This is a genomic window from Paenibacillus ferrarius (genome assembly GCF_002027705.1).
GTDB classification, from domain to species: Bacteria; Bacillota; Bacilli; order Paenibacillales; family NBRC-103111; genus Paenibacillus_E; species Paenibacillus_E ferrarius.
In genome coordinates this window covers 115,344-173,014 of sequence record NZ_MBTG01000045.1, presented here as the reverse complement: position 1 = coordinate 173,014, position 57,671 = coordinate 115,344, and the positions used below count along the sequence as shown (strand labels likewise).

General features: G+C 47.3%; 58 protein-coding genes and 1 other annotated feature (2 of these 59 cut by a window edge). Of the genes, 48 read left to right on the top strand and 10 right to left on the bottom strand.

Annotated features, from left to right (window positions below; all coding sequences use genetic code 11):
- From BC351_RS33065 to BC351_RS32990, 16 genes are all read left to right on the top strand, one after another.
- Window positions 1-978 carry the 3' portion of a rod shape-determining protein gene (locus BC351_RS33065; protein ID WP_079419076.1) on the top strand. The gene continues 60 nt to the left of window position 1, outside the view, so the window shows 978 of its 1,038 coding nt (coding positions 61-1,038); its start codon lies off the left edge, out of view; it ends in the stop codon at window positions 976-978.
- A 19-nt stretch (window positions 979-997) separates the two neighbouring features.
- Window positions 998-1,864 (top strand): rod shape-determining protein MreC, encoded by an 867-nt coding sequence (gene mreC / locus BC351_RS33060; RefSeq protein ID WP_079419075.1) that lies wholly within the window; start codon window positions 998-1,000, stop codon window positions 1,862-1,864.
- A 13-nt stretch (window positions 1,865-1,877) separates the two neighbouring features.
- A complete protein-coding gene (gene mreD / locus BC351_RS33055) occupies window positions 1,878-2,405 on the top strand; it encodes a rod shape-determining protein MreD (protein ID WP_079419338.1) in 528 nt (175 codons plus the stop codon).
- Between the two features lie 72 nt (window positions 2,406-2,477).
- A complete protein-coding gene (minC, locus tag BC351_RS33050; RefSeq protein WP_079419074.1) occupies window positions 2,478-3,140 on the top strand; it encodes a septum site-determining protein MinC in 663 nt (220 codons plus the stop codon).
- 40 nt (window positions 3,141-3,180) lie between these two features.
- Entirely contained in the window at window positions 3,181-3,975 is a 795-nt protein-coding gene (gene minD, locus BC351_RS33045; protein ID WP_079419073.1) for a septum site-determining protein MinD, read from the top strand.
- 7 nt (window positions 3,976-3,982) lie between these two features.
- Complete coding sequence (locus BC351_RS33040) at window positions 3,983-5,131, top strand: FtsW/RodA/SpoVE family cell cycle protein (RefSeq protein ID WP_079419072.1); 1,149 nt, start codon at window positions 3,983-3,985, stop codon at window positions 5,129-5,131.
- Window positions 5,132-5,276: 145 nt separating this feature from the next.
- On the top strand, window positions 5,277-6,167 hold the full coding sequence (locus tag BC351_RS33035; RefSeq protein WP_079419070.1) for a M23 family metallopeptidase: 891 nt from the start codon (window positions 5,277-5,279) through the stop codon (window positions 6,165-6,167).
- A complete protein-coding gene (locus tag BC351_RS33030) occupies window positions 6,160-7,035 on the top strand; it encodes a M50 family metallopeptidase (RefSeq protein WP_079419068.1) in 876 nt (291 codons plus the stop codon). The genes BC351_RS33035 and BC351_RS33030 overlap by 8 nt, the downstream gene beginning before the upstream one ends.
- Before the next feature lie 23 nt (window positions 7,036-7,058).
- Complete coding sequence (locus BC351_RS33025) at window positions 7,059-8,222, top strand: Rne/Rng family ribonuclease (RefSeq protein WP_079419066.1); 1,164 nt, start codon at window positions 7,059-7,061, stop codon at window positions 8,220-8,222.
- Between the two features lie 54 nt (window positions 8,223-8,276).
- Window positions 8,277-8,367: a sequence feature (ribosomal protein L21 leader region), on the top strand.
- Between the two features lie 12 nt (window positions 8,368-8,379).
- On the top strand, window positions 8,380-8,691 hold the full coding sequence (rplU, locus tag BC351_RS33020; protein ID WP_029194673.1) for a 50S ribosomal protein L21: 312 nt from the start codon (window positions 8,380-8,382) through the stop codon (window positions 8,689-8,691).
- Between the two features lie 11 nt (window positions 8,692-8,702).
- Window positions 8,703-9,056 (top strand): ribosomal-processing cysteine protease Prp, encoded by a 354-nt coding sequence (locus BC351_RS33015; RefSeq protein WP_079419064.1) that lies wholly within the window; start codon window positions 8,703-8,705, stop codon window positions 9,054-9,056.
- Window positions 9,057-9,061: 5 nt separating this feature from the next.
- Window positions 9,062-9,373, top strand: a complete 312-nt coding sequence (gene rpmA / locus BC351_RS33010) for a 50S ribosomal protein L27 (RefSeq protein ID WP_079419062.1) — start codon at window positions 9,062-9,064, stop codon at window positions 9,371-9,373.
- Window positions 9,374-9,561: 188 nt separating this feature from the next.
- Entirely contained in the window at window positions 9,562-10,317 is a 756-nt protein-coding gene (locus BC351_RS33005; protein WP_079419060.1) for a Spo0B domain-containing protein, read from the top strand.
- A gap of 53 nt (window positions 10,318-10,370) precedes the next feature.
- Window positions 10,371-11,672 carry a GTPase ObgE gene (gene obgE / locus BC351_RS33000; protein WP_079419058.1) on the top strand — a complete coding sequence of 434 codons (1,302 nt, stop codon included), beginning with the start codon at window positions 10,371-10,373 and terminating at the stop codon, window positions 11,670-11,672.
- A gap of 179 nt (window positions 11,673-11,851) precedes the next feature.
- The gene (locus BC351_RS32995; RefSeq protein ID WP_079419056.1) at window positions 11,852-12,925 is read left to right on the top strand and encodes an anthranilate phosphoribosyltransferase; all 1,074 of its coding nucleotides are present in this window, start codon (window positions 11,852-11,854) and stop codon (window positions 12,923-12,925) included.
- Window positions 12,926-13,070: 145 nt separating this feature from the next.
- Window positions 13,071-13,856: a C40 family peptidase gene (locus BC351_RS32990; RefSeq protein WP_079419054.1), complete on the top strand. Its 786-nt coding sequence runs from the start codon at window positions 13,071-13,073 to the stop codon at window positions 13,854-13,856.
- A gap of 67 nt (window positions 13,857-13,923) precedes the next feature.
- On the opposite strand, the gene BC351_RS32985 is transcribed toward BC351_RS32990, so the two are convergent.
- Window positions 13,924-14,433 carry an NUDIX domain-containing protein gene (locus BC351_RS32985; RefSeq protein ID WP_079419052.1) on the bottom strand — a complete coding sequence of 170 codons (510 nt, stop codon included), beginning with the start codon at window positions 14,431-14,433 and terminating at the stop codon, window positions 13,924-13,926.
- A gap of 165 nt (window positions 14,434-14,598) precedes the next feature.
- Here BC351_RS32985 and BC351_RS32980 point away from each other — a divergent pair, with 165 nt between their 5' ends.
- From BC351_RS32980 to BC351_RS32960, 5 genes are all read left to right on the top strand, one after another.
- Complete coding sequence (locus BC351_RS32980) at window positions 14,599-15,081, top strand: ACT domain-containing protein (protein WP_244209255.1); 483 nt, start codon at window positions 14,599-14,601, stop codon at window positions 15,079-15,081.
- 30 nt (window positions 15,082-15,111) lie between these two features.
- On the top strand, window positions 15,112-16,398 hold the full coding sequence (locus tag BC351_RS32975) for a homoserine dehydrogenase (RefSeq protein ID WP_079419050.1): 1,287 nt from the start codon (window positions 15,112-15,114) through the stop codon (window positions 16,396-16,398).
- 47 nt (window positions 16,399-16,445) lie between these two features.
- Window positions 16,446-17,423 carry a homoserine kinase gene (thrB, locus tag BC351_RS32970; RefSeq protein WP_079419048.1) on the top strand — a complete coding sequence of 326 codons (978 nt, stop codon included), beginning with the start codon at window positions 16,446-16,448 and terminating at the stop codon, window positions 17,421-17,423.
- Complete coding sequence (pheA, locus tag BC351_RS32965; protein WP_079419046.1) at window positions 17,420-18,283, top strand: prephenate dehydratase; 864 nt, start codon at window positions 17,420-17,422, stop codon at window positions 18,281-18,283. Before thrB ends, pheA begins: the two co-directional genes overlap by 4 nt.
- Before the next feature lie 152 nt (window positions 18,284-18,435).
- Window positions 18,436-19,911 carry a LysM peptidoglycan-binding domain-containing protein gene (locus BC351_RS32960; protein ID WP_144028599.1) on the top strand — a complete coding sequence of 492 codons (1,476 nt, stop codon included), beginning with the start codon at window positions 18,436-18,438 and terminating at the stop codon, window positions 19,909-19,911.
- A 71-nt stretch (window positions 19,912-19,982) separates the two neighbouring features.
- Here BC351_RS32960 and sigW read toward each other — a convergent pair whose 3' ends face one another.
- Complete coding sequence (gene sigW / locus BC351_RS32955) at window positions 19,983-20,594, bottom strand: RNA polymerase sigma factor SigW (RefSeq protein ID WP_079419042.1); 612 nt, start codon at window positions 20,592-20,594, stop codon at window positions 19,983-19,985.
- A gap of 538 nt (window positions 20,595-21,132) precedes the next feature.
- On the opposite strand from sigW, the gene BC351_RS32950 reads away from it, so the two are divergent.
- The 8 genes from BC351_RS32950 (at window position 21,133) to yajC (ending at window position 29,293) form a co-directional block, all read left to right on the top strand.
- Window positions 21,133-21,807, top strand: a complete 675-nt coding sequence (locus BC351_RS32950) for a BofC C-terminal domain-containing protein (protein ID WP_244209254.1) — start codon at window positions 21,133-21,135, stop codon at window positions 21,805-21,807.
- A 120-nt stretch (window positions 21,808-21,927) separates the two neighbouring features.
- Complete coding sequence (ruvC, locus tag BC351_RS32945; RefSeq protein WP_079419040.1) at window positions 21,928-22,431, top strand: crossover junction endodeoxyribonuclease RuvC; 504 nt, start codon at window positions 21,928-21,930, stop codon at window positions 22,429-22,431.
- Window positions 22,428-23,057 carry a Holliday junction branch migration protein RuvA gene (gene ruvA, locus BC351_RS32940; RefSeq protein ID WP_079419038.1) on the top strand — a complete coding sequence of 210 codons (630 nt, stop codon included), beginning with the start codon at window positions 22,428-22,430 and terminating at the stop codon, window positions 23,055-23,057. The genes ruvC and ruvA overlap by 4 nt, the downstream gene beginning before the upstream one ends.
- Window positions 23,058-23,153: 96 nt before the next feature.
- Window positions 23,154-24,161 carry a Holliday junction branch migration DNA helicase RuvB gene (gene ruvB / locus BC351_RS32935; protein ID WP_079419036.1) on the top strand — a complete coding sequence of 336 codons (1,008 nt, stop codon included), beginning with the start codon at window positions 23,154-23,156 and terminating at the stop codon, window positions 24,159-24,161.
- 324 nt (window positions 24,162-24,485) lie between these two features.
- Window positions 24,486-26,684: a SpoIID/LytB domain-containing protein gene (locus BC351_RS32930; RefSeq protein WP_144028598.1), complete on the top strand. Its 2,199-nt coding sequence runs from the start codon at window positions 24,486-24,488 to the stop codon at window positions 26,682-26,684.
- A 9-nt stretch (window positions 26,685-26,693) separates the two neighbouring features.
- Complete coding sequence (gene queA, locus BC351_RS32925) at window positions 26,694-27,779, top strand: tRNA preQ1(34) S-adenosylmethionine ribosyltransferase-isomerase QueA (RefSeq protein ID WP_079419034.1); 1,086 nt, start codon at window positions 26,694-26,696, stop codon at window positions 27,777-27,779.
- Between the two features lie 47 nt (window positions 27,780-27,826).
- A complete protein-coding gene (gene tgt / locus BC351_RS32920; protein ID WP_079419032.1) occupies window positions 27,827-28,966 on the top strand; it encodes a tRNA guanosine(34) transglycosylase Tgt in 1,140 nt (379 codons plus the stop codon).
- Window positions 28,967-28,981: 15 nt separating this feature from the next.
- Window positions 28,982-29,293 (top strand): preprotein translocase subunit YajC, encoded by a 312-nt coding sequence (gene yajC, locus BC351_RS32915; protein ID WP_079419030.1) that lies wholly within the window; start codon window positions 28,982-28,984, stop codon window positions 29,291-29,293.
- Window positions 29,294-29,354: 61 nt separating this feature from the next.
- Here yajC and BC351_RS32910 read toward each other — a convergent pair whose 3' ends face one another.
- Together BC351_RS32910 and BC351_RS32905 are read right to left on the bottom strand one after the other, a co-directional pair.
- Window positions 29,355-30,191, bottom strand: a complete 837-nt coding sequence (locus BC351_RS32910; protein WP_079419028.1) for a phosphatase PAP2 family protein — start codon at window positions 30,189-30,191, stop codon at window positions 29,355-29,357.
- 95 nt (window positions 30,192-30,286) lie between these two features.
- The gene (locus BC351_RS32905; RefSeq protein WP_208629884.1) at window positions 30,287-30,667 is read right to left on the bottom strand and encodes a TIGR04086 family membrane protein; all 381 of its coding nucleotides are present in this window, start codon (window positions 30,665-30,667) and stop codon (window positions 30,287-30,289) included.
- Window positions 30,668-30,776: 109 nt separating this feature from the next.
- Here BC351_RS32905 and BC351_RS32900 point away from each other — a divergent pair, with 109 nt between their 5' ends.
- Entirely contained in the window at window positions 30,777-32,120 is a 1,344-nt protein-coding gene (locus tag BC351_RS32900; RefSeq protein WP_079419024.1) for an SLC13 family permease, read from the top strand.
- Window positions 32,121-32,226: 106 nt separating this feature from the next.
- Complete coding sequence (locus BC351_RS32895) at window positions 32,227-32,907, top strand: DUF421 domain-containing protein (RefSeq protein WP_079419022.1); 681 nt, start codon at window positions 32,227-32,229, stop codon at window positions 32,905-32,907.
- A 39-nt stretch (window positions 32,908-32,946) separates the two neighbouring features.
- Here BC351_RS32895 and spoVB read toward each other — a convergent pair whose 3' ends face one another.
- Complete coding sequence (gene spoVB, locus BC351_RS32890; protein ID WP_079419020.1) at window positions 32,947-34,512, bottom strand: stage V sporulation protein B; 1,566 nt, start codon at window positions 34,510-34,512, stop codon at window positions 32,947-32,949.
- A 164-nt stretch (window positions 34,513-34,676) separates the two neighbouring features.
- On the opposite strand from spoVB, the gene BC351_RS32885 reads away from it, so the two are divergent.
- The 10 genes from BC351_RS32885 to BC351_RS32845 all read left to right on the top strand — a co-directional run bounded on the left by BC351_RS32885 (window position 34,677) and on the right by BC351_RS32845 (window position 46,554).
- Window positions 34,677-35,030 (top strand): post-transcriptional regulator, encoded by a 354-nt coding sequence (locus BC351_RS32885; RefSeq protein ID WP_341866038.1) that lies wholly within the window; start codon window positions 34,677-34,679, stop codon window positions 35,028-35,030.
- A gap of 119 nt (window positions 35,031-35,149) precedes the next feature.
- A complete protein-coding gene (gene secD / locus BC351_RS32880) occupies window positions 35,150-36,385 on the top strand; it encodes a protein translocase subunit SecD (RefSeq protein WP_341866037.1) in 1,236 nt (411 codons plus the stop codon).
- On the top strand, window positions 36,375-37,301 hold the full coding sequence (gene secF / locus BC351_RS32875; protein WP_079419018.1) for a protein translocase subunit SecF: 927 nt from the start codon (window positions 36,375-36,377) through the stop codon (window positions 37,299-37,301). Before secD ends, secF begins: the two co-directional genes overlap by 11 nt.
- 65 nt (window positions 37,302-37,366) lie before the next feature.
- Window positions 37,367-38,320 (top strand): cation diffusion facilitator family transporter, encoded by a 954-nt coding sequence (locus BC351_RS32870; protein WP_079419016.1) that lies wholly within the window; start codon window positions 37,367-37,369, stop codon window positions 38,318-38,320.
- Between the two features lie 23 nt (window positions 38,321-38,343).
- On the top strand, window positions 38,344-40,791 hold the full coding sequence (gene recJ, locus BC351_RS32865) for a single-stranded-DNA-specific exonuclease RecJ (RefSeq protein WP_079419014.1): 2,448 nt from the start codon (window positions 38,344-38,346) through the stop codon (window positions 40,789-40,791).
- Window positions 40,788-41,300: an adenine phosphoribosyltransferase gene (locus BC351_RS32860; RefSeq protein WP_079419012.1), complete on the top strand. Its 513-nt coding sequence runs from the start codon at window positions 40,788-40,790 to the stop codon at window positions 41,298-41,300. Before recJ ends, BC351_RS32860 begins: the two co-directional genes overlap by 4 nt.
- A gap of 186 nt (window positions 41,301-41,486) precedes the next feature.
- Window positions 41,487-43,670: a RelA/SpoT family protein gene (locus tag BC351_RS32855; RefSeq protein ID WP_079419010.1), complete on the top strand. Its 2,184-nt coding sequence runs from the start codon at window positions 41,487-41,489 to the stop codon at window positions 43,668-43,670.
- Between the two features lie 34 nt (window positions 43,671-43,704).
- Window positions 43,705-44,145, top strand: a complete 441-nt coding sequence (gene dtd, locus BC351_RS32850; RefSeq protein WP_079419008.1) for a D-aminoacyl-tRNA deacylase — start codon at window positions 43,705-43,707, stop codon at window positions 44,143-44,145.
- Window positions 44,146-44,231: 86 nt separating this feature from the next.
- Window positions 44,232-44,405, top strand: coding sequence for a hypothetical protein (locus tag BC351_RS42525; protein ID WP_158082313.1), 174 nt, complete (start codon window positions 44,232-44,234; stop codon window positions 44,403-44,405).
- A gap of 202 nt (window positions 44,406-44,607) precedes the next feature.
- Window positions 44,608-46,554, top strand: coding sequence for an FAD-dependent oxidoreductase (locus BC351_RS32845; protein ID WP_079419006.1), 1,947 nt, complete (start codon window positions 44,608-44,610; stop codon window positions 46,552-46,554).
- A gap of 89 nt (window positions 46,555-46,643) precedes the next feature.
- On the opposite strand, the gene BC351_RS32840 is transcribed toward BC351_RS32845, so the two are convergent.
- Together BC351_RS32840 and BC351_RS32835 are read right to left on the bottom strand one after the other, a co-directional pair.
- Window positions 46,644-46,937, bottom strand: a complete 294-nt coding sequence (locus BC351_RS32840; RefSeq protein ID WP_079419005.1) for a hypothetical protein — start codon at window positions 46,935-46,937, stop codon at window positions 46,644-46,646.
- Between the two features lie 317 nt (window positions 46,938-47,254).
- Window positions 47,255-47,647, bottom strand: coding sequence for a DoxX family protein (locus tag BC351_RS32835; protein WP_079419003.1), 393 nt, complete (start codon window positions 47,645-47,647; stop codon window positions 47,255-47,257).
- Window positions 47,648-47,806: 159 nt separating this feature from the next.
- Between BC351_RS32835 and BC351_RS32830 the strand changes: the two genes are divergently transcribed.
- The 5 genes from BC351_RS32830 to BC351_RS32810 all read left to right on the top strand — a co-directional run bounded on the left by BC351_RS32830 (window position 47,807) and on the right by BC351_RS32810 (window position 54,451).
- Window positions 47,807-48,112: a winged helix-turn-helix transcriptional regulator gene (locus BC351_RS32830; protein ID WP_079419001.1), complete on the top strand. Its 306-nt coding sequence runs from the start codon at window positions 47,807-47,809 to the stop codon at window positions 48,110-48,112.
- A gap of 440 nt (window positions 48,113-48,552) precedes the next feature.
- Entirely contained in the window at window positions 48,553-49,818 is a 1,266-nt protein-coding gene (hisS, locus tag BC351_RS32825) for a histidine--tRNA ligase (protein WP_079418999.1), read from the top strand.
- Window positions 49,819-49,896: 78 nt separating this feature from the next.
- On the top strand, window positions 49,897-51,678 hold the full coding sequence (gene aspS / locus BC351_RS32820) for an aspartate--tRNA ligase (protein ID WP_079418997.1): 1,782 nt from the start codon (window positions 49,897-49,899) through the stop codon (window positions 51,676-51,678).
- A gap of 23 nt (window positions 51,679-51,701) precedes the next feature.
- Entirely contained in the window at window positions 51,702-52,469 is a 768-nt protein-coding gene (locus BC351_RS32815) for a tRNA threonylcarbamoyladenosine dehydratase (protein WP_079418995.1), read from the top strand.
- Between the two features lie 662 nt (window positions 52,470-53,131).
- On the top strand, window positions 53,132-54,451 hold the full coding sequence (locus tag BC351_RS32810; RefSeq protein WP_079418993.1) for a replication-associated recombination protein A: 1,320 nt from the start codon (window positions 53,132-53,134) through the stop codon (window positions 54,449-54,451).
- Here the strand turns inward: BC351_RS32810 and BC351_RS32805 are convergent.
- The 3 genes from BC351_RS32805 to mnmA all read right to left on the bottom strand — a co-directional run bounded on the left by BC351_RS32805 (window position 54,446) and on the right by mnmA (window position 56,789).
- A complete protein-coding gene (locus BC351_RS32805; protein WP_158082312.1) occupies window positions 54,446-54,820 on the bottom strand; it encodes a DUF3889 domain-containing protein in 375 nt (124 codons plus the stop codon). The two genes, BC351_RS32810 and BC351_RS32805, sit on opposite strands and share 6 nt — an antisense overlap.
- A gap of 146 nt (window positions 54,821-54,966) precedes the next feature.
- Entirely contained in the window at window positions 54,967-55,659 is a 693-nt protein-coding gene (locus BC351_RS32800; RefSeq protein WP_079418989.1) for an AlkZ-related protein, read from the bottom strand.
- A 41-nt stretch (window positions 55,660-55,700) separates the two neighbouring features.
- Complete coding sequence (gene mnmA, locus BC351_RS32795; protein ID WP_079418987.1) at window positions 55,701-56,789, bottom strand: tRNA 2-thiouridine(34) synthase MnmA; 1,089 nt, start codon at window positions 56,787-56,789, stop codon at window positions 55,701-55,703.
- Between the two features lie 294 nt (window positions 56,790-57,083).
- Between mnmA and cymR the strand changes: the two genes are divergently transcribed.
- Together cymR and BC351_RS32785 are read left to right on the top strand one after the other, a co-directional pair.
- Window positions 57,084-57,503 (top strand): cysteine metabolism transcriptional regulator CymR, encoded by a 420-nt coding sequence (cymR, locus tag BC351_RS32790; RefSeq protein ID WP_079418985.1) that lies wholly within the window; start codon window positions 57,084-57,086, stop codon window positions 57,501-57,503.
- 9 nt (window positions 57,504-57,512) lie between these two features.
- Window positions 57,513-57,671: the 5' end (the start) of a cysteine desulfurase family protein gene (locus BC351_RS32785; protein ID WP_079418983.1), read on the top strand. Its footprint extends 990 nt past the window's final position; 159 of the gene's 1,149 nt are visible here — the first part of the coding sequence; its start codon is at window positions 57,513-57,515; its stop codon lies beyond the right edge, outside the window.

Below are 57,671 nucleotides of genomic sequence, written 5' to 3'. Positions count from 1 at the left end.
TATGTAAAAGGCAGAGGAATTATCGTTAGAGAACCGTCTGTGGTTGCTCTACGTACGGATACGAAAACAATCGAGGCTGTCGGAGACGCAGCCAAAAAAATGATCGGGCGCACCCCTGGCAACATCCGTGCGATTCGCCCGATGAAAGATGGCGTTATCGCCGATTTTGAGACAACAGCGACGATGATTCGCTACTTTTTGAGACAAGCTCAGAAGCAGCGCTGGCTCTTTCAGCGTCACCCGAATGTGATGGTTTGCGTGCCATCCGGAATTACAGCTGTAGAGAAACGTGCGGTTGAAGATGCGACCAAACAAGCGGGAGCGCGCGAGGCGTACACGATTGAAGAACCGTTTGCTGCGGCAATCGGGGCTGATCTTCCTGTTTGGGAACCAACAGGCAGTATGGTCGTCGATATCGGCGGCGGAACGACAGAAGTCGCGGTGATTTCTCTCGGGGGCATCGTTACCAGCCGCTCGATCCGCATCGCCGGGGATGAAATGGACGATGCTATTATTCAATACATTAAGCGTACATACAATCTGATGATTGGGGAACGCACATCCGAAACGCTTAAAATGGAAATCGGCTCTGCGCTTCCGATGGAGAAGCCGGAGACACTTGAAATTCGTGGACGTGATCTGGTTTCCGGTTTGCCCAAAACGATGAGCGTGACATCCGATGAAATTACGGAATCCCTTCTGGACACGGTCAATGCCATCGTCGAAGCGGTCAAAGTTACGCTGGAGAAATGTCCGCCCGAATTGTCTGCGGATATTATGGATCGCGGCATCGTTCTAACGGGCGGCGGCGGCTTGCTTCGCAATCTTGATCGACTGCTGGCAAGAGAAACAGGGATGCCTGTCCTCGTGGCAGAGAACCCGCTCGATTGCGTGGCAATCGGCACAGGACGCGCACTAGAAAACATTCATTTGTTCAAGAATAAGTCAGGATCAGGCTCGCGATATAAGCAGCGTTAATATTCGTTAGAAGGTGCTCATGTTGTTTAAATTTATGGGAAACAAGAGGCTGTTTTTCCTGATGTTCGGACTTGTCTGCTTCTTTATATTGATGGGATTGACATTAGGGAACCGGGCACCGATGACGTGGCCGGAGAAATTCGTCAAAGACTCCGTTTCTTGGACGCAAGGACTCTTCTACAAGCCCGCTGCGCAGGTAGCGGGTTTCTTTGAAGATGTTCGTCAGTTAAGGGTTATTTATGAAGAGAACAAGACGCTGAAGCTGACGCTTACACAGTATGCGCGAGATACGCAGCGTTTGAATGATCTGGAAGCTCAGAACAAGCGGTTGATGGAAGAGCTTGGCTTTACGGAGCGTCAGCGTCAAGCCAATGTGTACAAGTACCGCATTGCAGAGGTCGTTACTATTGATCCAGATCCGTATAATAGCACGGTCACGATTAATTTAGGCGACAAAGACGGCATCAAGGAGAATATGGCCGTTATGACCGTTGACGGACTGGTGGGCAGAGTGAGCAAAGTATTCGGCTTTCACTCGAACGTTCAACTGCTGAAGGAAACGAATGACACGGACAACAATTCGAAAGCGATCGCTGTCACTGTGAAAGGCAACGACAATCAACCCTTCGGGATGATTGAATCCTATGATTCCAAAACTGGCGAGCTTGTGATGAACAAGGTCGAGCATGCGGATGATATGAAGGTTGGGGACACCATTATTACTTCAGGCTTGGGGCAAGTATTTCCGAAGGGCATTGAGGTAGGTACGATCACTTCCATAGGTCCTGGGGAATTTGGAATCACATACAAGGTTATGGTGAAGCCGAAGGCTTCTTTCAGCCATATTCGTGAAGTATTTGTGGTCGAAGTCCCGGAAGTGAAATGAGGTGAGCCGTGACGTGACTCGACATTTGCTATGGCTCATTTTGCTTGGCTTGTTTATCCTGCAAGGCAGCATCGTCGTCTGGCTGATTCCATCAGCTTGGCAATCGACTGTAACCGTAACGCCCCATTTCACGCTCGTCTTCATCTTGTTTATCGGACTTTTTCATCATCGTCATACCGCTCTCATTTACGGGCTTCTGTTTGGGCTCTTGCATGATTTCAACTACTACGGTTCTATGCTGGGGGTGTATTCCTTCAGTATGGGACTAACCGGCTACTTGGCTGGATTAGCACAGCGAAGACAACCTAATTTAATATTTTATAATTTGCTGATTACCGGAATGGGATTGCTCTTGTTTGAGTTTTTTAACTATGGGATCAACCGGCTGTTCAAGCTTATTGACATTGATTTGGAATTTGCCCTCACCCATTACATGCTTCCGAGTGTTCTGTTTAATCTGCTATTTGCCCTGATTTGCTACGTTCCCATTCGCAAGCTGCTTGAAGGAAAGCGGAATGCGCCTGCTGGAAACGAAGATTAATTTTCTAGGCGGTTTGCAGGAGAATTCAGGACAGGAACCGAAATGTATAGGTTGGGAGGTTGTCATACACTTATGTCCGTAACTAAGCACCATGTGATGATAAAAGGGGTCAAGGATGGCCTTGTTTTTTTACTAAACGATGCATGCGAATGGCAAGATTTGCTGCAAGAACTGCAGCATAAGCTTGAGAAAACGCATCAACAAATATTGACCGGACCGATTATTCATGTGCATGTGAAATTAGGCAGCCGTGACGTGACGGAAGAGCAGAAGGAAGAGATTAGATCTGTCATTAAGCAAAAAGGCAATCTTCTCATCCAATCGATCGAAGGTGAGCCCCGTAAAGAGGCTGCCGCTGAAGAACCTGTGGCTTCAATGACAACAGTTAAGGGCATGATTCGTTCGGGACAAACCCTCCACCAAGAGGGTGATTTACTATATTTGGGCGATGTGAATCCGGGCGGAACGATAACATCTACCGGAAACATTTATATTATGGGTTCGCTTCGGGGGATGGCGCATGCGGGGATTGATGGCGATGATAAAGCTATTATCGCAGCTTCCCATATGCGGCCTACCCAATTGCGGATTGCCGGCATCATCAGCCGTTCTCCCGATGAGTGGGGAATTGAAGAGGCCTTCATGGAATTTGCTTACGTGAAAGAAGGCAAAATGGAAATCGATAAGGTGCATCAGCTTCATCGACTTTGGCCGGATTCAAACTTGAAATCTTAGTTTGTAACATATAGAAAAATTGCGTGTGGGGTGAGAAAGTATGGGAGAGGCAATCGTTGTCACTTCAGGAAAAGGCGGTGTTGGTAAAACAACGACTTCCGCTAATCTTGGAACAGCATTGGCACTATTGGGGAAAAAGGTTTGCATGGTGGATACCGATATCGGACTGCGCAATTTGGATGTCGTCATGGGACTTGAGAATCGAATCATTTACGATCTGGTCGACGTGGCGGAAGGCCGCTGCCGTTTGCCGCAAGCTTTAATTAAAGATAAACGCTTCGATGAGTTGTATCTTCTGCCTGCGGCACAGACGAAGGATAAGCATGCTGTATCGCCGGATCAAGTGAAGGATATTATTCTCGAGCTCAAAAAAGACTTCGAATTCGTCATCATTGACTGTCCTGCTGGCATCGAGCAAGGGTTCAAAAATGCTGTAGCCGGCGCTGACAAAGCGATAGTCGTGACCACGCCTGAGAATGCCGCTGTGCGTGACGCTGATCGGATTATCGGACTTCTGGAGAATGAGAAAATTTCCTCTCCCAAGCTGGTTATTAACCGTATACGTCCCTTGATGATGAAGAAGGGCGAGATGCTGGATATAGACGAGATCTGCTCTGTGCTGGCGATTGATTTGTTAGGGATTGTTCCCGATGATGAACACGTTATCAAGGCAGCTAATCTGGGAGAGCCAACTGTTATGAACCCATCCTCACGCGCAGCTATCGCCTATCGCAACATCGCTCGCCGCATATTGGGGGACACTGTTCCGCTTATGCAATTGGAAGACAAAACGGGCTGGGTGAAGCGTATGAAAAAGTTTATTGGAATAGGATGATTGGACAGTGCTTGCGAAACTGAAAAACATAGATATTCCGATTGTAGTCATCTTGCTTGCCTTCATGGTGATCAGCACGATGATGGTGTACAGCGCTTCTGTGGATCATCCTTCGATTGTTATCAGCGTCACCAAAATTCTCGTTTTATACGCGGTATGTTTTATTGCATTTCTGGCATGCAGTGTATTTGATTTTCGCGTCCTTATTCGAATTGCTCCTTACTTGTACGGAATTGGTATCCTTTCATTGATTGCTGTGTATTTTTTCGGCAAAAAAATTCATGGAGCACGCGGTTGGTTTGAGCTTCCCGGGGGACTTACCTTTCAACCGGCGGAATTGATGAAGTTAATTCTGATTATTTGCGTTACAGCGCTGTTGGCAAGACGCGGCGGGGATCTATTGCAAATCAAGAATGATATCATTCCGGTCGGAGCGGCTGTTTTATTGCCTTTTATTCTGGTTCTTATCCAGCCGGATTTAGGGAATGCGATCATCTTTGTCATTATTCTGCTCGGGATGCTCTGGATTGGAAATATTAAATATTCGCATGTTTTGCTCAGTGTTGTGATCTTGGCGGGGGCTGGCTTCCTGATCTTGACTCTATACAAACAATTTCATCAACCTTTGTTTGACTTGCTTAAGGGATTAGGCTTCAGTCATTGGATGGACCGGATTGACACGTTTCTTTATCCGCATGAAGTGTCCGCTGATGATAATTATCAAGTAAATAATGCGATTAGAGCCATTGGTTCGGGCGGTCTAGAAGGGGAAGGATTCCTGCAGGGAACGTCCGTTCATAGCAACTTTATTCCTTTTGCATACTCAGACTCCATCTTTGTTGTGGTAGGAGAAGAGTTCGGTTTTCGTGGATCGGCAGTCCTTTTGCTTATCTATTTCTTGTTGATTTATCGGATGATCCTCATCTCCATTCAAAGCTCGCATCTGGGCGGCGCTTATATCGTCGTTGGCGTTGTGTCTATGTTTGTGTTTCAAATTTTTGAAAATGTGGGCATGATGATAGGGATTATGCCATTAACGGGAATAACACTGCCTTTCGTCAGTTATGGCGGTACTTCGCTTATGATCAACATGCTTTCACTTGGGTTAGTCATGAGTGTGAAGCTCCATCAGGATCGTGAGCCTGAATTATTTTAAACATCCAGCCCTAGTCTTGTAGAGTCCTTGGCCTCTGTAAGACTAGGGCTTTTTTTGGTTAGACGTGATTGATCACATAATCTTGTCCCTCTTCTCATAGGCTGTACTAAACATGATTCGCTAGTACTGTTTAGGAGGGGCTTCCATGGAAGTCAAAGATAAAGTCAAGCAAAGACGATTGGAACGGCTTCGCAATCTGCGGGAAACATCGGATATCGCTAAGGGGGACGCTGGTCCATACAAACCTGCGCGACTCAATGAGCAGCTGCCTAATCTTCATATCCCTCAGACCCCGCCTTATGTAGATATGGACTTGAAACGGCGCATGGAAGATCCGGAATATGCATGGCAGCAAAAAATGCGCATGGACAAAGCCTTGCATGGACGAGATTATGGGGGAGATGAAGGCGGTGGCCTGTTATCGCCGCCTTCCTCCCGTAAGATTGCGCTTAAGCTTTTGATTAGCGGAGCATTATTTGCGGCAATGTATGGCATGTTTCAGCTGAACCAGCCATGGGCATTAAAGGGAAAGCAGATCGTGACGGCTTCTCTAACCAAATCCTATGATTTCACTGCGGTTTCAGCTTGGTATACGACCCGTTTTGGCGGTTCGCCGTCATTTATTCCCAGCTTTAACCGTGATGGGAATGAGGCGGTCAAAGTGAGTACAACGAAACGGACGATCTACTCTCCGGTCAAAGGAAGCATCATCCTGCCCTTTGATGGGACGAACCATCCGGGCGTTAATTTGAATACCGCTGAATATGCCCCTGTATACGCTTTGGACACAGGTCAGGTTATTTTCTCCGGTGTTGCTGTGGAGACAGGGCTAACCATCATCATTCGCCACCCTGGAGGCTTGCAATCCTTGTACGGGGGGTTGGGCGAGGCCGCTGTTGAGGTAGGGGACTGGATGAAAGTAGGCGAGTCGATAGGCAAAGCCTCTAAAAAGGATCCGGCCAAAGGGACGCTGTATGTCGCTTTGACAAGAGACGGTCGTCCTATTAATCCACTGGATGTGACGAACTTTGATTAAATGGGCCGGAACAACGTATCGCTTTCATCCTTTGTTTACCCTCATCATGATCGGTTCCGCTTTGACGGGATATTTTCTGGAAGCTGCTACGTTATTTGGTATCGTGCTTGTCCATGAGCTGGGTCATCTCGTTGCTGCGAACGGCTTCGGATGGCGGGTTAAGGAAGTTCAGCTTCTGCCCTTTGGCGGTGTTCTCGTTGTAGATGAATTGGGGACAGTTCCGACCTGGGAAGAGCTTGTCGTCTCTTTGGCCGGCCCGCTGCAGCATGTCTGGATGATCCTCTTGGCTCTGTTCATGAAGGGGCTTGGGGTAGGTGTCGGCAGCTGGTGGGACTATTTCATTGGAGCCAATCTGATGATTGGTTTATTTAATCTCATTCCGGTTATGCCGCTGGATGGCGGCAAAGTGCTGCAGTCCTTGCTGGGTTATTTTTTATCCTACCACAACACCATTTTATATACGGCTTGGATTAGTATGATGCTAAGCACGGCGATTATTGCCATGGCCATCATGCAATTCATCAGCGGACAACTCCCGCTCAATATATTGGTGATCGGCATTTTTTTGCTTGTGTCCAATTGGTATGCTTACCGCCAACTGCCCTATCACTTTTTTCGTTTCCTGATTGGCCGGGGGGCGCGCATGAGCCAGGTGATCAGCCGCGGAACATTAGCACAGCCGATTGTCATTACCAAGCAGCGGACTATGGCGGAAACGCTGAAGCTTTTTATGCGGGAGAAATACCATTTGATCTATATCGTGAACGACGTTGGGCGCATACAAGCCGTGCTGCCGGAACAGCAAATTGTGAGCGGTTATTTGGATGGAAAAAAACCGGGGAGTGCAGTTTCCGATCTTTTCATGTAAAATAACTGTTGAGGTGAACGTGTATGAAGCAACTTATAATTCACTGCGCACCTGAACTTACACAAGCGGCATTGCTTGAAGACGGTCGTCTTGTTGAGTATGATACGCAGTATCCGCTTGATTCCCAAAGAGCAGGCAGCATCTACATGGGTCGCATCGTCAACGTTCTTCCCGGCATGCAGGCGGCGTTCGTCGATATCGGACTTTCGAAGAATGCCTTTCTTTATATAGACGACCTCCTCCCTGTCCATTTGGACAAGCAACCTAAGATTAAACCCTCCATAACGGAGCTCGCTGAAGTTGGACAGACGCTGATGGTGCAGGTGACCAAGGATCCGCAAGGGACCAAAGGTGCCAGAGTAACGACACATATTTCCATTCCCGGCCGCTGGATTGTCTACATGCCGGATGCCGATTATATTGCCATATCCCGCAAAATTGATTTGGAAGTTGAACGACAGCGTCTCAAACAGCTTGCAGAGGGCAATTTGCTTCCCGGAGAAGGTGTTATTCTGCGGACGGGCGCAATTGGACAGAGTGAAGAATCCATTCGCGATGACTTGCAAAATTTACGAGATTTATGGCAAGCGATTGTAGCCAAAGTTGAAGGCGTGCAAGCGCCGGCGCAGCTGTATCAGGATTTGGATTTGCTGCCAAGATTAACGAGGGATGTCATCTCGGATGACGTAAACGAAGTTTGGCTGAACGACGCCAAGGTGTATGAAGAGATGCGGCAGCTTCTGCGCAGGCAGCACCCGAGCTGGCGTGGTCGTGTTGCTTATTATGACCGCAAGATTCCCTTGTTCGACCAATTCGGAGTAACCGATGAATTGAATGTTAGTTTCCGACGGAAAATTTGGCTGCCTAGCGGAGGTTATTTGATTATTGATCAAACCGAAGCATTAACAGTCATTGACGTTAATACGGGCAGATACACCGGATCCATTAATTTAGAACAGACGGTCACGGATATTAATCGGGAAGCCGCGAGTGAGATTCCAAGGCTTCTGCGGCTGCGAAATATCAGGGGCATTATTATTGTAGATTTCATAGATATGATTTCGGAAATGAATCGCGCGGCAGTCATGGAGAATATCTCGCAAGCAGTACGCAAGGATCGCTCCAAAACGATTATTGTCGGTTGGACAAGACTTGGGCTTCTCGAAATGACGCGCAAGCGCAAATAAAAGAATTGCATATCAAAATGTTTCTGTGATATAATACTCGGAGTGTGTTGTTTAGGCATGCTGTAACCGCACGAATCGGGTTTAAGCACGGCATTGGATGTTTCATCCTATCCGTCACCTGGACAAGGCGAGTCTGAGACATGAGGAGGTAATGAAAATGTACGCAATTATTGAAACAGGTGGTAAACAGTACAAAGTTCAAGAGGGCGATGTTCTATACATCGAGAAATTGAACGCTGCTGAAGGTGAAGTTGTTTCTTTTGATCGTGTGTTCCTGGTTTCCAAAGAGAGTGGCTTAGTAGTAGGTGCTCCATTGGTAGCTGGTGCTTCAGTTTCCGCGAAAGTGGAGAAACACGGCAAAGGCGCTAAAGTCATCGTTTATAAGTACAAACCGAAAAAGAACTATCACAAAAAGCAAGGTCATCGTCAACCGTACACAAGAGTAGTTGTTGAGAAAATCCAAGCGTAATAGGCTGACTTATGATCTACGTGACCATAAAGCGTCTTGAACCGGATTCGCCTCAGATCTTATCTTATGTAGTGGCAGGCCATGCTGAGTATGACGTGCCCGGCAAAGACTTAGTCTGTGCTGCGGTATCGGCGGTTTCCGTTGGTACCTTTAATTCTATAGAATCTTTAACCGGCGTGATTCCTATTCACGAAATGGAACGAGGCCTTCTGGATGTTACAATCCCGGAGAGCACGCGGGACATCGTGGAAACGTGGAACCAAGTACAGTTGATTCTGGAATCGATGGTCGTTATGCTTCAAACGATTGAACAAAACTACGGTGACTATATAACGATTGAAACAATCTATCACAAAGGAGGATAAACACCATGTTGAAATTGGATCTCCAGTTATTCGCTTCCAAAAAGGGAGTAGGTTCCACAAAGAACGGACGTGACTCGCATTCCAAGCGCCTTGGCGCTAAACGTGCTGACGGTCAAACGGTTACTGCGGGCAGCATTCTCTATCGCCAACGCGGTACGAAAATTCACCCAGGAACAAACGTAGGCATTGGTTCGGATGATACACTTTTCGCTTTGGTACAAGGCGTAGTGAAATTCGAGCGTTGGGGCCGCGATCGCAAAAAAGTGAGCGTATACCCAGTTGATGTAGCTCCTGTGGCTGCAGCAGTAGAAGCGTAATATGAATCCCTGGCGAGCCTGAGTTCGCTCAGGGATTTTTTTCCTAGAACGAAACAAACCTCTAAACGCGGTCACGCTTTCTGATGGCCGAGGGCAGAGGTTTTCTCATTTGTTTGGTGAAGTTTGCTGGTACATCATGATATACTGGATGAACGTTTACAAAGCAGGGAGAACGGAGCGAACGGGGAATGAAGCGAGCAGGCAGCGCCCAAGTTTATTTATTAGCGTTTGTGCTTCTCGGACTAACAGGGATGATGTTTGTGGAATCCTGGCTTGTCAGAGGCGCATTGGTAATCATCGTTGTGGTATGTGGCTATACAGCGTTTAAACTGGAAAGAAGCAGAGCAGAAGAAAAGTGGAGTCAAATTCTTCACGAACAGGAACACACGAGTCAGAAGAGGCTAATTCAGGTGATGAATCGCCTTAGGCATGACTGGATGAACGACACTCAGATTTTATTTGGCTACATTCAGCTGAAGAAGTTTGATAATTTACAGCCTTATATGGAAAAAATAAAAATGAATATGCAGCAGGAAAGTAATCTCTCCAAGTTAGGTCTCCCCTCGTTTATTGCTTTCTTGTTGCTGTTCCGAGTCGAATCGAAGTCACTCGAGTTCGTGGTTGAACTAGATCAGGAAATGAATCTGGCTGAGCTCCCTTTGCCAAGCGGGCTGATCGAAAGATTGGTGCGCCAAACGGTGGAATGCGTCCAGCAGCATGCAGCTACAGGTGAAGGCGAAAGTGGGACACTTAGCTTAGAACTCGATGTTCAAGAAGATAGCTTACTGCTTGATTTTGTATATCAAGGCCCCTATCATCGGGAGCAACTTGAGAAAGCTTTGAATGAGCGCTTGCGCTCGAATGTCCATTCTTTTACGCTAGAGCACAATGATTGGCAAGAGGAAGAAGCGGCTGTGACGTTGCGGTTGCCTTTTCATACATAAATAAAGGGATCTTTGGCTCAAGGTCAAAGTCTCTCCTTAGTTGAGGTGTAGAAATGTTTGTAGATAAAGCGAAGATTTTTGTAAAAGGCGGCGACGGCGGCGATGGCTTGGTTGCTTTCCGACGCGAGAAGTATGTACCGGAGGGTGGTCCTGCCGGCGGTGATGGCGGGAATGGCGGAGATGTGGTTTTCCGTGTAGATGAAGGTCTTCGTACCTTGATGGATTTCCGTTATCAGAAGCATTTTAAAGCGGATCGCGGCGAGAAGGGCCGCAATAAGTCCATGCATGGCGCCAACGCAGAAGATATGGTTGTACGTATCCCGCCGGGGACTACGATCATTGATGATGACACGCAGGAAGTCATCGCTGATTTGACGCGTCACGGACAAGAAGTTGTTGTTGCGAAGGGTGGCCGAGGCGGTCGAGGCAACACACGGTTCGCAACCGCGCGCGTTACGGCGCCTGAGATCGCCGAGAATGGCGAAGAAGGCGTGGAGCGCTGGGTTGTCCTGGAGATGAAGGTGATGGCTGACGTCGGCTTAGTGGGCTTCCCTAGCGTTGGGAAATCCACGCTGTTGTCGGTTGTCTCTGCCGCGAAGCCGAAGATTGCCGCGTACCATTTTACAACACTGACTCCGAACCTCGGGGTTGTGGATGTGGGCGACGGACGCAGCTTCGTGATGGCGGACCTTCCGGGTCTGATCGAAGGAGCCCATGAAGGCGTGGGGCTCGGCCATGAATTCCTGCGTCACGTTGAGCGGACGCGAGTGATTGTCCATGTCGTGGACATGTCCGCTGCGGACGGCCGCGACCCTTACGAGGATTTCATCAAAATCAACGAGGAAATCAAGCTCTATAATGCGAAGCTGGAGCAGCGTCCGCAAATCGTTGTTGCGAACAAAATGGACATGCCGGATTCCGCGGACAATTTGACCTTGTTCAAGGAGCAGTTGGCTGCGGATGGCAAAGAAGTAGAAGTTTATGCGATTTCGGCTTTGACGCGAGGCGGTATTCAGGAGCTGCTCTACAAGATTTCGGATATTGTAGAAAGCATTCCGAATGCGCCTGAAGTTGAGGGTGTAGCTCAAAAAGAAGAACGTAAAGTCTATCGCTTCGAGAAGCGCGAGGAGAATGACTACACGATTCGTCGCGACAATGATGTGTTCGTGATCGAGAGTCCTTCGATTGAGAAGCTGATCAAGCGAACGAATTTCAGCACACAGGATGGCGTCGCCCGGTTTGCCCGGATTTTGCGGAATATGGGAATTGATCAGGAATTGCGTACTCGTGGAGCCGTTCATGGTCAAACGATCCAAATTGGCGACTTTGATTTTGAATTTGATGAGAAACAGTAAACTCATAAACACTTATCCTTACACAGGGTGAGTGTTTTTTTGCGTTAAACGCGCATTTTATGTTATAAAACTTGACATGTTTTTGGAAAAGGTTTACGATTTTCTTAATAAATACTTTATATGCGTTAGTTAATATAACATTATACTTAAACACCTTCAAGCAGAGAGGAGGAGTGAAGATGAAAAGATGGATTCAAGCAATAGGGTCAGGTCAGCAAGGCTCACGAGATCTATCCTATGAAGAGGCGGTTGAAGCAGCTCATGAGATGGCCGGTGGACATTCAACGGATGCGCAATGTGCCGCTTTTTTAATGGCGCTGTGTATGAAGGGAGAAGCTGATGAAGAACTGAGGGCGTTCGTGGATGTTTTCCGCAGCTATTCCTTGAATTACCATGCTTTAGCCGATTCACTCAACTGCGCTGGACCTGCGGAGGGACGGCATTTATTCCCGATCACACTCCCTGTCAGTTTATTGCTGGCCTCTGTTGGCTTCTCTCAGATTCTGCATGGCGGAGACTCGCTGCCTGCGAAGCAAGGAACGGCTATGAAAGAGCTGCTGGAATGCTTGGGCGTAGAGATGGACGTAACCGTTAAAGCTTGGGAGACGATGTTAGTCCATCTGCACATTGGCTTCCTGCATACGGAGCAGCTCTGCCCGCCTTTAGGAAAACTGAAGCAGGTACGTGAGCAAATTGGCTTGCGCACCGTTATGAACATCGTAGAGAAAGTAATGAACCCGGTACATTCGATGAATATGATCATTGGGGTCAATCAGCGGACAACGATGGAGTCGTTAATACCTATTTCGATGAGCTCAGGCTTGCAAAATGTCTATATTGTCAATGGGATTGAAGGTTCCGAGGATTTGCCTATATACCAAAACAGCACAATTCGGATCGTTACCCCATGGGGCGACGAATCACGCGTGGTAGAACCGCAGAAATTCGGTTTTCTGAGCGATCCGTTGCTGCCAATAAGCAAAGAAGATCAGGTTTCCATCGTGCAGCGGATCATTGCAGGGGAAAATTCTGAGGAATTGCGGCGCGAGCGGGATCATGTCATTTTTAATACAGGATTGCGATTGACTTGGTTCGATAAGGTTGGCAGCTATGAGGAGGGCTTTCAATTGGCGGAGTCTCTGCTGCAGAGGAGAGAAGCCCATAAAGTCATGCAAAAATGGATCGACCAGAGCCGTCGTTTCACCCGAAAAGACGTTTCTAATGGTAATGATTCATCCACGAAAATCGGATAAAGATCCTACTTTTTGTCTGGCAATCAGGCGAAGGCAGGGTCTTTTTTTAAATTTATTTTGCGGCTATCCCCTTAAATCGGCATGTGCTTACGAATGGTATATGGAGGTAAATAAGCTAAAGCGAAAAGCTGGGGAGGCTAACAACATGAAAAAACAACTATTGACTCTTGCGCTCTTACCCACCCTTATTTTTGGGGCGATTATGATACCGATGCCGCAGCAAGCTTCAGCAGCAACTGCTCAGATTATAAGCAGTGTCAGCTTGAGACAAAGTGCAGATGAGAATTCGGCTCGGATTCGATACCTGAAGCAGGGAGAGAAAGTTACCATTTTGACCAAAGTAAACAGTTGGTGGTATAAAGTAAAAGCTTCTGACGGACGCGTAGGCTACATAAGCACGAGTTCCAAGTACATACAAACTTCAGGAGATACCTCATCCGGCGGATCCAACACTGGCGGAAACCAAAGTGGAAGCGGGAGCGACTCAACAACTGCCAAGGTCCAAAAAATTATTGCAGCCGGAAAGAAATATTTAGGCACACCCTATGAATATGGGTCAAGCCGTAACAATACAGCGACTTTTGATTGCTCCGACTTTGTTCGTCAAGCCTTTCTGGATGGCATTGGCTTGAAACTGCCAAGCGACTCTAGAGGACAAGGGAGTTATGTGAAATCTCTGGGGCATGCCAAAACAGATTGGCACGATCTCAAGCCAGGGGATCTTATGTTCTTCATGTCTTACAAAGGGACAAGCGCGTCCAACTACAAGGGAATCAATAAATCAACGCAAACGATAACCCATGTAGCTATTTACTTGGGTGATGGTCAAATCTTGTCCACTTATTCCAAGGAAAGCGGCGGAGTGCGCATTGACTCCATTGCTAATCGGCATTGGGAGTATCGCTTCTTGTTTGGCGGAAGCGCCCTCTAAGCGACCAACCCAAAAAACCTTAAGTTCCACTTCCGTGGGCCTTAAGGTTTTTTTTGTATGATAAGCGTTAGAGCTGCTTCGGGTCTATGAGAGGATTCCAATGTACAGTAGGCTCCTCTGTGCCTGCGATGACGCCGGCTGAACCGATCCAAGGGTGCGGTGTAAGACCAACCTGGAAATAATGTTCAAGCAAACAGCGGAAAATATAAGGAATAGGGCGATCGAGTACTTGTTCTTTGGGAATCCAATGCAGATCCCCTTCATTGGTGACAATGCGCGGATTCACATCCATTTTGCCGATATAGAAAAATTGCTGGCGAACTTCTTGTCCATTTAAACGAAGTAAGACATACTGTAATTGCAGTCCTTCTATTTCATCATGTTCGATGCCGGTTTCCTCGTATATTTCTCGTAAACAGGCCGCGCGCGGGTTATTGAGCTCATCGGGTTCCAAATGGCCGCCGACTGCTGCCCAAACGCCGGGCGAGAGCGTGCGTGTTAAGGAACGTTTCATCATCAAGAGTTCGTTCTGGCTGTTCCAGAGCAGTGCTGTAGATAGCATTCGAAATGTAATCATGGAAAGGGTCCCTTCTTATCTAGTAATCTCAGCTTATCATAGGTAAGATCAAGGCTGCAAAGAATGCAAGAATAGATGAGAGATGCCTATTGCATCTGTCAGCTTGATTCGATATAATGTCCTCTATAGAGAAACAATAGTCTTTCTAGAGAGGACGGTAGACCCGTGCCGGAAAGCAAAGAGTTTTTGCAGACGATTAAGCATACCGGTCCTGAGAGGTACTACTTAGTCCGGGAAGATATATTGCCGGAAGGTGTACTCAAGACGGCGCAGGCGAAAGAATTGCTGGCAAGAGGCGAAGTAAAGACGATTCACGAGGCTGTTGAACAAGTAGGGCTCAGCCGCAGCGCCTTCTATAAGTATAAGGATGGCATTCATCCTCTCAGCAAGCTGGAAAGAGAACGAATTATTACAATATCCATGGATTTAGAGCATCGCTCAGGAATTTTGTCACGCGTATTGGCGCTCATTGCTGAACTGGATGGGAATGTTCTTACGATCCATCAGACGATTCCATTGCAGGGAATGGCCAATGTGGTCATTTCGGTAGAAACCTCCTCTCTGGGGGAGGAGATTCGTCAGATTCTAGATCGACTTCAGGCACAGGATGGAGTCAAGCGCGCGATGGTTATCGGTCAAGGAAGTTGATAAAGCTACATGAAACGGGAGGTAAATGAAATGAAACCAGTCAAGGTTGGATTGCTTGGATTAGGAACAGTAGGAACAGGTGTCGTGCGTATTATCGAAAAGCACCAGGAGGATTTGCAGCGCCAAACCGGTTCCGCGATTGAAATTGCCAAAATTTTAGTACAAGATAAATCAAAACTGCGCAACATCAGTGTAGATGCTGATAAGCTGACAGAAAATGTATGGGACGTTATCGGCGATAGCGAGATCGATATTGTGATTGAGGTTATGGGCGGAGTATCTTCAACAAAAGAGCATATCCTGACGGCTTTAGGCAATGGCAAGCATGTTGTGACAGCCAATAAGGATCTTATGGCGATGCATGGCGCAGAAATTCTGGCCAAAGCGGCGGAGCATGGCTGTGACGTATTCTATGAAGCGAGCGTGGCCGGCGGCATTCCGATCATTCGTGCACTCGTTGAAGGCTTCTCTTCAGACCGAATCACGAAGATCATGGGGATTGTGAACGGAACGACAAATTACATTTTGACCAAAATGAGTCAAGAAGGCGCGGCTTATGCAGACGTATTAAAAGAAGCGCAGGAGCTTGGCTATGCAGAAGCTGATCCGACTTCCGACGTTGAAGGCTTGGATGCTGCCCGCAAAATGACGATTCTGTCTACACTCGGATTCCATGCTAACGTTGCTTTGGGTGACGTAGAAGCGAAAGGTATTTCGAAAGTTACGAAAGAGGATATCCAATACGGCAAAAAATTAGGCTATGAAGTGAAACTGCTTGGGATTGCCGAGAACCATGATGGACACATCTCTGTAAGCGTGCAGCCGACAATGGTCAAGAGCTCGCATCCGCTTGCTTCGGTTAACGGCGTTTTCAATGCGGTGTACGTTACTGGAGAAGCTGTTGGCGAAACGATGTTCTACGGCGCTGGAGCGGGTGAACTGCCAACGGCTACATCGGTTGTAGCCGATTTGGTTGCTGTTGTGCGGAATTTGAAGCTGGGCATCAATGGACGTACTGTACTTGCGCCTTACAAAGAGAAGAAGCTGAAGACGGACGAACAAATTGCTTCCAAAAACTTCATTCTTCTGCATGTTGAAGATAAAGCGGGTGTACTGGCGCAAATTACCCAAATTTTTGCTCACCATGAAGTCAGCCTGGAGTCAGTCTTCCAACATCCGAATCAAAGCAATCCGAAGGCTGAAATTATTATCATTACTCATGATGCGAACCAAGCCAGTATGAAAAATGTACTGAAACAGTTCGATTCTATGGATGTCATTCATGCTATCAAAAGCGTCTACCGCGTAGAAGGCTAATTCATATCCGTTCGGGCTAAATTATGGAAAAGAGGCGCAATTTCGAAATGAGTTATCAGTCAGTGCAAAAGGTAAGAGTGAAAGTGCCGGCAAGTACGGCAAACTTAGGTCCTGGCTTTGACTCCCTGGGGATGGCCCTGAATCTCTATGCTTGGATCGATATGGCCATCTCGGATCAAACGACCATTCAGCTGCTTGGTGATCAGATGAATGGGATTCCAACGGACAAGACCAATCTCATATATAAAGTCGCTCAAATGGTATTCCAAGAAGCGGGCGTCGTTTATCCGGAACTCGAAATCGCAATGTACAGCGATATCCCCTTGACGCGTGGTTTAGGCAGCAGTGCCTCCGCTATTATCGGGGCACTGGCCGGCGCCAATGCACTGATTGGGAATAAGCTCACGTCTTACGAGCTGTTTCAAATTGCAAGCCGTCTGGAGAAGCACCCTGATAACGTAGGGGCAAGCTTGTATGGCGGCATCGTGGTGGCCTTCTGGGACGGTGAGCGAGCCGAGTCGATTCGGATAGAGCCAGACGTGAACTTGGAAGTGCTGGTAGCCATACCTGCCTTCCAGCTGTCTACGGAGAAGGCGAGAGCTGTGATGCCTAAGCAGGTTTCTATGAAGGATGCGGTGTACAACCTTAGCCATTCCTCACTGCTTGTAGCTGCGCTAAGTACAGGCAACCTAGGGATGATCCGTCATGCCATGAAGGATGCGCTGCATCAGCCATACCGCGCTGAGCTCATTCCAGGCATGAAGACCTTGTTGGAGCAAGCTGAGGATCATGGCGCGCTTGGCGTCGCTCTCAGCGGAGCGGGACCAACGATGCTTGCCCTTGTGGACGCGCGAAGCGGACAGAAGGATGAACTGGAGGCTTTCTTGAAGGGAACACTGGCGAAGGAAGGCATAGAGGCCGAAACACTCTGGTTGAAGCCGAGTCAAGAAGGCGTGACGATAACGTTGCTTCAAGAGAATGACGGGGATCTTCAGTCGCGTGTAGAAGGCGGGGTCCTTGTATGAAGAAAGTTGCGATTCTCGGTCCGAGCACCTTTTCGGAAGAAGCTACTCGCCATTTTTTGAAAGAGGATTTTATCTATGTTTCCTATAAACTGATATCCGAAGTATTCAATGCGACGGTATCGGGTGAAACCGATCTTAGCGTCATTCCGATTGAGAACACCTTGGAAGGCTCCGTACATCTGCATGTCGACTGGCTCGTACATGAAGTGGATCTTCCGATTCGAGCCGAATGGGTTTTCCCAATTGATATGAATCTAATCGGATATCCCAAGGCAGACGTTCAGTCGGAAGGTCGGAACCCGTACCAGCATATCCGCAAGGTACTATCCCATCATGTGGTGCCTGCACAGTGCAGCCGGTTCATGAAGCAGTATTTGAGCGGAGCGGAGTTCGAACAAGTAAGCTCAACCGCAGAAGGGGTACGTCTTGTATCCGCACTGCAGGATCCAACTGTAGCCGCTATCGGAACGGCTATCGCCTCGGAGAACTATGGTGTGCCCATGCTGGAGAGGGAAATACAGGATCACAAAGACAATATGACTCGCTTCTTGCTGGTGGGCAAAGAGGCTTCTGAGCTGAAATCTTCGGGTGACATGAAGACGACCATTCTGGTTACGCTGCCTGAAGACTATCCAGGTGCCCTGCATCAAGTGCTGTCTGCTTTTGCATGGCGGAGAATCAATCTCTCTAAGATTGAATCCAAGCCAACGAAGAAGAAATTAGGAAATTATTACTTTTATATTGACATAGCCGGGTCCTTGGATTCTGTGCTTCTGCGAGCTGCGATTCAAGAAATTGAGGCGATAGGTTGTCAGGTTCGAATTTTGGGTTGTTATCCGAGCTATTCTTATACAAGTTGAACAAGCGATTCCCTGGCGTTGATGACGCGAGGGAATTTTTTTGTCCAAAAGGGGCAAAAGCCTAGGAACGTGCATAAACTGTAATATCATTGTGAATAAGCATAAGGCTTATGCAGCATGTTTTCTGACGAACATTCGAAGGAGGTATGGTGTTGAAAATCCATATTGTCAAAAAGGGAGACTCCCTGTACGAGCTTGCAAAAAAATACCAGACTACGCTGGACCAGATTATCGCACTCAATCCACAGCTGGCAGACCCAAATCATCTTGACATCGGAATGAAGGTGAAGATTCCTTCGAAACCGAGTCACTTTGAGCCGCCCGCGGAATATGCGTATAAGCACATTGTCGTACAGGGCGATAGCTTATGGAAGCTTGGCAAAGCTTGGGATGTACCGCTTCATGCCATGATTCAGGCGAATCCGCAGCTGAAGAATCCCAATGTACTTATGACAGGGGAAGTTGTGTATGTTCCCAAATTCCAGCATCACGAGCATGACGGCAGTCAGGGCCAAGCAGCAACCAATCCAGTTCCCTCTTCAAAACCTTCGACGATGCCTTTTGAACAAATGCCGGCTGAACAGCCTTGGACCCCTGTTGATGTGAATCAACAGCCGGTTATGCCCATTGCTGAAGCGCCAGAGCCTGTTGCTGCTCCAACGCCTGCTCCAGAGTCTGCCCCCATTATTCCGCAGCCAATCCTATCTTCGCAGATGGAGCCATCACATATTCTGCCTGCTCCAGAGCCAGAGGCTTTTGAAATGCCGGAAGAGCATGAGAAAGCCGTTCATCCGTTTAAGCAATTTCACATCTCCGCAACGGAGGTATCTGTCTACCCAGAATCCGAGCAACCTGAGGCGTCCACGTATCCCGTATTTGCCCAGCAGCCTGAGGCCTCCGCGTATCCCGCATTTGCGCCCTATCAACAAACGCCATGGGAACAAGCTTCTTACAGCAATCAACCGCAAATGACGTATCCGGCAAGCGAAGAGGGCTGCGGCTGCGGAGGTCCTTCGATGATGGAACAACCGTGGTCGACAATTCCGGCGGGTTATCCAACAGGCCCCATCGGAACGCCATGGGATGGCTACCAACAGGGATCCCCGACGATTCCAGGTCTCTATCCGCCGGCATCACCTTACGACATGCAGCAAGGCGGACAACATCCTTATGGTGATTATCCGCAGGCTGGACATCATCATCAATCCTTTGGGGACTATCCGCAAGCTGGGCTTCATCATCAATCCTTTGGCGATTATCCGCAGGCTGGGCTTCATCATCAATCTTTTGGCGATTATCCGCAGGGTGAACATCATCATCATCACTCCTTTGATGGCTACCAGCAGGCGCCTTACGGCATCCCGTATGCCGGTGCCAACTATGAGGCTCCTTATGAGTCGCCGATGATGCCGCAAGTTCATACGCATGAGCTGGCCAAAGAAACAAATACAGATGAAGTCGTTGAAATTGACATTCGCAGCGATAAGCCGACGAAGTCCAAAACCCATCGCTCCACCAAAAGAGTGAGATTGTCCGGTGCATCCGCCTTAGATTCGTTCTTGAAACGTCAGCAGAGAGCGGCTGAAAAGCAGGAATCCAAACCGGCCGGACCTTGGATCAATTTCTGAACATGAAAAAGAAGCCTTCTAAACCACTTGAGCTTGTGTGGAATAGGAGGCTTCTTCATGTATATTTATGTTTAGGCGATCATGCCGATTGTAAAAAAGACCATTAAACCAACAACGAAATTCATTCCCCATTTTTTGCGAAGCAACTCACGTCCGCGGTGCAAGCGGGTTTTCACGGTTGTGATGGGTAAGTTCAGCTTAGAGCTAATTTCTTGAAGTGAGAGCTCCTCCATGTAGTAGAGTGTAATCACACTTTTATATTTGTCCGCTAATTTATTAATGGATGTATGCATGTGATCTCGAATCTCTGTTTGGAGTACGGCGTGCTCAGGCGATTGATCTTGACTGGCCAGCTTGCTGTAGTAGCTATAGTCATCGTCATGATCGTTCAGTTCCGCATCTAGGGATTGAACAGGTCTCTTTTTGCGGAGCAGATCAATAGCAACATTCTTCCCAATCCGATAAATCCATGTTGAGAAGTTCTGGCTTTCATCATAATGATTTAAGTTCAGATAGACACGGATAAAGGTTTCTTGGACGATATCCTCCGAATCCGGTCTGTTGTGCAGCATGCGAAAAGCAAGCTTCTGAATTTTGTTGCGGTATAGCTCGACTAACTCCACGAAAGCATTGCGGTCGCCTCGTCTGGATAATTGAATTAATTGAAGTTCTGCCACATTCATGATGTTTTCCCTCCCTTAAGAGTTTTCGTAAGAAAACTGTCTTCTTTCACATAAGCATAGCGTTTGTCGTTAAAAAAACTTGCATTACGAAGATAAATTTTTGTGATTTAGTCTTGCTCCATATATATCGTTGTTCCTGAATAAGTATGAGATTAATTCATCTACTTCTGACTATATCACTTCTGCGGCTACAGTCAAATTTTAACCTATGGCGAGCTCATTTTATACCCATTCGTGATCGAATTTATGGAGGTTTGGTTACTTTTTTGAGCTGGCGAGGGATGTGCGGCTGAAGTTGAACGTGGTGGAACCCCTGTTGACCTGTTTTTATTAATTTCATTCCAAATGGCTACTGACCCCCACAACAGGACGACTCCAATCATGAGGAGCGTTGTGCGTTTAATCCGTTTTCTACCTTTCATTCAAGGCCTCACCGTCCGTCTTGATTGTTTTCATTCGTTCTCTCTATGGTAAATGATGTATAGCGTTTGATGCAAATGGAAACAATACGGAAAAACGAGAAGAGAAGGGGATATCAGTGAATGTGCAACGCTTTTTGAAGCATTGGAAAAGAAAGCTGCGGCGCAAACGCAGTTTGTTGACGTTAGGGATGTTCTTTCTTGTCGGAGCGGCGGGTTGGCTATTATTTGCTTCAGACGGTTATTTAAATAAAGCTGAGCGCTCTGAGAAAGCAGTTCGATCAACCATGGCGCAGTTAACGCCTGAAGATGATGAACGGTTGAAAACAGCGACAGAAACGCTTAAACGGATAACGGATAGCCGTGAAAGCTACTTGCTTAAGTCCTATGTTTGCGGAGAGGAACGCAGCCAGTTAGGACTGCAAACGTCAGAACAATTACTCAATTTGCAGACTAAGCATCCAGATTGGCTGTTGAGCTTAAGCAAGAACGGTGAGGTAACATTTACCGAAAATATTGATGATTTATCACCGGCTTGCAAAGAAAACGCGGTATTCGGTATCGACGGCAGCAGCAATCTCTCCCTTTTTAATGGAACACCAGCGAAAGACAATGTGATTCGCACCTTTTTTCAGTTGAATATTAAGCATCTGGAAAGCAGTTTGCCGCGTGATACGGTGGAGCAATTGCACAATGGCATTCGAGTGTCGGATATGGAGGAGTATAATAGCGTATTATCAACCTTCAGTGATTATGCCGTCGAAGAGACGGAACGGGCAATGACAAGGCCATAAATGGGAAAAATTAAGAAGAGGTAGATGAGGGGATTCCCGAGTCTATCTCTTTTTTTTGTTATCTGCTATAATGTGAAATGACTACATATGTTCGCTTTTTTTAGATGGGAGAGAAATGCTGTGCGTATTCTGGGGATTGATCCGGGGATCGCGATCGTAGGTTTTGGCTTTATTGATAAGATTGGCAGCAAGCTCGTCCCTGTGCAATATGGTTCTATTCAGACAGAGGCACATACGGACCCCGGCATCCGGCTCAAAGATGTCTACGATGCTACGGTACAATTAATAGAGAAGTATAAACCGGATGCGATGTCGATCGAGAAATTATTTTTTAATCGAAATGTAACAACGGCTTTCACGGTAGGGCAAGCGCGAGGTGTAATGATTCTTGCGGGTGTTCAAGCCGGTCTGCCGATTGCTGAATATACGCCTCTTCAAGTGAAACAAGCGGTTGTTGGCTATGGAAATGCAGAGAAGCGTCAAGTTCAGGAAATGGTCAAGATCTTGCTTAAACTTTCGCAAATACCCAAACCGGATGATGTGGCCGATGCGCTTGCGATTGCTATTTGCCATGCACACTCATCTGCTTTGCAATCTAGGATAAATGAGGTCAGGAAACGATGATAGATTTCTTAAGAGGGAAAGTAGCCTTTCGCGAAAGCGACTATGCCGTGTTGGATGTAAACGGTGTAGGTTACCGTGTTTTTTGTCCGAATCCCTATGCCTTGTCTCATAAGGAAGATGAAGATGTGACCATGTTCATTCATTATCATGTGCGTGAGGATGCTCACCTGCTGTTCGGTTTTATTTCAAGGGATGAGCAGTCCTTGTTTCGTTTGCTGCTGGATGTGACGGGCATTGGACCTAAAGTAGCTCTCGGAATTCTGGCGGCGGGCGGTAGGCCGGAGGCGGTTATTTTGGCGATTAGCCAGGAGAACCTAGCCTTTTTAACGAAGCTTCCGGGCATTGGCAAAAAAACGGCTCAGCGGATTATTTTGGACTTGAAGGACAAATTAGGATCTGTCAGCTTCTCCAGTCCGGAAGCGGCTGTCGCTTTGAGCGTGGTTGGTTCGGCGCAGCTTACTGAAGGCGGCCACGTCTGGAGCGAAGCGAAGGAAGCATTGATGACGCTGGGGTATACCGAAGCAGAGACTGACCGTGCTTGGCTGCAAGTGAAACCCAAAACGAATCCGGGAGATTCGGTGGATGTGTTAGTGAAGCTTGCTTTGCAAGCTTTGTATTCGATGTAGTAGAAGTGATGAGCGTTATGGAATCATAGAATTCATAGTATACATAAGGGTTTACGAAGTCAGCTTTCCTTACGGGAAGCTCTTAGGAGGATCACGATGGACAATGACCGGATTATATCGGCTAATTTGATGATGGAGGACAATGTCATTGAATATAGCCTGCGTCCTCGTTATTTGGCCGAATATATCGGCCAGAAGCAGGCGAAGGAGAACCTTAAGATTTATATTGAAGCCGCCAAGATGCGTAAAGAAGCACTTGATCATGTGCTGCTGTACGGTCCGCCTGGCTTAGGCAAAACCACGCTGTCCAACATCATCGCCAACGAACTTGGCGTGAGTATCAGAACGACCTCCGGCCCAGCGATTGAACGGCCGGGCGATCTTGCTGCCATCCTGACGAATTTGCAGGAGGGCGACGTGCTTTTCATCGACGAGATTCACCGTCTCCACCGTACGGTGGAAGAGGTGCTGTACCCGGCGATGGAGGACTTTGCCCTTGACATTATCATCGGCAAGGGACCGAGCGCACGCTCCGTGCGGCTGGACTTGCCGCCGTTCACGATGATCGGCGCGACGACGCGCGTCGGACTGCTGTCTGCGCCGCTGCGCGACCGCTTCGGGGTCGTCAGTCGGCTGGAGTTCTACACGGTGGAGGAGCTCACCTACATCGTCAGCCGTACAGCCGACATCCTGCAGGTCGGCATCGTCGGCGAAGCTGCGCGCGAGATCGGGATGCGCTCTCGCGGGACACCGCGGATCGCTAACCGCTTGCTGAAGCGGGTTCGCGATTTCGCCCAAGTCAAGGGCGATGGCATCATCACGCTAGACATCGCCAGAGAGGCGCTGAAGCTCATTCAAGTCGATGACCTTGGTCTGGATGAGATTGATCACAAAATGCTGCGAGCGATCATACAGAGCTTCCAGGGCGGTCCTGTCGGTCTGGAAACCATTGCCGCTACCATCGGCGAAGAGAGCCAAACGATCGAGGATGTGTATGAGCCTTATCTGTTGCAGATTGGTTTTTTGCAGCGAACACCGCGCGGCCGTACCGTCACACCGCTAGCCTATCATCATCTGGGCTTGCCGGTGCCGGATCAGAAGTAATCGAAATCTTTTGCCTCAGCCGGATGGCGGGGGTGAAAGATTTTTTTTGTGTTGGAAGTTACGCGGGGCGTACGTTAACAGTGGAATTATAGGGTGATGAGCCAGCCGAAAAAGCAGCCTCAATCAACCAAAAGCAAGCTCACAGCAGCAGTGGAGCCACGACCTAACAACACTGCATAATCCAGCATTTTCGCGGAAATGTCAGGGCCTCTCCCAAGAGTGTCCAGACATTTTTTGCTAAAAACGACGCTATCAAACAAAACTTCTTCGGCTTACTAGAGTCTAACGTTATAGAATGCATCGAAAGAAAGGAATTATTGTCGAATGAATTGGAGAAAAAAGCTGCTCGCCCCTAAGACGTTGACTGTGATTACTACAGCCGCTTTGATTTTTGGAACATTCCCAATAGTGGAGTCGCCTGCCCATGCAGCGGAAGTAAAGCATTTGGATCAAATTCGTGTTGCGCTCCTGATAGATTCAACGAAGTATAAATTGGTAGAACCAGTAGTTACGCTATCCGGCGGAACAGGTGGGCTGGAAATTGGTGTTCGAGCTGCTGCGAATGCAGTGGTTAAGCCTTGGTTATCCATCGCGGATACCTCTATCCGTATGTCTATTGAGCAGTATAGCGCCATGATGCTGGAGACAACGGATTTTGCGGCGGCCAAAGCGCTATATGCCAAACTGGCTACAATGACCGCGGATGGTTATGTGTTAAGCCGAGTGAAACAAGGCAAAACTGTTTATCAAGTGTATTACGGCAGCTTTCCTACCAAAGAGGCGGCCGAGGGCACAGCTGCTCAGGCATTGAAAGATGGGACGATTGCAGCGCTAACGAAGTCGGTTCCTCCTGTTCTGACAGGCCCGCTGCACTTAAGTGCCGGGAGCTATGCGACAGAAGCGGCAGCTCAGCAGCAAATGAGTGTATACATACAAGCCGGTGTTCAAGCCGAAATAGCTGTGCAGGAAGATGCGGCAGGAACGCTGGCTTATAGCGTTTTTGTGGGCAGCGAAGCAACGGCAGGTCAGCTTGACGCCGTGAAGACAGCTGCGCTGAAAGCAGCTCCGAATGTACCGCTGCAAGCCGTAAACGCAAAGTCCTCTTATATTATTGCTCGATCTGATGTTACAGCTTCATCGAACGGTGCTGCTGCAATCCCGCATTATGCGTCAGCCGCAGGCGAGCAGAAGACGGTAGTCCATCCCAAAAGCGACGGGATTACGGTGAAAGAGCGGGGAGACCGCCGCTATCGCGGAGATATGGAAATTAGTACTTATCATGATAAATTAGCTTTGGTGAACGAAGTTGCCATGGAGTCTTATTTATACGGTGTTTTAGGCTCCGAGCTTAGTGCTGGCTGGCCTGTGGAAGCTTTGAAAGCACAAGCAGTCGCTGCAAGGACTTTTGCGATTAAACAAGGGAATAAGTATGAGATTGCTCAAGTAACGGATACTACGCTTGATCAGGCGTATTATGGCATTCAAAAGGAGTTTCCTGCAGGGAATCAAGCAGTGGATGCTACGAAGGATGAAGTCATAAGCGATAAAAATGGACTCATTTCACCGGTGTTCTCCTCTAATGCTGGAGGAATGACCGCTGATCCCTCTGAAGTATGGGGGAATCCGCTTGCTTATTTGCGCAGTGTGCCTAGTCCGGATGAAGGCGCAGAGAAGGGGAAAGCCATTTGGTACCGCATTCAGCTGGCAGATGGTCGAACAGGTTATGTGCATTCGATGTATCTCAAAGACAGCGGCCAGAAGTCCAAGGATGGGGCTTCTTATTATACGGCTACAGAGCAAGATGTTAACGTGCGTCTAGCCCCTTATGTTGATAATGCAGCGAACCCTTCAATTGATCAGCTTTCAACTAATGAAAAGGTGCTTGTCATTGGTCAAGAGAAGGAATCAAATGCGTTTTCTTGGACTCGAGGGCCTTATACAGCCAGTGATATCAAGGGTAAATTAACGGCAGCAGGGATTGCAATCACGGGAGATTTGCAAACATTAGAGATATCCAAACGCGGCCCATCCGGCAGGGTGACTGAGCTGAAAGCGAACGGCACAGTTGTGAAAGTTCCTTATCCTGATGCTCTGCGCACGGTGCTTGGCGGTTTGCCCAGCACCCGGTTTGAAATTGAACCAGCAGGCAGTTATACTGGTAATACGCCGAATGCGACTGGCCTAGCCATTGCTGGTGCAGCGGCGACCGAAACAAATGGTTCTGCGACGGAGCCCATCTATGTTTTATCCGCAGGACAATCGGCCCCTACCGCTTTGAAAAAGTCGGATTTAACAGCTCTCGGAACGGCTGGATCGTCTAAACCCAGTGCAACGCCGGGAAGCTCGACTTCTCCGTCTGTTGTCCAAGTAAGTTCAGGCAAACAAATTGTTTTCCGAGGAACAGGCTATGGACATGGGCTTGGCATGTCCCAGTGGGGAGCAAGAGGCTATGCGGAACTCGGCTATGATTATAAGAAAATACTCCAGTCCTACTACGCTGGAATTACCATAACTAAGGAATGAAACTACTTCATGGATGTACAATCTTTTGATTTTGAGCTACCCGAAAATTTAATTGCCCAGACGCCGTTGCTGAATCGTACGGCGTCCAGATTGCTGGCACTTAACAAACAAACTGGTGAGACAACTCACCAAACTTTTGAACAGCTGATTGATTATATCGAAGCCGGGGATTTGCTCGTGATGAACGATACACGGGTTATACCAGCCCGGCTTTTTGGTGCGAAGAAAGACACCGGAGCGAAAGTCGAGCTTCTGCTTCTAAAGCCGCTGGGCGACGACCGTTGGGAAGCCTTGGTCAAGCCTGGGAAGCGCATGAAGCTGGGGGCGGTGGCAGTCTTTGGGCTGAATATGGATTCAGCCAATCCGGAGGAGCCGTTATTAACGGCGGAAGTGGTAGAAGAGGGCGAGATGGGGGCCCGTGTGCTTCAATTTAGCTATACCGGCATTTTCAACGAAATTCTCGACAGATTGGGCGAGATGCCGCTTCCTCCCTACATTAAGGAGCAGCTATCTGAACGAGAACGTTATCAGACGGTGTATGCCAAGCATGAAGGATCATCTGCGGCCCCGACTGCAGGTCTGCATTTTACTGAAGCCTATTTGGACAAATTACAAGCTAAGGGCGTTCGAATTGCTTTTGTAACTCTGCACGTTGGATTAGGAACTTTCCGTCCAGTTTCAGTCGACACGATTGAAGAGCATCAAATGCATTCGGAATATTATGTGCTTTCACCGGAAACAGCCGCTTTAATCAATGAAACGAAAGCCAATGGCAGACGAGTCATAGCGGTGGGGACAACTTCGGCACGCACGTTGGAAACAGCGGCAGGACTAAGTCGCGAGCAAGCAGGAAGCGCAGGGACTGAACCGCTGCATATTGAAGCCTCCCAAGGCTGGACGAGCATTTTTATTTATCCGGGGTATCAGTTCGGAGTGGTGGATGCTTTGTTAACCAATTTCCATTTGCCAAAATCAACTTTGTTGATGCTGATCAGCGCGCTTGCAGGGCAATCTCATGTCTTGAAGGCGTACGAAGAAGCTGTGCGGGAGCAATATCGGTTTTTTAGCTTTGGCGATGCGATGTTCATTTATTAATAATCAAGATGAAGAGAAGCTTAGAATAGGAATAGGAAGTGGATGTATTGGCAGCAGCAGTAACGTATGAACCGATCAAAACATGCAAACAATCCGGAGCCCGCTTAGGCAAGGTTCACACGCCTCACGGGGTCATTGAAACACCGGCATTTATGCCGGTTGGCACACAAGCAACGGTCAAAACGATGAGCCCCGAGGAATTAAAAACGATGGACGCTCAAATTATTTTGAGCAACACCTACCATTTGTTCATTCGCCCTGGTCACGATATCGTGAAAGCCGCAGGGGGATTGCACAAGTTCATGAACTGGGATCGGCCGATCCTTACAGACAGCGGCGGATTTCAAGTGTTCAGCCTAAGCAATATGCGAAAAATTACAGAAGAGGGCGTGACGTTCAAATCGCATTTGAATGGGGACAAGCTGTTTCTTTCCCCTGAAGTAGCGATGGAGATTCAGAATGCGCTCGGATCTGATATCATGATGGCTTTCGATGAATGCCCGCCTTTCCCTGCCGAGTATGATTATGTGAAGAAATCTCTTGAACGCACGACGCGTTGGGCTGAGCGGTGTCTGAAAAGCCATAGCAGACCGGAAGATCAAGGCTTGTTCGCCATTATCCAAGGAGGCATGCATGAGGATCTGCGGAGGCTAAGTGCAGAGCAGTTGACTTCCATGGATTTCCCGGGGTATGCTATTGGTGGACTGAGTGTTGGAGAGCCTAAGCACCTGATGTACGAAGTGTTGGATTATACAACACCACTTATGCCTGCGAATAAACCGCGTTATTTGATGGGCGTTGGATCTCCAGATGCCTTAATTGAAGGCGCTATCCGTGGGATCGACATGTTCGACTGTGTATTGCCAACAAGGATCGCAAGGAACGGGACATGTATGACCAGCGAAGGTCGGCTCGTGATTCGCAATGCGAAGCACGCCACTGATTTTGGACCGCTGGATCCCAAATGTTCTTGCTACACGTGTAAGAATTACAGCAGAGCGTATATCCGTCATTTGATTAAAGCGGATGAGACTTTCGGTATTCGATTGACAACGATTCATAACCTTCACTTTCTACTACAGCTCATGCGTGATGTCAGAGGAGCCATTCAGGAAGATCGACTGCTTGATTTCCGCGATGAATTCTTTGCCTCTTATGGGCTGAATGATAATGAAAGAGGATTTTAAGAAAGGAGGATACCTATGTTACTATCAGCAGATGCTGCAGCTAATACTGGCGCAGTTGGGTACTTGTATACATACGGGCCTTTAGTGCTTATGTTTGTTGTTCTTTACTTCTTACTTATTCGTCCACAACAGAAAAGACAGAAAACACGCAATTTAATGCTTGGTGGATTGAAAAAAGGGGATAAGGTCGTTACGATTGGTGGTTTGCACGGAACGATCATGGAAATCACGGATGACATTTGTGTACTTCGTGTCAATGATGCAACGAAAATGACGTTTGACCGTTCCGCCGTTAATGCGATTTCTAAATCGGCAGCTAAGGAATAAGTAAAAAAGCGAGAACCTTCATCAGGCTCTCGCTTTTTATTTGGCTTTTTATAAGAGGCAGTTACAATTCATTGTTCTTAAGAGGTTTGAGAAGTGCTTGCTCGCCAAGGACCAGACGGCCTTCTGCGATACGCAGCCCGAATCTCGCGGCAACAACACCCAGTACGACACCTGCGCACATATCTGACAGCCAATGAATGCCCAGGTAGAAGATTGTGAAAATAATAAATGCCGCAGAGCAGGGCACGAAGATTTTCCAAAATGTATTGCGGCTCTTCACAGCAATGACAGCCATGGAAACCGAGATTGATGTGTGCAAACTTGGGAAACAATTATCGAGTCCCGAAAGAGGACGATAATCTTGTTCGAATGTAGGAAATACATCGAGAATTAACAGTTTGACATTCGGATGAAACGACCAGACTTCATTAACTGGGAAAAACAGATAGAATGGAATAGCGACCATATAGTTGAACATCAACGCATAACAAATGGCGTAAAACAGTTTATAATTTTTCTGGTAGGTATAAAGTGCTATAGATGCAATCATCACAGCAGGAAATATAACGACGTAGAAATAACTACTGACTGCGGTTAGGATATCATTATGAAAAAAGTTCTGAATCGAAGCCACGAAGTTGCCTTCTATGCCGTAGATCGATTTGGTGAAATCCGCATTGAAATGCATTTTTTTCTCAATGCTCATTTCAATTTTATTGAAAAATAGAATGGTGATAAGGGCGGAGAAGTGAATCAGGTACTTCCGGGAAGTGAACACTTCTTGTACGAAACTCCCGGCAATATTGAAAGGGCTTGTGCGTGTCGCAGCAATCAGCAAGACAAAGATAGTAATAACTATATAGACCGTTGCATGTGTCATTGACTGAAACGGGCTCATGGTGTTTTCCCCCTAATATTGGAAATTTATTACGATAATAACCAAGATATTATATCACAGTCTGAGGGGGAAAGTGATAATTTCACGGAAAAATCTTATTTTCTTGTATTTACGCCAAGCATGCCGCCCAAAGCTCCGGATACGAATAAAATGCTAAGCAGCTGCAGGGATTGAAGGTTTAATCCTGCATCGAACGCAAGAAAACCAACCAAAAAGATAAGCAAGAAATAAACAAAACCAACGATGCCTCCATGGTACCAGCCGCGGTTTCCCGCTCTTTTGCCAGAAACCCAGCCTCCAATAAAAAGTGATACCGCATGGATAATTGTTGTCAAAGTATGTAAGGAGCTCTCTTGGGTGCTGGTTAAGAGCAGAAACAAAGATGTCACTATCGTTCCAATTGTCATCATGCTTAATGAATACATAAGGCCGGAAAATAAAGGAGACGTTATTCGAACCTGACTGACCGTTTTCATGGGGTTCACAGGCACCAATCCTTTCGTATATTCGTTCTTTTCATTAACATCATTGTATGGTCAAGCACATAGAATTAGTACAGACTGTTTAAGGGGGAAATGAATCGTTATGACGGAATTTTCACAGGGACCTGCGCTTTGGCAAGCGGTCGCAGCCATTGTTATATTTGCCGCGGCGTATGTGTGCATCTTAATTGAACGCTGGGACCGCATGTATACGGCTTTAGGCGGTGGCTTGCTGATGATTGTTTTGGGAATTATTCCGATCAGCAAAGCTGTAACAACGTATGCCAACTGGCATGTCCTTTTGCTGCTGACCAGTTTATTTGTAATTGCCGGACTTTTTCAGAAAACAGGACTTATTTCGTATGGTTCCAGCCACATTATTCGCAAGTTTCGCATGAAGCCCTTTACACTGCTGGTCAGCTTGTCGCTGCTTGCTGCCGCCAGTTCGGCACTGTGGGATGGTTTATTGGCAATCGCTGTGATTGTTCCTATCTTGCTGAAATCAACGAAGATAATGAAACTATCGCCTGTTCCGTTTCTAATTTCTGTTCTGTTATCCGCACATATTGGCGGTATGACAACATTGATGGGCAATTTGTCGAACCGGCTTGTCGGTCAGTCAGTCCCTATTTCAGCTGCACAGATGCTCGCCAAATTGGGGCCGCTTAGCTTGATTCTGCTTATCGTTGTGTATGTCATCCTGTGGGTGGTTTATGGGAGAAGCATGGTTATTGCTGAAACGAGTAAAAGGGAGCTGCTCAGCTTACAGCCTGCTTCTTATTTGATACAGGATCGCCTCTTTTTGATTGGAGGTTCTCTTATTACAGGGCTTACTCTGTTGACCCTTTTGCTGCAGGGGGTTCTAGGGTGGAAAGCTTCTTACATTGCTGCAAGCGGCGCGCTGCTTCTATTTCTACTAGGCTATAAGCAATGGATGCATCACATTAAGCACAAAGATGTTCAGACTGCTTGGCAAGCAGTCAAGGACTCGCAATTCTTATTTTTCTTCGGTTTATTTGTGATGGTCGGCGGATTAACCTATGCGGGCTTCACGGGATTTGTGGCAGCAAGAGGGCTTGAATTAAGCCAAGGGAGTGTTCCCTTTTTAACCAATCTGCTGCTGTGGTTAACAGCGTTTGGGTCTGCGATGATGGATGCTATTCCTTATACAGCGGCCATGATACCGGTAGTGAAGGATATGGGGAAAGAAATCTTCAATTATTCTTCTCCTACCGCCGCAATACCCATGTGGTGGTCATTGCTTGCAGGCACGGCAATTGGAAGCGGGGTAACTCTGCTCAGCTCAACGGCTAATATGTATGCGGCGGTCCTTGCTGAACAGGAAGGCGGAGGGCTGACCCAGCGTAATTACGTGATCGTGGCAGCGCCGATTTCTTTGCTTTTATGCATCATCGCAACGATCTATTTCAACATTTTTCTGTTGTAATTGCCAACAATTGAATACGTAAATTCTGCATGATGAAGTGCATCCGCGGTCAGAATACCATTGAACTCCGAGAACAAGCAAGAGCTTAGATCAGGGGAGGTTAACGATGGAAATTCTGACCATTTTTTTACGTACCGTGCTGGTTTACTTTGTCGTTTTTCTGATGCTTCGGCTGATGGGGAAACGGGAAATCGGTAAATTATCGCTGTTTGATCTGGTAATCTCGATTATGATTGCAGAAATCGCTGTGTTCGTGGTAGAGGATTCCAGTAAACCGCTGCTGGATGGGCTTATTCCGATGGGAACGCTGGTGCTTATCCAAATTTTTATCGCTTTCCTAGCGTTGAAGAGCAGAACTCTGCGGCTTATGTTTGACGGAAAGCCAAGCGTTATCATCAGCAAGGGAACGATTGATCGCGAAGAAATGAAGAAGCATCGTTACAATTTGGATGATTTGATGCTGCAGCTCAGACAGAACAAGATTATGAATGTGGCGGATGTGGAATTCGCAGTGCTTGAACCGTCGGGGAAACTAAGCGTTGTGGAGAAAGTGGTGAAGGAATCAAGCGCAGACGTGGAAACACCAAAAAGTGTGATCCGATACGAAGGACTGCCGCTGGCCCTTATTATGGATAGCAAAGTGCAAGACGATAATTTAGAGAAGATAGGGAAGACGAGATTTTGGTTGAAAAATCAGCTTCAGCTCAAAGGAGTCCGTGATTTCAAAGAGGTTTTTTATTGCTCGATAGACCACAGAGGACGCATATTCCTGGATCGCAAAAGATAAGGCAGGCCGATGATAGGCGCTACCTTATCGAAGTCCAAATCAACGAATGATCTTTTTGCCCATGCTCATCAGTCGACTGATATCTTTCAAACGAATCAAGCGGAAAGCAGCGATAAGCAGCAGATAAGTCATAAAGCCGACAATCAGGGAAGTTACAAAACGGAGCCAGTCCGTTGATGTCCAAGCTGTATACATGACAACGTAGCTGCAGAGCCCCGAGAGCACCATCGCCGCTCCGATTTTGCCGAAATCGCTGCCCTCCATGCGGAATTTCAGCAAGCGTACTACACTGTTCCAATGCAGGAATGTGACGAGCACGATGTTGACATTAATGGCAAAAACCGCACCATGAATGCCCATTTCCGGCTTGCTGGCCAACCAATAGATAAGAACAAGCTTGACGATAGATCCGATTAGCGTGTTAATTAATGCGGCTCCCGGTTTGTTCAAGGCTTGCAAAGTGGACTGCAAGGGAGCTTGAAAATAAATAAATATGGCGATGGGCGCCATCATTTTCAGCATTATACCGACATCAGGTTGATTGTACATATAGGTACAGATGGGTTCGGCCAGAACGAACATAAGAACGGTGAATGGAGCTCCTGTCACTAGAGCCAGCTTCAGGGATTGATGCAGGCGCATATGGATCGTTTTGATATCTTTGCGTGCCGCGGCTTCACTCAGAGATGGCACGAGCGAAACCGAAAGCGACATCGTAAGTGCGCTGGGTAAAAGAATGATAGGGATAATCATCCCTTGCAAAGCGCCATATTGCGCTGTAGCGACGGAGGTTGTAATTCCAGCAATGGCTAAGCTTTGGGCGATCAGAATGGATTCGAACAGGTACGAGCTGGCACCTATCAATTTACTTCCTGTGATGGGGACGGCAATCCGCAAAATTCTGCGTAAATTAGCCAATCTGCCCTTCACTTTGGTTGAGCCGATTTGGGCGAGTGGTGTCTTTGGAGACGTTTTTTTATCATATTTAAAATGGATGGCCAAGACGACCAGACCGCCAATTTCGCCGGCAAGCACGCCCATCATGGCGCCAGCTGCGGCATATTCGATCCCGTAGGGGATCATGACGTACGAGCAGACAAGCACCATGACAATACGGATCAATGTCTCCATAATTTGAGACGTTGCCGTAGGAATCATATTCTGTCTGCCTTGAAAATAGCCGCGATAAACCGCAGAGATCCCGATGATGGGTATCATCGGACTCATACATAAGAAGGTGTAGTAAACTCGTGAATCCGTTAATAAGTGGGAGGTAATCCACGAAGCCCCGAGAATGCACGCCGCGGTGAACACTGCGCTAAGCGAAATCGTAATGGCTAATGATATTCGGAGAATGCTGCGAATTCTCGTTTCATTATTCTCGGCTTCAGCCTCCGCGATCAGTTTGGCGATGGCTACCGGAATCCCGCCTGTTATGATGGTGAGGATTACGGATAAGAAAGGCCAGCCCATATGATAAATACCGATGCCTTCCGCACCGATGACTCGCGGCAGTGTAATTCTTGGGATGAAGCCAAGAATCCGGTTTAAAATTCCTGCGGCTAACAGGATCATCGTACCTCTAATAAACGATTGCTTCGTCAACGCGACTCCCTCTTCCGATACTTGACATACTCTATGAGTATGCGGGGGTTGGCCAAGCTCATGCTAACATTTTGTGGACAGGGGCAGCGCCAAGCAGGAAAATCGTGGATGACTATCGAATAGTAGATGGAAGCAGGTAAATCACACCTTAGGAGGATCTCTCTATGACCGGAGAAGATAACGACCAAGTCCCTCATCATCCTGAGGATACAGAGAGCGAAGAAGACGACACGGAGCATCAAGAAACATCCACAGAAGCTGGTGAAATGGATAATGGACCTTCCGACATAGAGCTCAATGAGATCATTGAGAGCTTGTGCTTAAGCAAGGTGGAGGAGTTTATCCTGCTCGGCTATGAACATGTGAGCGGCAAAGATATATGGGATTGTGTGAGTGATAAATATCGTAAAACCGGTGTTCCATCGCTTCACCAGATCGTGAATGACATTCTATCGCTGAAATCGACGCAGTTTATGAACTGGATGACGATTAGTATGTATAAAGGAGCCCAATTCTGAGAATAGGGCTTATTTTTCTGTTATTGAGACATGATAAGGATATAAACCGACTTAAATTGACTCGATTTTCAGACCTGAGTATAATAGGCATATTGAGTATCGAAGGGAGCAAGCAAGAGATGCTGGATTGGAAAAGAATTTCGTTCTTTTTTCTTACGGTCATAATTGTCCTCGGAGCAATCGGGGTAACAAGTCCGTCTTTGGTAGAACGAATCAAGCTTGGATTAGATTTAAAGGGCGGGTTCGAAATCTTGTATACCGCCGAGCCATTGTCAGCTGGTCAACCATTGACAAAGGAAACGCTTACGCAAGCAGCAGAAAGCCTTGCTAAACGGGCTGACACTCTCGGTGTAGCGGAGCCTGAGGTTTACCCGGAAGGATCAGACCGGATCCGTGTACGTCTGGCCGGTGTGGAGAACGAGGAAGAAGTTAGAGCCCTGATGTCCAAGCCTTCTGTGCTGACGTTCAGAGGACCGGATGGAACGATTTATATGAACGGGACGGATTTCGTCGAGAACGCAGCCAAATTAAGCTACGATCCGAATACGAAACAGCCGATTGTAGAAATCAAAATGAAAAGCAGAGAGAAATTCAAGGAAGTAACAACAAAGCTGGTTGGCAGCACGTTGTCCATTTTCTTGGATGATCAAGTGCAATCTACGGCATCTGTTAATTTTCCAATTGACAGTGATTCCGCCATCATTACACAAACCAATGTAGCGGACGCAACGAAAGTAGCGAAGATGATTAACCTCGGCGCAATGCCGCTGAAGTTAACTGAGAAATACATTCAACGTGTGGATGCAACATTAGGGAAAGCTTCACTGCACGAAACAGCTAGAGCAGGGTTGATTGCTTCGATTCTGATCTTCGTTTTCATGGTGCTGTACTATCGTGTACCTGGGCTTGTGGCTGCATTTACGCTGATTACTTACGTGTGGGTATTGCTTGCGATATTCGACTTTATGAATGCAACATTGACCTTGCCGGGGATTGCGGCACTCGTCTTAGGAGCAGGGATGGCGGTTGACGCCAATATTATTACATACGAAAGAATCCGTGAGGAAATTCGCGCGGGCAAGAGCATTCTTTCTTCCTTAAAAGCTGGAACCAAGCATTCCTTCCGTACGATTATGGATGCTAACGTAACAAACTTAATTGCCGGAATTGTTCTGTATTATGTAGGGAACGGGGCAATTCGTGGATTCGCAGTTATTACGATGATGAGTATTATTATCAGTATCTTAACGAACGTCTTGTTCTCCAGATGGCTGCTGCATCTTATCATACGAGGCAACTTGCTGAAAAAGCCAAGTTATTTTGGTGTGAAGGAGGCAGACATTCGTGGGCTCTAAACAAAGATTTGATTTTGTCAAAAATCGCAACAAATTTTTCATCATTTCCGTGGCGCTTCTTGTCATCGGTCTGGCGGTAATGCTTTTCTCCGGCATGAACTTCGGTGTCGATTTCAAAGCAGGAACGAATATTGACCTCGTGGTAGGAAAGCAATTGGACAAAGCTAAAGTTGAGGAGATTTTGCATACACTCACATCCAGCGGTGACCTCAAATCAAACTTTGCGGATCCAACGATTGGCGGCAATAACAGTGACCGTGTTTCGATTCGATTCGACGATGTATTGAATGACGATACCGTAAACAAGATCCAAAAGGCATTTGCAACGGCCTATAGCGCGGAAGTATCCAAGGAAATCAATACGGTAGATCCTCAACTAGCGAAGGAATTGCTGCTTAAAGCGGTCTATGCGGTTGCTATTTCCAGCGTATTAATTTGTTTGTATGTGAGTATCCGCTTTGAATGGCGTTTTGCCATTGCGGCGATTATTGCCATTCTTCATGATGCTTTTATGGTTATCGCCATGTTTGCGATTTTCAGATTGGAAGTAAACTTGCCGTTTCTGGCGGCAGTCTTGACCACGATCGGTTACTCGATTAATGATAAAATCGTTATCTTTGACCGTATCCGTGAAAATTTAAGATTTGCTAAGCTGAAAACTGATGAAGATCTGATCGCGTTGGTCAACGATAGTATCTGGCAAACGATGGCGCGGAATATTAATACGGTACTCGTTGTATTGATAGCTGCGGGAGCCTTGTATATCTTCGGCAGCGAATCCATCAAGCTTTTCGCACTAGCGAAATTAATCGGTTTAACGAGCGGAGCTTACTCCTCGATCTTCATTGCTTGTGCACTTTGGTACCTGCTCAAAAGAAAATCTTTGCGTAGTTCTAAAAAGAAAGCTGCAGCGTAATAACCATAATAACCGGCCGCGTGTATGTTGCGCGGCCTTTGTATCCGTTCAGGGGGAGTGGCAACGTGAATGACGAGCGTTTTCGAAAGACAAAACTCGCTGTAGGGCTCGGTATTGCAGGCAATATTGCTCTTGCGTGTCTCAAAGGTATCGTAGGCTTTGCGGCGCAAAGCTCAGCTTTGCTCGCTGACGCGGCACGTTCGACATCGGATGCAGTCAGATCCATTGCTATCTTCATGAACATTCAAACACAAGCGATGCTGCCTGATGAAGCTTTCTCTAAGAGTGAAGGCAAGAAATTGCCTGTCTCTACGATCCTGCTTTCACTGATTATGCTGGTTCTTGGGGTAGAGATGGGGCTGTCAGCGATGAAATCCTTGTGGGCTGGTGTAGAACATGCGCCAAGGATTTACGCGTTTGCGGCAATCGCCGTATCTCTCGTAGTGAAAGAAATTTTCCATCAATATACATACAAGTTGGGGAAGCGTCTCCATGATCAGGGAATTATTACCAATGCAAGAGGGCATCGTTTCGATATATACTCTTCTATTGTAGCTCTTATTGGTATGGCATCTGCTCAAATGGGTCACTTTAAGGGTCTCTCGTTTCTTTATTACATGGATCCATTAGCGGCCTTAGTGGTATCTGTCTTGGTGCTGCGAAGCGGGATTAAGTTCATGAAAGATACGTTACATAACAACAATGATCATGTCCTGCAGCAGGAAGATGCTGCGGACCTTATTGCTGCTGTGCAAGTCATGAAAGGTGTTATTACCGTTGATGATTTGAAAGCTCGAGAGCAAGGTCACTACGTCGTAGTTGACATCAAAATCAGTGTGAACCCAAGAGCATCCGTATGGGAAGGGCATGAGCTGTCCAAAAAGGTCAAGCAACAGCTGATGAAACGATTTCAACATGTTTCGGATGTGTATGTTCATGTGGCTCCCTACGATGCCGGTTTTCCATACAAACATGACGTGGATACAGAACAACAGGATTTTCCTTCTGTGATCCATTAAGAAATACGAAGGAGGACCACCAAGTGCTAGCACCCAAAGCAAGATGGACAATTGGTAATGCGGATGAAGGGCTCGTCCAAACATTGGAGAGTGAGCTGCAGGTTGACCCGCTTGTCGCCAGATTGCTTGTACTTCGAGATATCCGCACAGTAGCGGATGCCGAACAGTTTATGCATGGTGGAGTCGACTACTTTCTTGATCCGTATTTGTTGGACGATATGCTTCCAGCTGTGGAACGTATTCGGACAGCGATTAAGAACAATGAATTGATTCGGGTATATGGAGATTATGATGCCGATGGCGTCAGCAGCACATCCTTGATGGCCCACTTGCTGCAAGGCATGGGGGCGCGGTTTGACACGTATATCCCACATCGTATTCGTGAAGGCTATGGGCTGAACCGTGCTGCAATGGATCATGCCAAGGAGCACGGTGTAGCTCTATTGATCACGGTGGATACGGGGATTAGCGCAGTTCAAGAAATCGCTTATTGCCAGGAACTAGGATTAGATGTTATTGTAACGGATCACCATGAGCCGCCTGAGATATTGCCTCAAGCCTTAGCTGTAATTAACCCGAAGAAGCCTGGATGCCCGTATCCGTATAAACACCTTGCAGGTGTGGGGGTGGCCTTCAAGTTAGCCCACGCTCTTCTGGGGCGATTGCCGGAAGAGCTGCTGGAATTTGCGGCACTGGGTACTGTAGCTGACTTAATGCCTCTTACCGGGGAGAATCGCCTCATTGTGAAGATGGGGCTGCAGCGCATGCAAGATTCTGCATATGCCGGGTTTCGTGCTTTAATTGGTGTATCCGGCATTGATAATAAAGAAGTGACAGCTTCCCATATCGGCTTCTCGCTAGCGCCGAGAATTAATGCCAGCGGTCGCTTGGAAGCAGCGGATATTGCGGTTAAGCTGCTGACAACAACGGATGAGCAAGAGGCAGAGCAAATTGCCTATGAACTGGATATATTGAATAAGGAACGTCAACTTATCGTAGAAGATATGGTGAAAGAAGCCTTCGTGTTAGCCGAGGAACAACAAGCCAAGGGCCTAGACAAAGTTATTGTTGTTGCCAAGGAGCAGTGGAATGTTGGCGTCGTGGGGATTGTGGCATCCAAGATCGTAGAGAAATTTTATCGGCCGACGCTGGTCTTAAGTATTGACCCTCAGACGGGGATCGCGAAGGGCTCTGCTCGTTCGATTGCCGGATTTGACCTGCACAAAGCGTTGACAGCTTGCGAAGAATGGCTTGACCATTACGGAGGGCATCAGGCTGCGGCAGGCATGAGCCTAAACAAGGTGCATCTGGATGCCTTCACGCAGAAGCTGAATCATCTTGCGGCCGAAGTATTAACCGAACAGGACTACATACCGCTGCTGAAGGTGGATGCCGTGTGCAGCTTGCCTGATGTTCCAATCGCCAGCATTGAACAACTGGAGAAGCTCGCTCCATTTGGTATGGGCAATCCAGCCCCTAAGTTCATGTTTACCGATTTGCAGCTTGGCGAAATACGGACCATGGGCAAAGAGAAGCAGCATCTTAAATTAGCTCTTTCGCAGGCGAAAGAAGAAGTGAGCTGCTCGGTTGAGGCTGTTGGTTTTGGCAAGGGCAATCTTGCTTCTCTGATTGCACCTGCCGCCAAAGTGGATGTGCTCGGAGAGCTTTCCATCAACGAATGGAACGGTGTCCGAAAGCCGCAAATTGTTATGCAGGATCTACGGATTACGCATATGCAGCTCTTCGATTGGCGAGGAGCTGGCCAGCTGAGCGCGAAGCTAAGCACTCTTGAGAGCAATTTAGCTTCTGGGAACAGCAGGAATGCGTTCATGCCTGCGATTGTGCTCTTCGATGAAGCGGATGCTGTTGGATTCACGTCAACGGCGTTTCAGCTCGGAGATGCCGTACCTTATTGGATCGTTCAAGATACAGGGAATCTGCGGCCAGGCAATGAGGCGGCCGGGCAGCTGAGCTTTGGTGATATGCAGGATATCATTCTGTATACGATCCCTCGCAGTGTAGTCAGCTTGCAGAGCGTGCTGCATCAAGCTGTCGGCATGATGCGCTGCTACCCTGTTTTTACCGAGCTAGGGCCTGATAGCGGCAGCACGCTGCCGTCTCGCGACATGTTTAAAATGCTGTACGGCACCTTGCAGAAAGAAGGCTCGCTTAACGTTCAAGACGTGCGATTGATGTCTTCATTCAGCAAGCGATCCGGACTTTCGCCAGCCATGATTCAATTTATAATATCCGTATTTGAAGAACTGGACTTTATTGAACGACAAGGTACATTCGTTAAGCTTCAGGCTTCGCCAGCCAAAAAAGATCTTACGGCATCCCGCTTGTATCAACATAGATTGCACCGTCAGGAAGTTGAATCCATTATCATGTATTCGTCGGCCAAAGAATTGGAGCAATGGATGGCTGAACAAATAAAAAAAGAAAACCACTTATTGGAGGAAATCATATGAATTTCAAAGAGTACATTCGCGTTATCCCGGACTATCCACAACCAGGTATTCGTTTTAAGGACATTACGACTTTGCTGCAAAATGGACCTGTTTACAAAGAAGCCATTGATCAGTTGAAGGCTTTAATCCAAGAAAAAGAAATTGATGTGATCGCAGGTCCGGAAGCACGCGGCTTTGTGATTGGTGCTCCGCTTGCTTATGCGCTTGGCGTAGGTTTTATCCCAATTCGCAAAAGCGGTAAATTGCCTGCTGAAACCATTGAGGCTGATTACGCGCTTGAATATGGCAAAGATAAATTAGCTATGCACACCGATGCGATTAAACCAGGGCAAAAGGTGCTGATTGCCGATGACCTGCTTGCCACTGGCGGTACGATTCAAACGTCTATTGATTTGATTAAGCAGCTTGGCGGGGAAATTGTCGGGGCTGCCTTCTTGATTGAGCTGTCTTATTTGGACGGCAGAAGCAAGTTTGACGGAATTGATGTTGTTTCCTTAGTTCAATACTAATAAGGACAGAAGCACCTCAGGATGGCACCCGCTATCCTGAGGTGTTTTCCTAATATTTCAAGCATACTTTTAACGGATAGAGAGAAAATGATGCTTTATGTCGAAAGTGATACAGTGAATAGTTGACGTGGAGCCTGCCTTGCAGGCATAATGAATAAAAATCGATTAAAGGGAATGGGTAGATGCATGGGTATAGAGCAGCTTCTTGAGAAGGCCGCCACCTATCTGAAAGAGAATGATTTGCAGAGGATTCGGGAGGCCTATGAATTCGCGGATGAAGCCCATCATGGCCAAGTACGCAAATCGGGGGAGCCCTATATTCTGCATCCACTCGCTGTTGCAGATATATTGGTGAATATGCAGATGGATGTTACATCTATCATTGCGGCGCTTCTGCACGATGTCGTTGAAGATACAACAGTTTCGCTGGAAACTGTTTTAGATAAATTCGGGAAAACCTGTGCGATGCTGGTGGATGGCTTAACGAAGCTGGAACGCATTAAGTTCAAATCCAAGGAAGAGCAGCAGAATGAGAACTATCGCAAAATGTTCGTGGCTATGGCACAGGACATTCGTGTCATTCTGATCAAGCTGGCGGATCGTCTGCACAATATGCGCACGCTCAAGTATCAGTCTGAGGAGAGTCAGCGGCGTATTGCGGAAGAAACGCTGGAGATTTTCTGTCCAATCGCCCACCGGCTTGGTATTTCTACCATCAAGTGGGAAATGGAGGACATCGCCCTCCGTTATTTGAATCCGCAGCAATATTACCGGATCGTTAATCTGATGCAGAAGAAGCGAACCGAACGCGAACAGTATATTGAGGATGTTATTCACAGCATCAAAGAGAAATTAGATGAGATGGGGATTCAGGGGGATATTTCCGGAAGACCTAAGCATTTGTATAGTATTTACAAAAAAATGAGTTCTCGCGGCAAGCAGTTTAATGAGATTTATGATCTCATGGCGCTTCGTGTCATTGTTGACGGTATTAAAGATTGCTATGCCTCTTTGGGGATTATTCATACCCTGTGGAAGCCGATGCCAGGGCGCTTCAAGGACTATATCGCAATGCCTAAACCGAATATGTATCAGTCCTTGCATACGACGGTGATTGGGCCCAAAGGAGAGCCGCTGGAGGTCCAAATTCGGACGTGGGAGATGCACAGAACGTCAGAGTTCGGTATCGCAGCTCACTGGGCTTACAAGGAGGGCGGATCGGTCGTACCTTCAGGCACGTTTGGAGATAAAATGGGCTGGTTCCGTGAAATTTTGGAGCTGCAGCATGAAACGAATGATGCTTCTGAGTTTATGGAATCCATGAAAATGGATTTCTTCTCCGATCTTGTTTTCGTATTTACTCCGAAGGGGGAAGTCATTGAACTTCCTGCCGGGTCCGTGCCTTTGGACTTTGCTTATCGCATTCATACTGAGGTTGGCAATCGGACAATCGGAGCCAAAGTCAATTCGCGCATCGTTCCTCTGGACCATAAGCTCAAAACGGGAGATATTATTGAAATCTTGACCTCCAAGCACTCTTACGGACCAAGTCAGGACTGGGTGAAAATTGCGCAATCCTCCCATGCGCGAAGCAAAATCAAGCAGTGGTTCAAGAAAGAGAAACGCGAAGAGAATGTAGAAAAAGGGAAAGATATGATTGAGCGTGAGCTCAAGCGTCTAGCCATCGATCCTCCGACACTTATGAGTGACGATAAGATGCTCGAAGCCGCAAGGAAATTTAATTTTAACGATATCGAAGATATGCTGTCTGCTGTTGGCTTTGGCGGGATTACGGCGGCTCAGATTTGTACGAAGTTAACGGAGAAGCTGCGCAAGGAAGCCGAAGAAGCGCAAGTGCTTCAGCTTACCAGCGAGGTTAAGGAAGTAAAATCCAAAGAAAATGAGCGCAAGGGACGCCCTACGAATGGCGTACGCGTCAAAGGCGTAGACAATCTGCTTGTCCGATTTGCCCGCTGCTGCAATCCGGTGCCAGGCGACTTGATCATCGGATACATCACAAGAGGCCGCGGCGTGTCGGTTCACCGTTCCGATTGCACGAACATTCCTTCCAGCAGTGGGGAAGAGGAGCGCGTGATTGAAGTGGATTGGGCCGAAGCTGTTGAATCCAATTTCAACGTGGAAATCGAAATCACAGGGCATGATCGCCGCGCTTTCCTGAATGAAGTGCTGCAAGCTGTTTCCGAAAGCAAAACGATGATCTCCGCCGTTTCCGGGCGTTCGGACAAGAATAAGATGGCGACGGTTCATATGACCATTTTGATCAAAAATATCGATCATTTGCAGTCAGTCGTTGAGAAAATCAAGCGTGTCAAAGATGTTTATTCCGTGCAGCGGATCATGCAAAGTTAAAGATAATTAGCGAGGCTAAGGGGTTTTACAGGCAATGAGAGTGGTAGTTCAACGTTGCAAACGTGCTGAAGTTACAGTTAACCATACATCCATCGGTCGAATCGAGCATGGCTTGATGCTGCTGGTTGGCATTACGCATGAAGATACGGAGCAAGATGCCAAGTATTTGGCTGATAAAATTGCCGGGCTGCGTATTTTCGAAGATGAATCGGGGAAAATGAACCTTTCTGTCGTAGAGACAGGCGGACAAATTTTATCCGTATCGCAATTTACCTTGTATGGGGATTGCCGCAAGGGGAAGCGGCCTAACTTCATGTCGGCAGCCAGACCTGAGCAAGCGCAGCCGCTGTATGACCAATTCAATGAGCTGCTCAGAGCTCAGGGCTTGCATGTCGAGACCGGAGCCTTTGGAGAAATGATGGACGTTTCTTTTACGAATTGGGGACCTGTGACGCTGGTTATAGACAGTAAATAGACCTTGCGCCTTAAGTTGCAATAGGATAATTAGCAGGCTGGATGGGCATACTGAAGCTGTATAATCTTGCAGTTAGGAGCATCCAGATGCGACAATCCATTAAACACAAAGCGATGACGGCACCCGATCAGCAATTGCTTCATACAACTCTGGCTGAACGAATGAGCCAAGCTCCAGCGCTTGCTGATGTGGAAATCAGCGCTGAATTTACATCTGAGCAAGAAAAGATGAAGAGCATTCCCAAAAAATCATATCGGTAACCATAAGGCTTCGCATGCGGATCATATCGTATGGCGGAGCTTTATTTGTGCAGGCACAGAATTTCTCTACACCTGCAAATTGTGGTAAACTAACAAGTGATGTTTAGGCAGCAAATAATTTCACTGCGCAAGGGAGCTTATTGGACACAACGTTGGATAAGCAGCACGAGAAGCAGGAGATAAGGCGGGTGCTTTTGTTTTAATGGCAAATTCGAATCGTAATACGTCCACATCCAAGGGTTGGATTTGGTTGATGGCAACCTTGATTGTACTTGCGGTGTTAGCGGCAGCGGGGTCCTTGTATTATCAATACAAGCACAAAGCAGAAACCCTGCGTAATGTAGCCAAGCAAGGGCTTGAAGAAGTGAAGTCTGTGAAGAAGGCGAAAGAAGCGTACGATGTGATTGTCGTGGGGACCGATCCAGAGGGTGTTGCGGCGGCAGTTTCAGCAGCGCGTAATGGTTTGTCAACCCTGCTGGTTGATGGGCGGAATCGCGAAATACTGGGCGGGCTTATGACTTTAGGATGGATTAACTCACTTGATATGAACTATTCCCCAAATAAAACGCTGCTAGGCAAAGACGATGTATTCAACAAAGGTATTTTCTCTGAATGGTATGCCAAAATCGAAGGGGATTCCTTTGATGTCAACACGGCAGCTAACGCTTTCTATAACTTAGTTAAAAATGAAAAAAATATTGATCTTTTGCTAAAAACGAAAAAGGTTGAACCCCTTCTAACGGATAGCAAAAACGCCGTGCAAGGAGCTACAATTACGCTCGACAATGGTACAACTCAAGTTGTCAAAGCCTCGTCTGTGATCGATGCGACGCAAGATGGAGATTTTGCAGCGGCGGCAGGTGTCCCTTTTACAATGGGGCGTGAGGATATCGGGGATCCAAAGTCTAAAATGGCGGTTACCCTGGCGTTTCGTCTCAAAAATGTAACCCCGGAAGTTTGGAGTCTGATGGCCAAAAGGTTAAATGGCGATGACAATCCTGACACTGGTGTCAATGAAGTAAGCGTATTTGGATACGGTGAAATGAGCAGCTATCCGCCGCTTAACAAAGAGAGAGCCAAAATGCGCGGTCTCAATATGGGCAGGCAGAATGATAACACGGTACTTATTAATTCCTTGCAAATCTTTGGCGTAGATACTTTTGATCCGAAATCTGTAGAAGAAGCTTTTGAGATTGGCAAAAAAGAATTGCCTAATGTCGTAGCTTATATGCAGAAGACGTTCCCCGAGTTCGCAAGCTTGGAGCTGGATGCTTCCGCACCCGAGCTTTACGTAAGGGAAACCCGTCATATGCAGGGTGAATATCGCTTGAATATCGTTGATGTGTGTACGAACAATGACCAATGGGATCGCATTGGCTTCGGTTCCTATGCTGTAGATATTCAACGAACCTCTCCGACAGATAACGGCAACGTTGTGTGTAAGCCGAAGCAATATGCCATTCCTTTCCGCAGCATCGTGCCGCTGAAAGTCGACGGCTTGCTTGTTGTAGGACGAGCTGCCAGCTACGATACTTTGCCGCATGGCAGTGCGCGAGTCATGCCGACCGGTATGGCTGAAGGTGAAGCAGCTGGAGCTGCAGCGATGTTTGCTAAGCAAGAGAAGCTATCGTTTCGTCAATTAGCAGCATCCAAGGATGTAATTGGCAAGCTGCAGGCACAGTTGACCAAACAGGGAATGGAATTGCCGGCAAGCACGCTCAAGCCGCAGCCATTTATGGAGCATAAGGCATATGAAGGCTTGAAGTCCGCGCTGATGCTTGGTCTAGCTTCAGGGGCATATAACAACAATTTCCAGCTGGATGCTGCAGCGAATCCGAAACGCATGGTGAATCTTGTGAGCGGAGCGAAGAAGATGAAGCCGGAAGCTTATAAGGGAGATGCGGCGAAGGCGATAGATAAGCTGGAAAACGCAGATAAACTGCCGCTATCTTTGGAGCAGGCCAGCTATACCATAACCCAAGCGTTAGGAATAGCAGCTTCACCGAATGAAGCGCAAGCTAAGTTAATCGAGGGTAAGTTGTTAACAGACGCAACATTGAAGCTTATCGCGGACAAGCAAAAATTAACCAATGGCGATACGTTTTTAATGATTAAAGATTTGAAGATTGGGCTTACAGGCAAACCATAGATAAAATAAGAGCCTTACTGCCGGTTGATCTGGCGGTAAGGCTCTAACTTTGTATTAGGATGAGGTTTCTGTGATTGCGCTTACATATGTCAGTCAGCTTCTGAAGTATCCTCTTCCGATTCCGCCGATGCTTCTTCATCCGCTGAGTCCTCAGCATCTGCTTCCTCTTCGCTATCAGCCTGGGCATCCTCCTCGGCTTCAGCTTCCTCCTCATCCGCCGCGTCTTCTTCTGCTTCTACAGCCTCATCCGATTCTTCAATGGCCTCTTCTTCGGCTGCTTCTTCGGCTACTTCGTCTTCAGCTTCTGCTTCGGTTTCGGATTCTTCAGAGAAGAGCACCACTAGGTCTTGCCGTTCCTCTTGAAACTCGTTTTGTTTTGTCATTGTTACAGCCTCCTGAAGATAAATTCAAGGCCATTTGCCTTGTTGTACATGTATATGTGAATAATCCTCTGAATATACGGGGGGGAGGGGATGAAAATTGTATGAAAATGCTGCAAAATCACTGTCATGCAATTGTAATATTATTTTCATCTTTCTTTAATGATCAAGGGATATACTTATAGACGACCCCCTTTAAAATATAAATTTGAGGCCTGCAGCCGATGTGCTGCAGGCTATTTTCTTTTGGACAGATGATAAACACGCAAAAAGAACCGTCGGGAAAATCCCCGACGGTTCTTTTTAGTCGCACAAATATGTTACATCAAAGCATCGATAGAATAATCGCCCGCGCCAATCAAAGCGACACCAACTGCGATGGCTATCAGAATCAAGTTGTATTCAATGCCATTGGAAGTAACCCAAAACCCGTTTTTGCCGTGAACTTTGAAAATGGCAACCAACATTGTGAGAACGATCAGGATAGCTCCGAGTGTCGTCCAAAGCCCAGCAGCAAAAAGCAACCCGCCGCCTATTTCAGCCAAACCAGCAAGAACGGCCATAAGCACGCCAGGCTTGATTCCGATTGATTCGAAGAAGCCGCCAGTCCCTTTTGGACCATAGCCCCCAAACCAACCAAATACTTTCTGTGTACCATGTGCAGCGAATGTTAACCCTAGAACTAAGCGAATAATAAGAAGACCTAACGCCATTACTAACAACTCCTCTTTAAATATATTTTGTTTAACAACTTACTTTATGTTAGTATATTATTACGAAGCACTTACTTTTGTCAAGCGACTATGATAAAATTGTTAAGCATAAGCTTACGATGCAAGTTTTCTTGCGAAAACTCTGAGGAGATGATTTATATGGAAGACTATCAACTGTGCCCGAAATTCGAGAATGCATTTGAACTTCTGGGTAAGCGGTGGACAGGATTAATCGTTCATGTCTTGCTTTCCGGACCAAAGCGCTTTAAAGATATATCAGTACTCATTCCGAGTATGAGTGATCGCATGCTTTCGGAGAGGTTCAAGGAGCTTGAGGCCGCAGAGATCATTATCCGTCATGTGTACCCGGAAACACCGGTTCGGATTGAATACGAGTTGACACCGCGAGGCAAAGGGCTCAAGCCTGTTATGGATGAGTTGCAGAAGTGGGCAGACTCTCATTAACTAATATAGTGTTGCCGCTGGGAGTTTAGACTTGTATCCCTTGACTTTACTTCTGGCAATGATTACAATAAACAATAATGTAATTCGATACTTTAGTGATCCGTTGAAGGGACAAAGTAAGTCGCACCCACATAAGCAGAGAAGGAAGCCTAGGCTGCAAGCTTCCTATGATGAGCGAACGAAAAGACCTCCCCGAGGACCAATTGGGAACCGCCAGACGATCTAGGTCGACCAGCGTAGTAGCAGTTGTGCGTATAGCGGGCGTTAACCGTAAAGAGCAGAGATCTGCTTCGTTTGCTATGGCAGCGAGTGCAGCGTCCTGAATGTGGGTGGTACCACGGGTGAATTTGTTAATCAAATCTCTCGTCCCTGACGTAAGTCGGGGGTGGGGGATTTTTTGCATTTTAGCCATGACGATCGATAAAGGGAGGTTGAACCACATGAGCATCCAAAAGCCGAAAGGCACCCAAGATCTTCTTCCCGGTGAGGTGGAGAAGTGGCAGTACTTAGAGAATAAAGCACGAGATTTGTGCCAACGTTTTAATTACAAAGAAATCCGTTCCCCCATATTCGAGGATACCGATTTGTATATTAGAGGCGTCGGAGAAACCACGGATATTGTCGGAAAAGAAATGTACACCTTCCTCGATAAAGGGAACCGCAGCATGACGCTTCGTCCCGAGGGGACGGCGGGAGTCGTTAGAGCTTATGTTGAGAATAAGCTTTATGGGATTCCAGACCTTACGAAGCTGTATTATGTAGGTCCGATGTTCCGTTATGAGCAGCCGCAAGCGGGCAGATACCGCCAGTTCCACCAGTTCGGAATTGAAGCCTTCGGCTCTGTTGATCCAAGCATTGATGCTGAAGTCATTGCACTGGGTTATACTTTTTATAAAGAAATAGGACTCAAAGAAGTAACCGTCGAAATTAACTCGGTCGGTACGCCTGCGGTGAGAACGACTTATCGCGAGAAGCTTCAGCAATTTTTTGCTCCCGTGAAAGATCAGTTGTGCAAAGATTGTCAGTCTCGTTTTGATAAGAATCCGATGCGCATTTTGGATTGCAAAGTTGATCAAAAGTTGACGGAAGGCGCGCCGAGCATTTTGGATTTCTTGGATGAAGAATGCTTAACCCACTTCGAGCAAGTGAAAGAGCATTTGACGGCGATGGAGATTCCATACCGCATCAATCCTCGTCTGGTGCGCGGACTGGACTACTATACGCATACCGCTTTTGAGTACAAAGCAGCCGGAATTGGCGCGATTGATACGATTGGCGGAGGCGGGCGCTACAACGGCTTAGTTGAGCAAATCGGCGGCCATGGCAACGATCAGCCAGGTGTCGGCTTAGGGCTTGGGCTAGAGCGTATTCTGCTCGTGCTGCAAGCACAAGGCGTGGAGATTCCGAAGCCGGAACCGCTGGACGTTTACTTGATTGGGTTAGGCGCGGCAGCCGAGAAAGAAGTTACGAAGCTGCTTCACCAGCTGAGGGTTCAAGGACTCAAAGCGGAGAAGGACTACCAAGGACGCAAAATGAAGGCACAGATGAAATCGGCAGACCGTTTCCAAGCGACCTATGTCGCAATTCTTGGTGATGATGAGCTGGAACGCGGCGAAATTACACTGAAGAAAATGGATACCGGCAGCCAGCTGACAGTTAGTTTAGTGGATCTTGCCTCCAACGCTGCAAAGACACTATTCGAATAGAGCTTTTAAATGTTTATTACAAAAAGAGGAGACTTTGAGCTAGACTCAAAGTCCCCAACACTAGGAGGAAAAATTATCATGATGCTCAAAACACATCATTGCGGGCAGCTTACGAAAGATCAAGTAGGACAAACAGTAACATTAAACGGGTGGGTGCAAAGAAGACGTGACTTAGGCGGCGTACTTTTTATCGACCTGCGTGATCGCAGTGGTCTTGTTCAAACCGTATTCAACCCTGATTTCTCTGGAGATGCGCTAGCTGTCGCTGACCGTGCGCGCAATGAGTACGTGCTTGCAATTAAAGGAAAAGTGGTTGAGCGCGATGCTGAGACCGTTAATAAAAACATTCCAACAGGTGAAATCGAAATTCAAGTAACTGAAATTGAAATCATGAACGCGGCCAAAACGCCTCCATTCTTCATTGAAGATGGCGTTGAAGTGGACGAATCCGTTCGTTTGAAATATCGTTATCTGGACCTGCGCCGTCCGGAAATGCAAAAAACGTTGATGCTTCGTTCCAAAGCATCGAATATTTTCCGTAACTTCCTGGATTCCCAAGGATTCATCGATGTAGAAACGCCAATCCTGACCAAAAGCTCGCCGGAAGGCGCGCGCGATTACCTCGTGCCAAGCCGCGTGCATCCAGGAGAATTCTATGCGCTGCCACAGTCGCCCCAAATCTACAAACAGCTGCTAATGGTGAGCGGCATAGAGCGTTACTACCAGATCGCACGCTGCTTCCGCGACGAAGATCTTCGTGCTGACCGTCAGCCTGAATTCACACAAGTCGACATCGAGACTTCCTTCCTCTCCCAGGACCAGCTTCTTGAGATTCTGGAAGAGCTAGTTGTGAAGTTGATGCAGGAAACAGCGCAAGTTGAAATCCCGCGTCCATTCCAACGTATTACGTATGCGGATGCCATGTCAAAATACGGTTCAGACAAACCAGATCTTCGATTTGGACTAGAGCTAGAGGATGTTTCTGACATCGTTGAAACTTCGGGCGTTCAAGTATTTGCGAATGTTGTTAAAGGCGGCGGTCAAGTAAAAGCATTAAACGCCAAAGGCTGCGGCACTTGGAGTCGTAAGGAAATCGACGATCTGCTTCCATTCGCAGCGCGTTATGGCGCCAAAGGTCTTGCTTGGATTCAAGTAAAAGACGGCGAATTCAAAGGGCCAATCGTGAAATTCTTCAATGAAGCCGAAATCGCGGCATTAACGGAGCGCTTAGGTGTGGAAGAAGGGGATTTGCTGCTCTTCTCTGCTGACAAGAAGAAAGTGGTAGCTGATGTACTGGGCAATCTTCGTCTTAAAATTGGACGTCAACTTGGATTGATTGATGACTCCAAGTTCAAATATGCTTGGGTCGTAGACTTCCCGCTTTTGGGCTACGATGAAGAAGCGAAACGTTACGTAGCGGAACACCATCCGTTCACGCGTCCGAATGAAGAGGATGTTCATTTCTTCGATACGGATCCAGGACAAATTCGCGCTCAAGCTTATGACCTCGTGCTTAACGGCTACGAAGTAGGCGGCGGCTCGATGCGGATTTACCAACGTGACGTTCAAGAGAAAATGTTCAAAGCGCTAGGATTCTCACCGGAAGAAGCAACAGAGCAATTCGGCTACCTGCTGGAAGCATTTGAATACGGAACGCCTCCGCATGGCGGATTCGCTTTCGGTTTCGATCGTCTGGTCATGCTGATTACCGGCCGTACCAACCTGAGAGAGACCATTGCATTCCCGAAAACGGCGAACGCAACAGATTTGCTGATGAATGCACCGAGCGCCGTAGATGACAAACAGCTTGAGCAGTTGTCCGTTCGTGTAGCGATTAAGCAGCCTGCTGCCAAAGCCTAAGAACTTAAAGAGGAAGTGTTTCTATGCTTCACCAATTTTCTCGGACTGAACTTGCAATTGGACCTGAAGGTCTGGAAATAATGAAAAACAGCACGGTTGCGGTGCTGGGTATCGGCGGGGTAGGTTCCATTGCTGCTGAAGCTTTGGCGCGTACGGGAGTTGGACGTCTGATTCTAATCGATAAGGATGTTGTCGACATCACCAATATCAATCGTCAGATTCATGCGCTTACGACAACCGTCGGCCAGCCTAAGGCGGATCTGATGCGCGACCGTATCAAATTAATTAACCCGGAGTGCGATGTAATCGCGCTTCGGATGTTCTATACGGAAGAAACGTATGAGGAAGTGTTTGCTTACCCCATCGATTATGTGCTCGATGCCAGCGATACAATCTCCTACAAAATCCATCTGATTAAGCAATGCCTCGAGCGGAAGATTCCTATCGTGTCCAGCATGGGTGCGGCGAATAAAATGGATCCGTCACAGTTCAAAGTAGCCGATATTTCCAAAACAAGCATGGACCCGATCGCTCGGGTCGTACGCCAAAAGCTGCGCAAGGAAGGCATCAAAAAAGGTGTGAAGGTCGTCTTCTCGACTGAAGAGCCGATGAAGCCGCGCGAGGATGTTACGCAGCAGATCGTTCCGGCCAACGCACCCGAAATCCGCAAGGCGAAGCAGCCTCCAGCCAGCAACGCTTTCGTTCCACCGGTAGCTGGTTTGATTATGGTGAGTGTAGCGGTGAAAGAATTGCTGGAGATTGGTTTGAAGAAAAGTAAGGAAGAGCAGTGAAGATGAGTTAAAGAGGTAAAAAGAAGTAGAAGAAGGTAAAAGAAGTAGAAGAAGGTAAAAGAAGTAAAGAGCAGTAAAGATAAGGGGCTGTCCTTTAAGTAGATAAACCTACTTGAGGGCAGTTTCTTTTTATTAGCAGATCAGCCTCTACACGTGACCGCTCATCATTGAATGGGCTCGATAGAGGTTTTCTCATTGAATTACGGATGTTTTTCTCGAAAAGAGACTGGAATAGGGGCAGCCTTGAACTAGCAGATTATGTGCAAGGAACAAGACACCTGCCCTCAAGGTTAGCTGTAGCCCTCGCTTTTCGGATACATTGATGATTGCCTTGATGTCTTCCTGTTCTAGGGCCTGCACATTTTTACAAACCTGCAATTGTACATCCTTTTTAAGCTTGGAATAGGCTTAATCATGAAATTCCTGCAATTGTGCATGCTTTTGAAGCTTTTTCTGGATGCGAAGCTGGATTAACTGAAAATACCTGCACAATTGCAGGAATTTCCACTTTTCAAAATACAATATGCGCGGAAACTTCTGCACTCTCGCAGGTTTTTCAGTCAGGTCCTAATGGATAAAACATGACACGTTTTCCGCGTCGGGTTATAATAGACCATACGTCTTCTGACAAATAGTAAAACCAAGCAAAGGAAATTGAAACCATGGACTTGTTTACATATGCATCATCCCAGGAACCAACAGGCAAGCTTCTCGCTGACCGCATGCGGCCTATGACACTTGATGAATATATTGGCCAAGAGCAAATTGTTGGCAAGGGAAAGCTGCTGAGACGAGCGATCGAAGCGGATCAGGTTTCCTCCATTCTGTTGTACGGGCCACCAGGCACCGGCAAAACAACGCTGGCAAACATCATTGCCAACCGTACACAAGCGGAGTTCATGAAGCTGAACGCCGTAGATGCTTCGGTCAAAGATGTGCGAGAGATTATTGAGCTGGCCAAAACTAATAAAGCGATGTACGGGCGCAAGACGATCCTCTTCCTTGACGAGGTGCATCGCTTCAACACCTCGCGGCAGGATGCGCTGCTGCCTGCGGTAGAGCAGGGCATCCTCATCTTCATCGGGGCGACGACAGAGAACCCGTTTCACCATGTGAACGGGGCTCTGCTGTCGCGCTCGACGCTGTTTCAGCTCGAGCCGCTCACGGCGGAGCATGCGCTCATCGCCATGCGAAGAGCGATCGCCGATCCCGTGAAGGGGCTCGGCTTCATGCGCCTCCACGCAAGTGAGGAGGCGCTGGAGCATATCGCACGGATGGCCGTTGGCGACATACGCCGTTCTCTCAACGCGCTGGAGCTAGCCGCGCTGACGACTTCGCCCGAACCGGATGGTACGGTTCGGATCACGCTTGAGGTGGCGGAGGAGTCCGTCCGCCGCCCGATCGTGAAAGCGGACGAGTCGACGCAGTATGACGTCTTGTCCGCCTTTCACAAGAGCATACGCGGCTCCAGTGACGCCGCGCTGTTCTGGTTCCTCTATGCCGTTGAGAAGCTCGGCATGGACCCTATGACGTTCCTGAGGCGGCTTATCGTCGCCAGCAGTGAAGACATAGGCCTCGCGAACCCTCAAGCCATGGTGCAGTCTGTGACGGCCATGGATGCTTATCACAAGATTGGCTGGCCGGAATCGAAGTACATCATTTCCCAGGCAATTTTATTCGCTGTAGAAAGTCCGAAGTCGAACTCCATACCGCTGGCGATCATGCGTGCAGAGCAATTGATGGACCAAGTGAAATCGGCCAATGTCCCTCTGCATTTAAGGGATACCCATTATAAAGGGGCAGACCAGCTGGGACACAAGGGCTATATGTATCCGCATAACTACCCAGGACATTTTGTAAGGCAGCAATATTTGCCTGATGAGATTCAGCATGAAGTCATCTTTCAAGCTAGTGAGCAAGGGACAGAAGAGAAGATGAAGGTCAATCAACAGAAAAGAAGAGGGAAGCTTACAGAGTCATAAGATCTGTAAGTTCCCTCTTTTTTCTTGCGCCATTTCAACGGTATATAGCTGTTCGGATATTGGATTATAGCGAATAGACACAATTAGCGGAAATTCGACACCTTGTTGTTTAACCCAAAAACGGAACTGCTGCTGAGCAACACCGGGGGCAACGATTGATCGGCCTAAATATTTATAATCTAATAAAGTGTATACCTTGCCTGCCTCATGAAACGCAAGGCGGCTCCATTTGGCATATTCGGGATCGCGTTCTTGATAGGGGGCCGCCGAAGCAGCATAGAAGTTGCTGCCTTCAACTGCGCATGCTTGCTCATTGCTGCTGCACCAACCAAGCCCAAAGACGAGAAGGACGGCTGAAAATTTATGCATTCGCTCACACCTTTCCCTCTTATCGTTTGCGCCGAGTTCAAGGTGCATACTTGCAGAGAGCAGGTAATTTAGGGCACTTCATGGAAGGATTGGAGCAAATGCTTAACATGCAAAAAGGAGCCCCTAAAGGCTCCTTCGCGAATCTCCTAAAGCTTGAAAATCTTCGTCAAGTAAACGCCGGCAGCAGCACTGTATTTCTCCTCTATCCAAGCCCTCAGCTGCTTTTTGGCTTCTGGGGTTGGCAGTGAATTTGGTGCATGTCCATACAACTCCATCCAATGTGAAGCCGTCATATAGCAAGTGCTGTTCCAGCCGCTTTTATTTCCTTCGGCATTCAGCCGTTCACTGATCCCGGCAATAACAATATCCGTTGTGCTTTGCAGCTCGATAAGCGCGCGGTCGAATGCACTTTTGGACTCTTTGGCTTTCATGCCCGTTTTGGCCCGCAGTGTCTTGACATCAATACCTTCTTGATCGGCAATTGTTTGATAAATTTCGACAGATGCTTTAGGCAGTAGACCATCCTCATAACGTTCTTCGACAGAATAAGGATCTTCCAGCAAATTTTTCACCAAGGGGAAAAGCTCGGCAGAAATCAATAACGGCTTTTTGGCAAAAAAACGTCCATAGGCTGCGAGGCCATCCCCGGGAAAACGGTCCCGCCATAGCCAGGGATCCGTCTCTAAGCCTGTATGCCAATCTTTGAATTTGGTGACTGAATCAAGAGAAGGATGATCAGGGATGAAGGAAGAGAGGGGGAGAATCCCAATCTCTTTCACGAGATGTTTCGCTTCTTCGTAAGTCGTAATTTTCAAATCAAGAGCGTTCCTTTGGACCATTGTGGTTCATCCTTCCCCGTATTCAATTCAATGTAGTCGGCTTACTTATGCACGATATCAATGACACCGCCGCCTAAACAAACATCTCCGTCATAAAATACGACCGATTGCCCAGGCGTTACAGCTTTCTGAGGCTGATCAAAGACAACTTCACAGACGCCATTTTCTGCAAAAGTGAGCACCACGCCTTGATCCGGCTGACGATAACGGAACTTTGCCGTACAGGCAAAGGGACCTTCCGGCTTGCTGCGCGAGATCCAATTGACATCGGTTGCTGTTAATCCGTTGGAATATAGGCCTGGGAACTGTTCGCCTTGAACGACAAGCAGCTCATTCGTTTCCAAGTTCTTATCGACAACGAACCAAGGCTCGCCTGAACCCGAACCGCCAATGCCTAAACCTTGTCTTTGGCCAAGGGTATAGTACATCAGGCCGTCGTGGCGGCCTTTCACTTCACCGTTACGAATATCGACCATATTTCCCGGTTTAGCCGGCAGGTACCCGCTTAGGAATTCTTTGAAATCGCGTTCCCCGATAAAGCAAATGCCAGTACTGTCTTTCTTCTTCGCTGTTGCCAGACCCGCTGCTTCAGCGATCTCGCGAACCTTAGGTTTTGGCAAGTGCCCGATGGGGAACATCGCTTTGGACAGTTGGTTCTGATTAAGGGCATTAAGGAAATAGGTTTGATCTTTATTCGAATCATTGCCTCGGAGAAGCACGTATTCGCCATCTTGCTCCTTCACTTGCGCATAATGACCTGTGGCAATGTAATCGCCTCCCAAGTCGATGACTTTTTGCAGCAATTCGCCGAATTTGATTTCTCGGTTGCACATAACATCAGGATTCGGTGTGCGTCCTTTGGTGTACTCGTCCAAGAAATAAGCGAACACCTTGTCGTAATATTGTTTTTCGAAATTTACTGTATAGAAAGGGATATCGAGCTGATCGCACACTCGTCTGACATCCTCTGCATCTTCTTCTGCTGTGCAGTGCCCAAATTCATCGGTATCGTCCCAGTTTTTCATGAAAATACCGATAACCTCATAACCCTGCTCCTTCAGCAATAGCGCGGCTACTGAGGAGTCGACACCCCCGGACATGCCTAGAATGACACGTGTTTTTTTATTCATAATATTGAACCTCTTTTCCATCTTGCAAGTCTAATTTAAAAAGCTTGATTTAAAGCTCTCACTATTATACATCTCTACCTACCAAAATTAAAATATTTCATGAGAATGCCATGGAATTTCCCACACAAATCAAGGAATCTATGATAACATAGATACGATATACGGATGTTTAGGAATGTTTTTACGAAAAATGGAAACGCTGTTTACCAAGATAGGGACGACCCTGGTTTCTGAAGAAGTATATTGATTTCGATTAGATCCCCTGTTGGTATAAATGTTGAATGAGGTGTAATTTTGAAAATTTCTACAAAAGGCCGATATGGTTTGACAATTATGATGGAGCTGGCCAACCGTGTGGGTGAAGGACCAACTTCACTCAAAAGTATTGCTGAAAAGCATCAATTGTCCGAACATTATTTGGAACAACTTGTAGCTCCTTTGCGCAATGCCGGTTTGGTCAAAAGTATTCGAGGCGCTTATGGCGGCTATATTTTATCCAAAGCTGCGGATCAAGTGACAGCTGGCGAGGTTATTCGCGTACTTGAAGGACCGATCAGTCCTGTCGATTTTACGGAAGAAGACGACCCGGCTAAGCGTGACTTGTGGATCCGTATTCGCGATAGTATTGCGGATGTCTTGGATTCAACTACACTTGCGAACTTGATTTCATATGAGGACCAAGGCACAAGTGACAACTACATGTTTTACATTTAAAGGTGTCTAATGAATCCTATTTATCTTGACCACGCGGCGACTACGCCAGTGCATCCCGACGTATTGGAAGCGATGCTTCCTTTCTATACAGCCTTTTTTGGCAATCCTTCGAGTACACACAGCTTCGGTAGAGCAACAAGGACAGCACTCAATCGGTTTCGTGATGCG

Bases quoted from the DNA above. Each gene is read 5' to 3' on its own strand.
- mreC (WP_079419075.1), top strand. From the start codon at position 998: ATGTTGTTTAAATTTATGGGAAACAAGAGGCTGTTTTTCCTGATGTTC.
- minC (WP_079419074.1), top strand. From the start codon at position 2,478: ATGTCCGTAACTAAGCACCATGTGATGATAAAAGGGGTCAAGGATGGC.
- minD (WP_079419073.1), top strand. From the start codon at position 3,181: ATGGGAGAGGCAATCGTTGTCACTTCAGGAAAAGGCGGTGTTGGTAAA.
- BC351_RS33035 (WP_079419070.1), top strand. From the start codon at position 5,277: ATGGAAGTCAAAGATAAAGTCAAGCAAAGACGATTGGAACGGCTTCGC.
- BC351_RS33025 (WP_079419066.1), top strand. From the start codon at position 7,059: ATGAAGCAACTTATAATTCACTGCGCACCTGAACTTACACAAGCGGCA.
- rplU (WP_029194673.1), top strand. From the start codon at position 8,380: ATGTACGCAATTATTGAAACAGGTGGTAAACAGTACAAAGTTCAAGAG.
- BC351_RS33015 (WP_079419064.1), top strand. From the start codon at position 8,703: ATGATCTACGTGACCATAAAGCGTCTTGAACCGGATTCGCCTCAGATC.
- rpmA (WP_079419062.1), top strand. From the start codon at position 9,062: ATGTTGAAATTGGATCTCCAGTTATTCGCTTCCAAAAAGGGAGTAGGT.
- BC351_RS33005 (WP_079419060.1), top strand. From the start codon at position 9,562: ATGAAGCGAGCAGGCAGCGCCCAAGTTTATTTATTAGCGTTTGTGCTT.
- obgE (WP_079419058.1), top strand. From the start codon at position 10,371: ATGTTTGTAGATAAAGCGAAGATTTTTGTAAAAGGCGGCGACGGCGGC.
- BC351_RS32995 (WP_079419056.1), top strand. From the start codon at position 11,852: ATGAAAAGATGGATTCAAGCAATAGGGTCAGGTCAGCAAGGCTCACGA.
- BC351_RS32990 (WP_079419054.1), top strand. From the start codon at position 13,071: ATGAAAAAACAACTATTGACTCTTGCGCTCTTACCCACCCTTATTTTT.
- BC351_RS32985 (WP_079419052.1), bottom strand. From the start codon at position 14,433: ATGATTACATTTCGAATGCTATCTACAGCACTGCTCTGGAACAGCCAG.
- BC351_RS32975 (WP_079419050.1), top strand. From the start codon at position 15,112: ATGAAACCAGTCAAGGTTGGATTGCTTGGATTAGGAACAGTAGGAACA.
- thrB (WP_079419048.1), top strand. From the start codon at position 16,446: ATGAGTTATCAGTCAGTGCAAAAGGTAAGAGTGAAAGTGCCGGCAAGT.
- pheA (WP_079419046.1), top strand. From the start codon at position 17,420: ATGAAGAAAGTTGCGATTCTCGGTCCGAGCACCTTTTCGGAAGAAGCT.
- sigW (WP_079419042.1), bottom strand. From the start codon at position 20,594: ATGAATGTGGCAGAACTTCAATTAATTCAATTATCCAGACGAGGCGAC.
- ruvA (WP_079419038.1), top strand. From the start codon at position 22,428: ATGATAGATTTCTTAAGAGGGAAAGTAGCCTTTCGCGAAAGCGACTAT.
- ruvB (WP_079419036.1), top strand. From the start codon at position 23,154: ATGGACAATGACCGGATTATATCGGCTAATTTGATGATGGAGGACAAT.
- BC351_RS32930 (WP_144028598.1), top strand. From the start codon at position 24,486: ATGAATTGGAGAAAAAAGCTGCTCGCCCCTAAGACGTTGACTGTGATT.
- queA (WP_079419034.1), top strand. From the start codon at position 26,694: ATGGATGTACAATCTTTTGATTTTGAGCTACCCGAAAATTTAATTGCC.
- yajC (WP_079419030.1), top strand. From the start codon at position 28,982: ATGTTACTATCAGCAGATGCTGCAGCTAATACTGGCGCAGTTGGGTAC.
- BC351_RS32910 (WP_079419028.1), bottom strand. From the start codon at position 30,191: ATGAGCCCGTTTCAGTCAATGACACATGCAACGGTCTATATAGTTATT.
- BC351_RS32905 (WP_208629884.1), bottom strand. From the start codon at position 30,667: ATGAAAACGGTCAGTCAGGTTCGAATAACGTCTCCTTTATTTTCCGGC.
- BC351_RS32900 (WP_079419024.1), top strand. From the start codon at position 30,777: ATGACGGAATTTTCACAGGGACCTGCGCTTTGGCAAGCGGTCGCAGCC.
- BC351_RS32895 (WP_079419022.1), top strand. From the start codon at position 32,227: ATGGAAATTCTGACCATTTTTTTACGTACCGTGCTGGTTTACTTTGTC.
- BC351_RS32885 (WP_341866038.1), top strand. From the start codon at position 34,677: ATGACCGGAGAAGATAACGACCAAGTCCCTCATCATCCTGAGGATACA.
- secD (WP_341866037.1), top strand. From the start codon at position 35,150: ATGCTGGATTGGAAAAGAATTTCGTTCTTTTTTCTTACGGTCATAATT.
- BC351_RS32860 (WP_079419012.1), top strand. From the start codon at position 40,788: ATGAATTTCAAAGAGTACATTCGCGTTATCCCGGACTATCCACAACCA.
- BC351_RS32855 (WP_079419010.1), top strand. From the start codon at position 41,487: ATGGGTATAGAGCAGCTTCTTGAGAAGGCCGCCACCTATCTGAAAGAG.
- dtd (WP_079419008.1), top strand. From the start codon at position 43,705: ATGAGAGTGGTAGTTCAACGTTGCAAACGTGCTGAAGTTACAGTTAAC.
- BC351_RS42525 (WP_158082313.1), top strand. From the start codon at position 44,232: ATGCGACAATCCATTAAACACAAAGCGATGACGGCACCCGATCAGCAA.
- BC351_RS32845 (WP_079419006.1), top strand. From the start codon at position 44,608: ATGGCAAATTCGAATCGTAATACGTCCACATCCAAGGGTTGGATTTGG.
- BC351_RS32840 (WP_079419005.1), bottom strand. From the start codon at position 46,937: ATGACAAAACAAAACGAGTTTCAAGAGGAACGGCAAGACCTAGTGGTG.
- BC351_RS32835 (WP_079419003.1), bottom strand. From the start codon at position 47,647: ATGGCGTTAGGTCTTCTTATTATTCGCTTAGTTCTAGGGTTAACATTC.
- BC351_RS32830 (WP_079419001.1), top strand. From the start codon at position 47,807: ATGGAAGACTATCAACTGTGCCCGAAATTCGAGAATGCATTTGAACTT.
- hisS (WP_079418999.1), top strand. From the start codon at position 48,553: ATGAGCATCCAAAAGCCGAAAGGCACCCAAGATCTTCTTCCCGGTGAG.
- aspS (WP_079418997.1), top strand. From the start codon at position 49,897: ATGATGCTCAAAACACATCATTGCGGGCAGCTTACGAAAGATCAAGTA.
- BC351_RS32815 (WP_079418995.1), top strand. From the start codon at position 51,702: ATGCTTCACCAATTTTCTCGGACTGAACTTGCAATTGGACCTGAAGGT.
- BC351_RS32810 (WP_079418993.1), top strand. From the start codon at position 53,132: ATGGACTTGTTTACATATGCATCATCCCAGGAACCAACAGGCAAGCTT.
- BC351_RS32805 (WP_158082312.1), bottom strand. From the start codon at position 54,820: ATGCATAAATTTTCAGCCGTCCTTCTCGTCTTTGGGCTTGGTTGGTGC.
- BC351_RS32800 (WP_079418989.1), bottom strand. From the start codon at position 55,659: ATGGTCCAAAGGAACGCTCTTGATTTGAAAATTACGACTTACGAAGAA.
- mnmA (WP_079418987.1), bottom strand. From the start codon at position 56,789: ATGAATAAAAAAACACGTGTCATTCTAGGCATGTCCGGGGGTGTCGAC.